Annotated in this window: 49 protein-coding genes (2 of these 49 running past the window's edge); 25 read left to right on the top strand and 24 right to left on the bottom strand. The window is 68.8% G+C overall.

What is annotated here, in order from left to right; translation table 11 throughout:
* Together ACFOD9_RS00265 and ACFOD9_RS00270 are read left to right on the top strand one after the other, a co-directional pair.
* On the top strand, window positions 1-388 hold the 3' portion of the coding sequence (locus tag ACFOD9_RS00265; RefSeq protein ID WP_379508071.1) for a cysteine hydrolase. The gene continues 224 nt to the left of window position 1, outside the view; the window shows 388 of its 612 coding nt (coding positions 225-612); its start codon lies beyond the left edge, outside the window; it ends in the stop codon at window positions 386-388.
* Between the two features lie 29 nt (window positions 389-417).
* Window positions 418-843, top strand: a complete 426-nt coding sequence (locus ACFOD9_RS00270; protein ID WP_379508072.1) for a nuclear transport factor 2 family protein — start codon at window positions 418-420, stop codon at window positions 841-843.
* Window positions 844-1,083: 240 nt separating this feature from the next.
* Here the strand turns inward: ACFOD9_RS00270 and ACFOD9_RS00275 are convergent, their stop codons facing one another.
* Window positions 1,084-2,133 (bottom strand): NAD(P)H-dependent amine dehydrogenase family protein, encoded by a 1,050-nt coding sequence (locus ACFOD9_RS00275; RefSeq protein WP_379508073.1) that lies wholly within the window; start codon window positions 2,131-2,133, stop codon window positions 1,084-1,086.
* Between the two features lie 351 nt (window positions 2,134-2,484).
* Here ACFOD9_RS00275 and ACFOD9_RS00280 point away from each other — a divergent pair, with 351 nt between their 5' ends.
* On the top strand, window positions 2,485-3,831 hold the full coding sequence (locus ACFOD9_RS00280; RefSeq protein WP_379508074.1) for an aromatic ring-hydroxylating oxygenase subunit alpha: 1,347 nt from the start codon (window positions 2,485-2,487) through the stop codon (window positions 3,829-3,831).
* A gap of 101 nt (window positions 3,832-3,932) precedes the next feature.
* Here ACFOD9_RS00280 and ACFOD9_RS00285 read toward each other — a convergent pair whose 3' ends face one another.
* The 3 genes from ACFOD9_RS00285 to ACFOD9_RS00295 all read right to left on the bottom strand — a co-directional run bounded on the left by ACFOD9_RS00285 (window position 3,933) and on the right by ACFOD9_RS00295 (window position 7,425).
* Complete coding sequence (locus ACFOD9_RS00285) at window positions 3,933-4,703, bottom strand: SDR family NAD(P)-dependent oxidoreductase (protein WP_379508075.1); 771 nt, start codon at window positions 4,701-4,703, stop codon at window positions 3,933-3,935.
* Window positions 4,704-4,750: 47 nt separating this feature from the next.
* A complete protein-coding gene (locus tag ACFOD9_RS00290) occupies window positions 4,751-5,842 on the bottom strand; it encodes a Zn-dependent alcohol dehydrogenase (RefSeq protein ID WP_379508076.1) in 1,092 nt (363 codons plus the stop codon).
* A 257-nt stretch (window positions 5,843-6,099) separates the two neighbouring features.
* A complete protein-coding gene (locus ACFOD9_RS00295) occupies window positions 6,100-7,425 on the bottom strand; it encodes an amidohydrolase family protein (RefSeq protein WP_379508077.1) in 1,326 nt (441 codons plus the stop codon).
* A gap of 305 nt (window positions 7,426-7,730) precedes the next feature.
* Here ACFOD9_RS00295 and ACFOD9_RS00300 point away from each other — a divergent pair, with 305 nt between their 5' ends.
* The 3 genes from ACFOD9_RS00300 (at window position 7,731) to ACFOD9_RS00310 (ending at window position 10,565) form a co-directional block, all read left to right on the top strand.
* Window positions 7,731-8,612, top strand: coding sequence for a MaoC/PaaZ C-terminal domain-containing protein (locus ACFOD9_RS00300; protein ID WP_379508078.1), 882 nt, complete (start codon window positions 7,731-7,733; stop codon window positions 8,610-8,612).
* A gap of 156 nt (window positions 8,613-8,768) precedes the next feature.
* The gene (locus ACFOD9_RS00305; protein ID WP_379508079.1) at window positions 8,769-9,035 is read left to right on the top strand and encodes a hypothetical protein; all 267 of its coding nucleotides are present in this window, start codon (window positions 8,769-8,771) and stop codon (window positions 9,033-9,035) included.
* A gap of 282 nt (window positions 9,036-9,317) precedes the next feature.
* Window positions 9,318-10,565, top strand: a complete 1,248-nt coding sequence (locus tag ACFOD9_RS00310) for an MFS transporter (protein ID WP_379508080.1) — start codon at window positions 9,318-9,320, stop codon at window positions 10,563-10,565.
* 83 nt (window positions 10,566-10,648) lie between these two features.
* On the opposite strand, the gene ACFOD9_RS00315 is transcribed toward ACFOD9_RS00310, so the two are convergent.
* Together ACFOD9_RS00315 and ACFOD9_RS00320 are read right to left on the bottom strand one after the other, a co-directional pair.
* On the bottom strand, window positions 10,649-12,262 hold the full coding sequence (locus tag ACFOD9_RS00315) for a GMC family oxidoreductase (RefSeq protein WP_379508081.1): 1,614 nt from the start codon (window positions 12,260-12,262) through the stop codon (window positions 10,649-10,651).
* A gap of 179 nt (window positions 12,263-12,441) precedes the next feature.
* On the bottom strand, window positions 12,442-14,643 hold the full coding sequence (locus ACFOD9_RS00320; protein WP_379508082.1) for an acyl-CoA dehydrogenase: 2,202 nt from the start codon (window positions 14,641-14,643) through the stop codon (window positions 12,442-12,444).
* A gap of 161 nt (window positions 14,644-14,804) precedes the next feature.
* Between ACFOD9_RS00320 and ACFOD9_RS00325 the strand changes: the two genes are divergently transcribed.
* A complete protein-coding gene (locus ACFOD9_RS00325; protein ID WP_379508083.1) occupies window positions 14,805-15,737 on the top strand; it encodes an NAD-dependent epimerase/dehydratase family protein in 933 nt (310 codons plus the stop codon).
* A gap of 120 nt (window positions 15,738-15,857) precedes the next feature.
* Window positions 15,858-17,063: an amidohydrolase family protein gene (locus ACFOD9_RS00330; protein ID WP_379508084.1), complete on the top strand. Its 1,206-nt coding sequence runs from the start codon at window positions 15,858-15,860 to the stop codon at window positions 17,061-17,063.
* 99 nt (window positions 17,064-17,162) lie between these two features.
* Here ACFOD9_RS00330 and ACFOD9_RS00335 read toward each other — a convergent pair whose 3' ends face one another.
* Window positions 17,163-18,353, bottom strand: coding sequence for an amidohydrolase family protein (locus ACFOD9_RS00335; protein ID WP_379508085.1), 1,191 nt, complete (start codon window positions 18,351-18,353; stop codon window positions 17,163-17,165).
* A gap of 141 nt (window positions 18,354-18,494) precedes the next feature.
* Window positions 18,495-19,337 (bottom strand): MBL fold metallo-hydrolase, encoded by an 843-nt coding sequence (locus ACFOD9_RS00340; RefSeq protein WP_379508086.1) that lies wholly within the window; start codon window positions 19,335-19,337, stop codon window positions 18,495-18,497.
* A gap of 219 nt (window positions 19,338-19,556) precedes the next feature.
* On the opposite strand from ACFOD9_RS00340, the gene ACFOD9_RS00345 reads away from it, so the two are divergent.
* From ACFOD9_RS00345 to ACFOD9_RS00355, 3 genes are all read left to right on the top strand, one after another.
* The gene (locus tag ACFOD9_RS00345) at window positions 19,557-20,369 is read left to right on the top strand and encodes an SDR family NAD(P)-dependent oxidoreductase (RefSeq protein ID WP_379508087.1); all 813 of its coding nucleotides are present in this window, start codon (window positions 19,557-19,559) and stop codon (window positions 20,367-20,369) included.
* Window positions 20,370-20,498: 129 nt separating this feature from the next.
* Window positions 20,499-21,296, top strand: a complete 798-nt coding sequence (locus ACFOD9_RS00350) for an SDR family NAD(P)-dependent oxidoreductase (protein WP_379508088.1) — start codon at window positions 20,499-20,501, stop codon at window positions 21,294-21,296.
* 37 nt (window positions 21,297-21,333) lie between these two features.
* Window positions 21,334-22,128 (top strand): SDR family NAD(P)-dependent oxidoreductase, encoded by a 795-nt coding sequence (locus tag ACFOD9_RS00355; protein WP_379508089.1) that lies wholly within the window; start codon window positions 21,334-21,336, stop codon window positions 22,126-22,128.
* Between the two features lie 7 nt (window positions 22,129-22,135).
* On the opposite strand, the gene ACFOD9_RS00360 is transcribed toward ACFOD9_RS00355, so the two are convergent.
* The 5 genes from ACFOD9_RS00360 to ACFOD9_RS00380 form a co-directional block, all read right to left on the bottom strand.
* Window positions 22,136-22,780 carry a glutathione S-transferase family protein gene (locus ACFOD9_RS00360; protein ID WP_379508090.1) on the bottom strand — a complete coding sequence of 215 codons (645 nt, stop codon included), beginning with the start codon at window positions 22,778-22,780 and terminating at the stop codon, window positions 22,136-22,138.
* Window positions 22,781-22,862: 82 nt separating this feature from the next.
* A complete protein-coding gene (locus ACFOD9_RS00365; RefSeq protein WP_379508091.1) occupies window positions 22,863-23,606 on the bottom strand; it encodes a DUF2889 domain-containing protein in 744 nt (247 codons plus the stop codon).
* Window positions 23,607-25,076, bottom strand: coding sequence for an aldehyde dehydrogenase family protein (locus ACFOD9_RS00370; protein WP_379508092.1), 1,470 nt, complete (start codon window positions 25,074-25,076; stop codon window positions 23,607-23,609).
* Window positions 25,077-25,164: 88 nt separating this feature from the next.
* Entirely contained in the window at window positions 25,165-25,920 is a 756-nt protein-coding gene (locus ACFOD9_RS00375) for an SDR family oxidoreductase (protein ID WP_379508093.1), read from the bottom strand.
* Between the two features lie 218 nt (window positions 25,921-26,138).
* Window positions 26,139-27,347, bottom strand: a complete 1,209-nt coding sequence (locus ACFOD9_RS00380; protein WP_379508094.1) for an acetyl-CoA C-acyltransferase — start codon at window positions 27,345-27,347, stop codon at window positions 26,139-26,141.
* 191 nt (window positions 27,348-27,538) lie between these two features.
* Between ACFOD9_RS00380 and ACFOD9_RS00385 the strand changes: the two genes are divergently transcribed.
* Window positions 27,539-28,132 carry a nuclear transport factor 2 family protein gene (locus ACFOD9_RS00385; RefSeq protein WP_379508095.1) on the top strand — a complete coding sequence of 198 codons (594 nt, stop codon included), beginning with the start codon at window positions 27,539-27,541 and terminating at the stop codon, window positions 28,130-28,132.
* 130 nt (window positions 28,133-28,262) lie between these two features.
* Window positions 28,263-29,141, top strand: a complete 879-nt coding sequence (locus ACFOD9_RS00390) for a hypothetical protein (RefSeq protein ID WP_379508096.1) — start codon at window positions 28,263-28,265, stop codon at window positions 29,139-29,141.
* On the opposite strand, the gene ACFOD9_RS00395 is transcribed toward ACFOD9_RS00390, so the two are convergent.
* Window positions 29,110-30,162 carry a DNA cytosine methyltransferase gene (locus tag ACFOD9_RS00395; protein ID WP_379508097.1) on the bottom strand — a complete coding sequence of 351 codons (1,053 nt, stop codon included), beginning with the start codon at window positions 30,160-30,162 and terminating at the stop codon, window positions 29,110-29,112. The genes ACFOD9_RS00390 and ACFOD9_RS00395 overlap by 32 nt on opposite strands.
* A 147-nt stretch (window positions 30,163-30,309) precedes the next feature.
* On the opposite strand from ACFOD9_RS00395, the gene ACFOD9_RS00400 reads away from it, so the two are divergent.
* On the top strand, window positions 30,310-30,525 hold the full coding sequence (locus ACFOD9_RS00400; protein ID WP_379508098.1) for a helix-turn-helix domain-containing protein: 216 nt from the start codon (window positions 30,310-30,312) through the stop codon (window positions 30,523-30,525).
* Between the two features lie 36 nt (window positions 30,526-30,561).
* Here ACFOD9_RS00400 and ACFOD9_RS00405 read toward each other — a convergent pair whose 3' ends face one another.
* Together ACFOD9_RS00405 and ACFOD9_RS00410 are read right to left on the bottom strand one after the other, a co-directional pair.
* Window positions 30,562-31,344: a CmcJ/NvfI family oxidoreductase gene (locus ACFOD9_RS00405; RefSeq protein WP_379508099.1), complete on the bottom strand. Its 783-nt coding sequence runs from the start codon at window positions 31,342-31,344 to the stop codon at window positions 30,562-30,564.
* A gap of 55 nt (window positions 31,345-31,399) precedes the next feature.
* Window positions 31,400-32,479 carry an NADH:flavin oxidoreductase gene (locus tag ACFOD9_RS00410; RefSeq protein ID WP_379508100.1) on the bottom strand — a complete coding sequence of 360 codons (1,080 nt, stop codon included), beginning with the start codon at window positions 32,477-32,479 and terminating at the stop codon, window positions 31,400-31,402.
* A 184-nt stretch (window positions 32,480-32,663) separates the two neighbouring features.
* Between ACFOD9_RS00410 and ACFOD9_RS00415 the strand changes: the two genes are divergently transcribed.
* The 8 genes from ACFOD9_RS00415 to ACFOD9_RS00450 all read left to right on the top strand — a co-directional run bounded on the left by ACFOD9_RS00415 (window position 32,664) and on the right by ACFOD9_RS00450 (window position 44,296).
* The gene (locus tag ACFOD9_RS00415) at window positions 32,664-33,803 is read left to right on the top strand and encodes a Gfo/Idh/MocA family protein (RefSeq protein WP_379508101.1); all 1,140 of its coding nucleotides are present in this window, start codon (window positions 32,664-32,666) and stop codon (window positions 33,801-33,803) included.
* A gap of 127 nt (window positions 33,804-33,930) precedes the next feature.
* Window positions 33,931-36,123: an acyl-CoA dehydrogenase gene (locus ACFOD9_RS00420; RefSeq protein WP_379508102.1), complete on the top strand. Its 2,193-nt coding sequence runs from the start codon at window positions 33,931-33,933 to the stop codon at window positions 36,121-36,123.
* Window positions 36,124-36,445: 322 nt separating this feature from the next.
* Window positions 36,446-37,684 (top strand): amidohydrolase family protein, encoded by a 1,239-nt coding sequence (locus tag ACFOD9_RS00425; RefSeq protein WP_379508103.1) that lies wholly within the window; start codon window positions 36,446-36,448, stop codon window positions 37,682-37,684.
* Between the two features lie 13 nt (window positions 37,685-37,697).
* Window positions 37,698-38,540 carry an enoyl-CoA hydratase-related protein gene (locus ACFOD9_RS00430; protein WP_379508104.1) on the top strand — a complete coding sequence of 281 codons (843 nt, stop codon included), beginning with the start codon at window positions 37,698-37,700 and terminating at the stop codon, window positions 38,538-38,540.
* Between the two features lie 52 nt (window positions 38,541-38,592).
* A complete protein-coding gene (locus tag ACFOD9_RS00435; RefSeq protein ID WP_379508105.1) occupies window positions 38,593-40,134 on the top strand; it encodes a class I adenylate-forming enzyme family protein in 1,542 nt (513 codons plus the stop codon).
* Window positions 40,131-41,708, top strand: a complete 1,578-nt coding sequence (locus tag ACFOD9_RS00440) for a class I adenylate-forming enzyme family protein (RefSeq protein ID WP_379508106.1) — start codon at window positions 40,131-40,133, stop codon at window positions 41,706-41,708. The genes ACFOD9_RS00435 and ACFOD9_RS00440 overlap by 4 nt, the downstream gene beginning before the upstream one ends.
* Window positions 41,698-43,251: a class I adenylate-forming enzyme family protein gene (locus ACFOD9_RS00445; protein WP_379508107.1), complete on the top strand. Its 1,554-nt coding sequence runs from the start codon at window positions 41,698-41,700 to the stop codon at window positions 43,249-43,251. The genes ACFOD9_RS00440 and ACFOD9_RS00445 overlap by 11 nt, the downstream gene beginning before the upstream one ends.
* A 64-nt stretch (window positions 43,252-43,315) precedes the next feature.
* Window positions 43,316-44,296: an NAD(P)H-dependent flavin oxidoreductase gene (locus ACFOD9_RS00450; RefSeq protein ID WP_379508108.1), complete on the top strand. Its 981-nt coding sequence runs from the start codon at window positions 43,316-43,318 to the stop codon at window positions 44,294-44,296.
* 139 nt (window positions 44,297-44,435) lie between these two features.
* Here the strand turns inward: ACFOD9_RS00450 and ACFOD9_RS00455 are convergent, their stop codons facing one another.
* Window positions 44,436-45,545 (bottom strand): epoxide hydrolase family protein, encoded by a 1,110-nt coding sequence (locus ACFOD9_RS00455; RefSeq protein ID WP_379508109.1) that lies wholly within the window; start codon window positions 45,543-45,545, stop codon window positions 44,436-44,438.
* Between the two features lie 108 nt (window positions 45,546-45,653).
* Here ACFOD9_RS00455 and ACFOD9_RS00460 point away from each other — a divergent pair, with 108 nt between their 5' ends.
* Window positions 45,654-46,907, top strand: a complete 1,254-nt coding sequence (locus tag ACFOD9_RS00460) for a cytochrome P450 (RefSeq protein WP_379508110.1) — start codon at window positions 45,654-45,656, stop codon at window positions 46,905-46,907.
* Between the two features lie 2 nt (window positions 46,908-46,909).
* Window positions 46,910-47,101, top strand: coding sequence for a rubredoxin (locus ACFOD9_RS00465; protein ID WP_379508111.1), 192 nt, complete (start codon window positions 46,910-46,912; stop codon window positions 47,099-47,101).
* A 38-nt stretch (window positions 47,102-47,139) separates the two neighbouring features.
* Here ACFOD9_RS00465 and ACFOD9_RS00470 read toward each other — a convergent pair whose 3' ends face one another.
* Together ACFOD9_RS00470 and ACFOD9_RS00475 are read right to left on the bottom strand one after the other, a co-directional pair.
* Window positions 47,140-48,060 carry an SDR family oxidoreductase gene (locus tag ACFOD9_RS00470; protein ID WP_379508112.1) on the bottom strand — a complete coding sequence of 307 codons (921 nt, stop codon included), beginning with the start codon at window positions 48,058-48,060 and terminating at the stop codon, window positions 47,140-47,142.
* Window positions 48,061-48,073: 13 nt separating this feature from the next.
* The gene (locus ACFOD9_RS00475) at window positions 48,074-48,898 is read right to left on the bottom strand and encodes an SDR family NAD(P)-dependent oxidoreductase (protein ID WP_379508113.1); all 825 of its coding nucleotides are present in this window, start codon (window positions 48,896-48,898) and stop codon (window positions 48,074-48,076) included.
* Window positions 48,899-49,033: 135 nt separating this feature from the next.
* On the opposite strand from ACFOD9_RS00475, the gene ACFOD9_RS00480 reads away from it, so the two are divergent.
* Window positions 49,034-50,038 (top strand): NADPH:quinone oxidoreductase family protein, encoded by a 1,005-nt coding sequence (locus tag ACFOD9_RS00480; RefSeq protein WP_379508114.1) that lies wholly within the window; start codon window positions 49,034-49,036, stop codon window positions 50,036-50,038.
* 28 nt (window positions 50,039-50,066) lie between these two features.
* Here ACFOD9_RS00480 and ACFOD9_RS00485 read toward each other — a convergent pair whose 3' ends face one another.
* The 5 genes from ACFOD9_RS00485 to ACFOD9_RS00505 form a co-directional block, all read right to left on the bottom strand.
* On the bottom strand, window positions 50,067-51,014 hold the full coding sequence (locus ACFOD9_RS00485; RefSeq protein ID WP_379508115.1) for an SDR family NAD(P)-dependent oxidoreductase: 948 nt from the start codon (window positions 51,012-51,014) through the stop codon (window positions 50,067-50,069).
* A 16-nt stretch (window positions 51,015-51,030) separates the two neighbouring features.
* Window positions 51,031-51,804, bottom strand: a complete 774-nt coding sequence (locus ACFOD9_RS00490) for a class II aldolase/adducin family protein (RefSeq protein ID WP_379508116.1) — start codon at window positions 51,802-51,804, stop codon at window positions 51,031-51,033.
* Between the two features lie 32 nt (window positions 51,805-51,836).
* Window positions 51,837-53,372 carry a class I adenylate-forming enzyme family protein gene (locus ACFOD9_RS00495; RefSeq protein ID WP_379508117.1) on the bottom strand — a complete coding sequence of 512 codons (1,536 nt, stop codon included), beginning with the start codon at window positions 53,370-53,372 and terminating at the stop codon, window positions 51,837-51,839.
* A 276-nt stretch (window positions 53,373-53,648) separates the two neighbouring features.
* On the bottom strand, window positions 53,649-54,875 hold the full coding sequence (locus ACFOD9_RS00500) for a CaiB/BaiF CoA transferase family protein (RefSeq protein ID WP_379508118.1): 1,227 nt from the start codon (window positions 54,873-54,875) through the stop codon (window positions 53,649-53,651).
* A gap of 2 nt (window positions 54,876-54,877) precedes the next feature.
* On the bottom strand, window positions 54,878-56,585 hold the 3' portion of the coding sequence (locus tag ACFOD9_RS00505) for a class I adenylate-forming enzyme family protein (RefSeq protein ID WP_379508119.1). It continues 71 nt past the right edge of the window; the window shows 1,708 of its 1,779 coding nt (coding positions 72-1,779); its start codon lies beyond the right edge, outside the window — the gene reads right to left on this strand; it ends in the stop codon at window positions 54,878-54,880.

The raw sequence follows: 56,585 nt of genomic DNA on the forward strand, positions 1-56,585 counted from the left end.
CAACACCAATGCCCGGCTGTTCCGGCAGAAGCGCCCGGCCGATGCCCCGCCCCACGATCCGGCCGGCGATACCCCGGTGCAGGACCTGTACGAGCCGGGCGACGTGCTCTCGCCGCGCGTCCACGGCCTCAACCCCATGGCCGACAACCAGCTGGAAAAGCGCCTTCGCAACAGCGGGATCACCACGGTGATCATCGCCGGCATCTCCACCAACGTGGCGATCCCCGGCCTCGCCATGGACGCGGTCAACCACGGCTACCAGGTCATCGTCGCGCGCGATGCCGTCTCGGGCTTCCCCAGGGAACAGGCCGAGGGAATGCTCAACAACACCCTGGCGATGATCGCCACCCTCGCCACGGTCGAGGACATCGTCGCCGCCTGGGCCTGAGCGCCGCGCCACAAGGGAGAGAACCAGTCATGAGCGAATGGGAAGCGAAAGCCGCGGTGATCGCGGTGATCAACCACTATTCGGGCGCCGCCGCGCGGCTCGACATCGATGAATTCTGCAGCGTGTTCACCCCGGACATCACCTTCCATGGGGTTGCCGAGATGATGGGCCAGCCCGGCCCGCTCAAGGGCCACGAAGGCCTGCGCGCCTTCTTCGGCCCGGCCTTCGCCCATCTCGAATGGCTCCAGCAGCAGAACACCATCACCGACGTGGTCCTCGGCCCCGACGGCAAGACCGCGAAAACCAGCACCAGCATCACCGAGAACGCCAAGGGGCCGGGCGCCGACCAGATCTACCTGCTCGCCCGCTACGAGGATGAACTGGTCCTCACCGGCGATGGCTGGAAGATCGCCAAACGCACCCTGGTCCCCCACCGCTTCCAGACCGTGCCCTGAACGCACAAGGGGCCGGCCAGACCCGAACCGGCCCGCCCGCGCAGGCCCGCCCGCGCAGACCATGTGGCTCCCTTCCCCACCGGGGAAGGGCCGGGGATGGGGGAGCGAGACCGCAAGGCCTCGCGTCCACGCCAGCGTTCAAGCCCGCCCGGGCCAACACCCCCAAGCGCCAAAGCCCCTCCCCCACGGGGAGGGGCTTTGGCGTCGGCGGGGCGCCGGACGGCCGGGCGGCCTGATGCCCTAGAGGATGTTGCGCCCCACGATCATCGGCAGGTCCAGGAAGGTGCGGATGCCCGGCGCGGCCTCCACCACCGGCGCGATCGCGTGGACCGCGTGCATTGCCGTGCCGAGGCACCCCTGGTCGTTCTCGTCGCCGCCATCGGGCGCGATGATCGTCTGGAGGGTCATGTCGGGATCGCCCTTGATCGTCACGTGCCAGCCGCGCCCCTGCGGCCAGTGCGGCGCGGTGTGCGCGCCCAGCCGGGTCACGTGCTCCACCTTCATCGCCGGCCGGCCCTTGACCATGGCGGTGAAGGAATAGCGCTTGCCCGAGACGGTGCCCTTCTCGATCCGCCCGGCGGCGACGTCAAACGCCTCCTCGGCCACGGCCAGCTCGCACTCGTAGACCATCGATTCGATCGTCGCGCCGAAAGCGTCGGCCAGCATCAGCAGCGGCGCGCCGAAGGCGCCGCTCTGGTCGAGCGGGACCGGCATCGGGCCGTGCGGCTGCGGCGGGCCGCCAAAGCCCATGCCGTCGAACAGGGTCGCGCGCGAGGGATAGGTCGCATAGTCGAGGATTTCCTGGACCAGCAGGCTGTCGATCCTGCGGAACAGCGGCGACATCGCCAGCGGCAGGCATTCCGAGCCCCAGCCCGGCTCGATCCCGGTGCCGTGGAACGAAACCCCGCCCCTGGCGCAGGCCGCGTTCAGCCGGTCAACCACGCCCTGGCCCAGCGAGATCGGATAGATCAGCGCGGTGACCGCGGTGGAGATCACGTTCTTGCCGGATTCGAGCAGAGCGCAGATATCATCGATCGCCCCGGCCGGCTCGCGGTCCGCGCCCTGCGGCATATAGAGCACGCAATCGGCCTCCATCGCCAGGATCGCGGCGCGGTCGTTCGTCGCGGCCACGCCGATCGGCGCAACGCCGCAGATCTCGCCGATGTCGCGCCCGGACTTGGCCGGATCATAGACATAGGCGCCAACCAGTTCGAGGCCGGGCTGCTCGATCACCGCCCGCACGGCGTGCCGCCCCACGGTTCCGGTCGCCCACTGAATCACCTTTGCCATCGCCGCATCTCCCTTGTTCGCCCGGTGCCGGTTGCGGGCCAGCCGCGTGCCAACCGGGCGGTCGCCGTTTGCGCGAACCGATGCTGCGATGCACGGGTGGCCAAGGCAGTGCAAAGGCGGCGAGATCGGGCGCCCCAGCATATCGCCGAGGCGATCACCATGGCCGGGAAATGACCGGGACAGTGGACGGGCCGGGCGGAATCCCGCAGCTTGGCGCCCGCAACGGGCCGCAAGTGCCCGCGGCCCTCGCGCGGCAAGATCGCTTGCACCGCGCCGAGGCCGGCGATATTAGACATATGAAGCGCGCGCTTGATAAGCCGGCGACAAACAGCCGTGTACCGGGAGACTGCAATGACCGCCATGGACAAGACCCCCGACGCGAAGTCCGCGGTGCCTGACAGCCTGCAGAATTTCGTCGTCAAGGAAAGCTACTACGATCCCGCCTTCGTCCAGCGCGAATATGCCCGGCTGTGGCCGCGCACCTGGCAGATGGCCTGCCGCGAGGAGGAACTGGCCCGCGTGGGGGACTATGTCACTTACGATATCGGCGCGGAATCGGTCATCGTCGTGCGCTCCGATGCCGAAACGATCAACGCCTTCCACAACGTCTGCCTCCATCGCGGGCGGCGGCTGGTCGAAGGCAGCGGCAACATGGCCAATTTCCCCTGCCGCTTCCACGGCTGGCGCTGGTCGATCGGCGGCAAGATCGAGAACGTCACCCAGAAGGAAGACTGGTGCGGCACGCTCGATCATGACGATCTCTCGCTGCCCGCGATCCAGGTCGATACCTGGGGCGGGTTCGTCTTCGTCAACTTCGATCCCCAGGCCCAGCCTTTGCGCGAATACCTGGGCGGCGCGGCCGATGCGCTCGATCCCTTCCGGATCGACACCATGCGCTATCGCTGGCGCAAGTGGCTGAAGATGCCGTGCAACTGGAAGGTCGCGCTCGAAGCCTTCAACGAAGGCTATCACGTGGCGATCACCCACTATCCGCTCAACCGCTTCGGCCAGAGCCAGTTCGCCAGCCGCGCCGAAGGCATCCACGGCACCTTCTACGCCGATACCTCCAATATGCTGGCGGCCAGCAATGGCCGGGCCAAGGCCCGCAAGATGCCCCCCGGCGCCGATATCGCCGCCACCATGGCCGGCTTCCATGCCTATCTGAAGAAGGCGATCGATTCGAACTCCAGCGATTCGATCCGCTATGCCGCCCAGGTCCTGCCGACCATGGTGACCCCCGAGATGGAGCCGGGCGACATCATCACCAAGCTGATGGAAACCGCCGCCGCCATCGATGCGAAGCGCGGCGTTCCCTGGCCGCCGATCACCGCCGAACAATACCAGGCCGGCGGGATCGACTGGCATATCTTCCCCAACATGGTGCTCCTGCCGATGGCCACCAATTGCCTGGGTTACCGCGCCCGGCCGTGGGAGAACGATCCCGACTGGTGCATCTTCGAGGTCTACCAGCTCGAACGGATGCCCGAGCACGAGATCCCCAGGACCGAGAACCTGCGGAACGACGACATCTATGACTATGATTTCTGGGGCGAGATTCTGCTCCAGGATTTCCAGCAGATGGAAGCCACCCACAAGGGGTTGAAATCCAGCGGCTTCCCCGGCTCGCGGCTCAATCCCAAGCAGGAAACCACGCTCAACAACTTCCACCGCGTCTACAACGAATACCTCGGCACCTGAGGCCGCCGGGGGGGCGCCTCCTCGCCCCCCCCGCACGAAAAAGCCCCGGCCTGCTCCGTGCAGCGCCGGGGCTTTTTCGTGGCCGGCCGAAGCCCGGCGGATCAGTCGCGCATATCGCTGCCGCCATTGGCGGAAATGGTCTGCCCGCTGATCCAGCCGCTCTCGTCCGATAGCAGGAAGGCGATCACCCGGGCCACGTCGTCGGGCTTGCCGTGGCGCTGCAGGGCGTTGCGCGGCGGCTGGCCGACCACCTCGGGCCGCGTCGGCCCTTCCTCGCGGCCATCGTCGATCACCCGGCCCGGGCAGACCCCGTTGACCCGGATGTTGTCCTTGCCAACGATCCGCGCGGTGTGGCGCACCAGCGCCTGGAGCGCCGCCTTCGACGAGGAATAGGCCGGAACATAGCTCATCCCCAGGAACGAGGCCTCGGACGAGATCACCACGATCGAACCGCCGCCGGCCTTCACCATGTGCGGGATCGCCGCCTTCATCAGCAGGCCGTGGCCGATCACGTTGATCCGCATCACCCGTTCCCACACCTTCGGGTCCATGCTGGTCACCGGCTCGTCGCCCATCATCGTTTCCGCGCTGGTATCGGCCGCCGGGATCGCCAGCTTGTCGACCCCGCCGAACTCGTCGACGCAGCGCTGGACCAGCGCCTCGATCCCGGCATCGTCCATCAGGTCGAACACCATGGTCACCGCCCGGCCCGGCCCTTCGGCCAGCTTCGGCTCCAGCGCCTTCAGCCCCGCCGCATTGCGATCGCCCACGACCACGTTGGCCCCCAGCCTGACCAGGCGCAGCGCCAGCCCCGCCCCCATGCCGGTGGCCCCGCCGCCGATGATCACCCGCTTGCCCGCCAGATCCTGCATCGCTTGCACTCCCCTTGGCGCGGCCTCGCTGGCCGCCGTTGTTCCGGTCAGGCGTCGAACACGATGACCGAGCGGGCAAGCCCGCCCTGCTTCATCGCGGCGAAGCCCTGGTTGACCTGGTCCAGCGTCAGCCGCTGCGACACCAGTTGATCGAGATGCAGCCGCCCCTGGAGGTAAAGCTCGGCATAGCGCGGGATATCCACCATGGTCCGCACCCCGCCCATGAACGATCCCTGCACCCGCCGCTCGCCCAGCATCAGGTGCAGCGGTGACAGTTCGATCCGCATCTCGGGCGGGGTCACGCCGACGATGGTCGCCATGCCGCCCTTGCCCAGCATCGCGCAGCCCGCCTCGATCGTGTCCTTGCGCCCGATGCATTCGATCGCATGGTCCACCCCGCGCCCGCGCGTCAGCTCCAGCACCTGCTCGACCACGCCGCCGGCCGAGGCATCGATCGTGTCGGTCGCCCCGAATTCGCGCGCCATGGCCAGCTTGGCCGGCAGCACGTCGATGGCCACGATCCGCCCGGCGCCGGCAATGGCCGCGCCGTTGATCGCCGAAAGGCCCACCCCGCCGCAGCCGATCACCGCCACGCTCTGCCCCGGCCGGACCGCCGCGCTGCGAATCGCCGCGCCCATCCCGGTGGTCACCCCGCAGCCGATCAGGCAGGCCTTGTCGGGGGCGATGTCGGGGGTGATCGCCACGCAGCCGCTTTCATGGACCAGCACCTGTTCGGCAAAACCACCGATGTTGGCGAATTGCGCGATCGGTTCGGCGCCCTTGCACAAGCGGTGCGGCTCGGTTGCGGCGCGCCTTGCCTCGGGCGGGAAGCAGCGGTTGGAATGGCCGCTCTCGCACTGGTCGCAGTGCCCGCAATGGAAGGTGAGCAGGACCACCACGCTGTCGCCCGGCTTCACCCGGCGCACGTTTTCGCCCACCTGTTCTACCACGCCGGCCACCTCGTGCCCGGGGACCATCGGCAAGGGCAGCGGCGGAACGCCTTGCATCGCATGGAGATCGCTGTGGCACAGGCCCACCGCCGTGACCCGCACCAGCACTTCATCGGCCCGGGGGCTGGCGATGGCCAGGTCCTCGATGCCAAGGGCGCCGCCCAGTTCGCGCAAGACCGCCGCCTTCATCCCGCATCCCCATCCCGCCGCGCGCGTCTCGAAGCGGACGCGATGGCCGGACTGTGCGCCCCCGACCGCCCCGGCGGCAAGATCGCATTGCCGGGGCGTAGCAAATTCGCCCCGGCGGTATGACCGGCCGCCCCCCGCACCGGCCAAAGCCGCCGGTCGCGCACGCAAAAGCCCCGCCGCTGCTGCCAGCGACGGGGCATTTGTCCGGTCATGCCGGGCCGGCGCGCACCCACGGGGGGCCGCGCCGGGGCCACGGCTCAGGCCGGTTCGGTTTCCTCGTGCTTGGCGAACATCGAGACGATGTCGCCCGAGGTGATCGGACGGGCCTTCTCGCCCGGGGCCAGCGGTGCCGCGCCGCCGCTGGAGATCGGGGTGGTGTCGACGCCGGCCGCCTTGGCCTTGGCCCGCAGCGCACCCACGGTGTAGTTCTCGCGCGGCCCGTAGCTGAACAGGTCGTAGCGATAGAGCCGCATGGCGTTGAGGTGGGTGACCTTGTCGATCTGCTCGTCGGTCAGGTGCTGGGCCGACTTCCACAGCAGTTCCGGGGCATCGGGCCACGGCGCGTCGGAGTGCGGATAGTCCACTTCGTAGCAGACCTTGTCCTCGCCCACGAGATCGAGGTTCTTCAGGCCATAGGCATCGTCGATGAAGCAGGACGAGAAGTTGCGGTGGAACACCTCGCTCGGCTTCATGTTGTTGCGATAGGCATCCGAATGGGTCCAGGCCTTGTGCTGGTACTGGGTGTAGTCGGCCCGTTCGAGCAGGTAGGGAATCCAGCCGATGCCGCTTTCCGACATACAGATATTGAGGTTCGGATAGCGGTGCAGCGCCGACAGGTTCATCCAGTCCGAGACGCCGAAGGCAACCGCCATCGGCATACAGGTGATCCAGGCCTCGATCGGCGATTCCATCGAGGTGTGCGGCGCGGTGTTGCCGGCGGCGATGTGGAGGCACAGCGCGCTGTCGTTTTCGGACAGGGCCTTCCAGAACGGCTCCCAGAAGTCCGAGTGGATCGAGGGCAGGCCGCGCTTGGTCGGATTGTCGTTGAAGCTGACCGAGTGGCAGCCCTTGTCAGCAAGGCGGCGCACTTCGGCGGCCATCAGCTCGGGATCCCACAGCGGCAGGATGCCCAGCGGGATGAAGCGGTCCGGATAGGCGCCGCACCATTCGTCGATGTGCCAGTCGTTGTAGGCCTGGAGGTGCTTGAGCGAGAGCGTCTTGTCGGGCGCGTTGAAGAAGGTGCCGCCGTCGATCCCGGCGAAGCTGGGGAAATTGAGGCTGGCGGCGACGCCGTTCACGTCCATGTCGCCGATGCGGGCGTGAACGTCCCAGCAGCCCTTGCGGAGCTGGTCCATCGAGGTCGGCTCCATGCCGTATTCCTCGCGGACGCGGCCCGTGACCGCGTTGAGCGCCACCGAACCCATGTTCATGCCCTGGTAGGTCCAGTAGTTCTTGCCCTTGGCGTCGGTCATCATCTTCGGGGCCGAGGCGAGCGCCTCGCCGGAAAGCTGGTTGTCGAAGACGGTCGCCGGTTCGGTGATGTGGTCATCAACGCTGATGAGCACCATGTCGTCCATTTTCATCTGTGCTGTCTCCTCTCGACGAGCCCTGCCCAACCGGCCGATCCGGGGCAGGCGCCGCAGTCCACGAGGGGACCGCCGCCAATGCAGGGGGTTTTCACGGGACGGGGCCGGAAATTCTTTGACTCCGATCAAAGGCCGGCAATTTAGCAAGCGCGCTTGCTTTCCCGGGACTCGCAGGGCGGACCGGCCGATTGGCCGCGCCGGCCGCCCGCGCAGGCAACTTGATCGCCCGCACGATGCCGTGCGACTGTCCTTGCCGCGCCGCGCGGGCCATGACCCCGCGCAGACCGCCAGGGAGACCAGGAATGACCGCAAGCCAATCCGACCAGCACGGCGAACCCGTCAGCATGGCCCTGCTCGGGCAGCGGACCCCGGCCCTTCCGGTCGCCTGGACCGACAAGGACGTGATGCTCTATGCCCTGTCGGTCGGCGCCAGCCAGGACGATCCCTTCGCCGACCTGGCCCTCACCACCGAGAACAGCCGCGACACCGCCCTGGCCGTGCTGCCCAGCTTCCTCACCGTGATGCGGACCGGCGGCCGCCCGGCGGCGGTGGACCGGATCCGCACCGATTCGCTGCTCCACGCCGAACAGCACATCGAGATCCTCGCCCCGATCCCGCCCAGCGGCGAGGGCAGCGCCTGGGTCGAGGTGACCGCGGTGCTCGACAAGGGCACCGGCGCGCTGGTCACCTCGACCACCACCTTCCAGCGGCCCGACGGCACGGTGTTCGCGCGCTCGTCGGGCACCCTGTTCGTGCGCGGCGCCGGCGGCTTTGGCGGGCCGCGCGGCACTTCGGCCACCCCGGCCATGCCCGAGCGCGCGCCCGATGCCCGCGTGGTCCATCGCACCCGGCCCGACCAGGCGCTGCTCTATCGCCTCAATGGCGATCGCAATCCGCTCCATTCCGATCCCGCCCAGGCCCGCCTCCAGGGCTTCGAGCGGCCGATCCTCCACGGCCTGTGCACCTTCGGCTTTGCCTGCCGCGGCCTGGTGACCGGCGCTGCCGGCGGCGATCCGGCGCGACTGCGGGCGATGGGCGGGCGGTTCGTCAAGCCGGTGTTCCCGGGCGAGGCGCTGGCCACCGAGATCTGGCAGGATCAGCCCGGCGAGGTGCGCTTCCGGGTGGTCGACGCCAGCGGCGCGCCGGTGTTCGACCGGGGATCGGCCAGGATCGCGCCGGCCTGAAAGAGGCGGCGGGCGCGGGCCAACCATGTGGTGACCGGCGTTGCAATCCACGCACGTCGCGGTGCACAAAACGCAATTGACAGAACAATGCATACATATGTTTAGCCTGCTTCGTTTCCGCCGGCGCCTCGCCCGCGATTCCAGGAGTTCTCCCCCATGCGTATCGCCATTCTCGCCCTGGCCCTCGTCGCCGGCACCCCCGCTCTCGCCGACGCTCCGGCCGCCACCCAGGTCAAGGCCGGCGCCATGCTGCGCGACGCCACCGGCGCCCGCATCACCGCGATCAGCCGCGTCAACACCGATGGCTCGATCGGCGTGATCGTCGAAAGCAAGTTCATCACCATCCCGGCCGACAAGGTCTCGGTGGTCGATGGCAAGGTCGTCACCAAGCTGACCAAGCGCGAGATCATCAGCCTGCGCTGATCCCATCCCCCGCGATGGTCTGACAGGGGCGGTGCCGGTTGCGGCGCCGCCCTTTTCGCATCTGCGGCAGGCTTCGCGCGCCGAATTCGTGGCCGCGATGACCATTCCCCCGGTTGCACCGGCCCCGCCGACCTGTAAGGTCCACCCAGCCTCGCGCCCGAAATGGGCGGGGCATGGGGAGAGGTGCCGGGTGGACATGATCAGCAGACTGCACGGCACGCTTGCCGCGACGGGCCACGGCCTCCGGCCTGGTGCCATGGCCCCGCGCCGGAGCCCGCGCGCATGACCGCGCCGCTCACCGCCCGGCAGGAATGGGCCACCATGTGGCAACTTCCGGTCACCACCATGCTGGGGATCGCCGGCGTTTCGGCCTTCGCCTATTCCAACGGCGTGTTCCTGGGCGAAATCACCAAGGAATTCGGCTGGACCCGCGCCCAGTTCTCGGGCGCCTTCACCTTCCAGATGCTGGTCGGCATCCTCATCGCGCCCTTCGCGGGCCGGATGGTCGATCGCTTCGGCACCCGGCGGGTGCTGAGCGTGATCATCCTGCCGCACCTGGCGATGCTGGCGGTACTCGGCACGATCAACGGTTCGGTCACCCAGTGGCAGCTCCTGTGCGTGCTCAGCGGGCTGATCGGGGTGTTCGGCGCCCCGGCGATCTGGATGGCGGCGGTGGTCCGGCGGTTCGATGCCTCGCGCGGGCTGGCCGTGGCGGTCTCGCTTGCGGGCCTTGGCCTCGCCTCGATGATCTGGCCGCTGCTCTCGGCGGCCTATGTCCAGGCCTTCGGGTGGCGCCTGGCCTTTGGCGCCATTGCCCTGACCTTCGGCGCGATCATCATCCCGCTCATCTATTTCTACATCCCGCGCGCGCCGGTCACCACCGCGGCCAACCGGCCCGTCGCGCCCGACCTGCGGACCGAGGTGCTGCCCAACCTGCGCTCGCGCACCTTCCTGTTCGTGGTCGTGGCCGCCGGCCTGTTCGGCATGGTCACCCTGGGGCTCAACTTCCACATGGTCCCGCTGATGAAGAGCAAGGGCTTCAGCCTGACCACCGCGGCCTTCCTCGCCAGCGCCACGGGCCTGGCCAGCTTCAGCGGCCGCCTGCTGACCGGGTTCCTGCTCGATCGCCTGCCCACGCGCACGATCGGCGTGATCGCCTTCCTCCTGCCCATTCCGGTGGTGCTGGTGCTGGGCCAGTCGGGCGCCAACCTGTGGCTGAACCTGGCCACGGTGATCGTCTTCGGCCTGGCCTCGGGCGCGGAGACCGACATCATCACCTATATCATCGCGCGCACCATGCCGCGGATGTTCGGCACGGCCTATGCCATCGCGATCAGCTTCGTGGGCGCGGCGGCCAGTTCCGGCCCGCTGCTGGCCGGCGCCCTCTATGACCGGGCCGGCTCCTACGACCTGTTCCTGATGTGCGTGATCCCGATCGTCAGCACCGGCGCCCTGCTGATCTGGCTGCTCCCGCCGGTCCAGCCGCGCGAGATCGGCCCGGCCGACGCCGCCCCGGTCGCGGCACACTGACGCGCCGGAACCGGCGGGGCGCGCAAGCCCCGCCGGTTCCGATCAGGCGTTCCGATCAGGCGTCAATAATCAGGCCCCAGACATCAAGCCTGGGCATCCTCGAGGATGAAGCTGGCGGCGCGCAGGCCCACCATCATCGCCGGGCCATTGGTATTGCCCGAAACGATCGTCGGCATGACCGAGGTATCGGCCACGCGCAGCCCTTCCACACCCTTCACCTTGAGCCGCGTATCGACCACGGCGGCCTCGTCGGCGCCCATCCGGGCCGTGCCGCAGATGTGGAAGCAGGTGCCGCCCAGTTCCATCGCGTGGTTGAGCACTTCCTCGTCGCTGGTGACGGACGGACCCGGCTCGGTCTCGCCCACGATCCAGTTCCTGAGCGCCGGCTGGGAGGCCAGCTGGCGCATCCAGCGCACCACCGCCACGGCCTTCTGGCGATCGCCCTCGGTCTCGAGGTGGTTGGCGTTGATATAGGGGGCATCGTCGGGATTGGCCGACTGGATGCGGATCTCGCCCTGGCTCTTGGGCCGGGTGTAATAGCCCAGGAACGTGACCCCCGGTTCCTTCTCCAGCGCGACCACCCCGGTCTTGGCGAAGTTGGTCGTGGTCACCGAAATCAGGTTGAACTGCATATCGGCATGGGGCAGCGCCGGGTCGGTCTTCACGAAGCCGCCAATCTCGTGGACGCCGTAGGTCATCGGACCCTTCTTGGCCAAAACGTATTGCAGCACCGAGCGCACCATCCGCCAGCCCTGGAGGTTCTGGTTCTGGCTGTGGCTCTTCACCCGGAACTTCACGTCGAAGTGGCGGTGCTCGCGCAGGTTGCGGCCCACTTCGGGGGCATCGCGCACCACCTCGATCCCGTGGCCGCGGAGCAGCTCGGCCGGGCCGATGCCCGAAAGCTGGAGCAGCTTGGGGCTTTCGATCGCGCCGGCGCTAAGCACCACTTCGCGCGCCGCGCGCACGCTGCGCTCACCATCCTTGTCGCGCAGGCGCACGCCCACGGCGCGCTTGCCCTCGAACTCGATCCTGAGCACGGTGGTTTCCACCACGATGGTGAGGTTCGGGCGATCGCGCGCCGGATCGAGGAAGGCCTTGGCCGCGCTGAACCGCTGGCCCTGCCAGATGGTCGACGGCTGGTAGCCGATCGAGCCTTCCACGGTCATCTTCGGATCGTTGATATCCTCGGCGCGCTGGACGCCCATTTCGCCGGCCGCCGCGATGATCGCCTCGCACAGCGGATCGCCCTTGGGGTGGACGGTGATCTTCAGCGGGCCGCCCTTGCCGCGAAACTCGCTGGCGCCCAGCTCGTGGTCCTCGAGCTGCTTGTAGGTGGCCACCACGTCCTTCCAGCCCCAGCCGGTGCAGCCGGCCTGTTCCCAGCGATCATAGTCGCGCGGGGAGCCGCGCATATAGACCATGCCGTTGACCGAGCTGGACCCGCCCAGCCCCTTGCCCTTGAACCAGCGCTCCGCCGGGCGGTTGCCGCCGGTCAGGGCCGAATAGGTCCAGTTGAACTTGCTGCCGATGTTGTTGATCTTGCCGACGCCGCGCGGCATCGCCACCAGGAAATCCTTGTCGTCCGGCCCGCTCTCGATCAGCAGGACCGACCGTGCGGGATCGGCCGACAGCTTGTTGGCGATCACCGATCCGGCGGACCCGGCGCCGATGATGATGTAGTCGTACTGATCGAGCATGGTCGTCCCTCGTTCCCTTGTTGTCCCGGCCACGGGCGCGCCCGGCCGGACGTCCCTTCGGCCTGCCGGCGGCGGCGCCAACGAAAAGCGCCGCGCCGGCGAACCTTGTGCCCGCCACGATAATGAGCAGGGCAGCCACTTGGCAAGGGCCATGCCCTCCGGCGCGGGCGCTGAAGGGTTCAGCGCGTGCGCGGCAGGCCCAGTTGCTGCTCGGCGATCATCGAGCGGTGGACCTCGCTGGTCCCGCCATAGACGGTCGACACCTGCGAGAGCCGGTAGGCGACGTTGAGATATTCGGTTTCCTCGGTGGCCACGGCCAGCGATTCGGGCGCGGTGATATCCAGCAGGGTCGCCGTGTCGGCCCGGTACAGCTCGGACGAGAGCATCTTCGAGGATGGCCCGTAGGCCGGGGCCGGCTTCTTCTCGGTCACCGCCCAGAGCACGCGGTAGAGCAGCACTTCGGAGGCCGCGACATTGGCCGCCACCCGCGCCAGCCGCCACAGCACCAGCGGATTGTCGATCAGGACTTCGCCCGCGCCATCGGGGCGGCGGCAGATCGCCAGCGCGCGGTTCAGCGCATGGGTGTGGCTGTCGACGAACGACATCCCATGCTCGATCTCCAGGCTCGCGCCCATCACCCGGATGCCGCCATCGACATCGCCCAGCCGGTAGCTGTCGGGCACGTAGACGTTGTCGTAGTAGGTAATGTTGGTGCGTTCGTCCTGGAAGGTGTGGACCGGCTGGACCGTGATCCCTTCGGCATCCAGCGGCACCAGGAACATGGTCAGCCCCTTGTGCTTGGCCACCTCGGTGTTGGTGCGGGTCAGCATCAGCACGTAGTCGGCCTGTTCGGCGCCCGAGGTGAACATCTTCTGCCCGGTGATCCGCCAGCCATCCCCATCGCGCACCGCGCGGGTCTTGGCGGCGAAGGCATCCGATCCGGAATGCGGCTCGGAGAAGCCCAGGCTGCACACCGCCTCGCCCGCGATCACGCGCGAGAGCGCCTTCTCGCGCACCTCGTCGGAGCCGAACTTGTCCATGATGTAGCCCACGATGTTGGTCGTGCCGAGGAAGGTGGTGGTCCAGCCGTAGTCTTCCCACACCCGCCGCGCGGCGCGCGTGGCATAGGGGTTGAGCCCGCGCCCGCCCAGGTGCTCGGGCCAGTGCGGATAGAGCAGGCGCTCCTTCGCCAGCCCGGCCTGGATGCGCCGGTCATGGCCGTCGAAGCTGTGGTGGGCCTTGGCGCGCAGCTCGTCGTCGAGCGTGCGCTCGAAGAAGGCGCGCACTTCGGCGGCGAAGGCATCGGCCTCCGCGCCCAGCGCGAACTCGACCGAGATCGGCCCGGCATCGGGCAGGTGCGCGGCCTCGCCCAGCCAGCGGCGGCGGCCGGCCTCGGCCAGCAGGTTCGCCGGATCGCCCAGCACCAGCGGCCAGGCCTTGGCGCGCAGGTTGTAGAGGTGGATGTCGTATTCCAGCGTCAGGCCATAGCCGCCGAAGGTGTGGAGCGCCTGGGCCACGGTGCGCTCGGCCACGTCGCTGGCCCACCAGGCCGCGGTGGAAATATCGGCCCCGGCGCCCGCCGTGCCATCGGCCAGGTTGCGGATCGCCCGCCAGACCATGTACTTGCCCGCGTCAACCTCGGTCGAGAGCATGGCCAGCGGGTGCGACACGGCCTGGTAGGTGCCGATCAGCCGGTCGAACTGGGTGCGCTCGGTGGCATAGGCCGAGGCCAGCCGCAGCGATTCGCGCGAAAGCCCCGCGAGCTGCGCCGAAACCAGCAGCTTCCATTCCTCGATCGCGGCGCCATGGGCGGCGATGGCCGCGGCGCCCTCGCCCAGCACCGTGCGTTCGCCCCTGGCGAGGTCCAGCCGGCCGAGCGGGGTGGAAGCCAGGCTGGGCTCGGCCCCGCCGGGGGCGCCGCGCACCAGCACGATCCGGTCGCCATCGCGCGCGATCACCGCATCGGCCACCGCGCCGCCGGCCACCAGCTGCACCGGGCGGCGGGCGACATCGTGCAGCGCCAGAGTTACCACGGCCTCGCCCGCGCAGGCGGCGGCGAGCAGGTCGGCCTCGCCCTCGGCGGCGAGCTGCGCCAGCAGGCGCGCGGAGATCACGGCTTCGGCCACCGGGCCGGAAGCCAGGGTGCGCCCGGCCTCCTCCATCAGCAGCGCCGCATCGAAGATGCCGAGGCCCAGCCCGCCGGCTTCTTCCGGCACGCGCATCATGAAGGCGCCCAGTTCGGCCAGGCCCGTCCACAGCGCGCGGTCGAACCCGCCTTCGCCGATCGCCTTGCGGACCCGTTCCATGCTGCTGTTGGCATCAAGGAACCGCGCGAAGGTTTCGGCGATCATCAACTGGTCTGCGTTGGGTTCGAACTGCATTGCTTCCACCGCCTGTTGGGCCAATCCGGGTTATTGCGCCGCGCCTTGCCCCAGCTTGCGTGGCCGGGCAATGGGGCGGCACACCGGCCCCGCGATTTCGGGGCCGGATTCTTGACCTGTGCCAGCCTGCCTGCTCCGCTCGCACAAGAGGAATTGGCGATATGACGACACTGGTCCTGGGCGCAACTGGCTATCTGGGCAGCCACCTGGCGGCGCGGCTGCGGCGCGATGGCCCGGTCACCGGCTTTGCCCGCAGCGAAGCCGGCGCACAGGCCGTGCGCGCGCTGGGCGCCGAGCCGCTGGTCGGCTCGCTCGATGACGAGGCGCTCATGCGCCGGGCCTTCGCCGATCACGATTCCGTGGTCTGGGCCGCCCAGCTGATGATCCCGGCCGAACAGGCCTTCGTGCGCCGCGCGCTGGGCTGGCTGGCGGGCACGGGCAAGACCTTCGTGATGACCAGCGGCACCGGCGTCCTCTCGGAACGCACCGATGGCGACTGGAGCGAGAACACCTTCGCCGAGGCCGATCCCTTCGTTCCGCGCAAGGGGCTGGAAGGCCGGGTGGAAACCGAGAACCTTGTTCTGGGCGCCCATGGCCTGCGCGGGATCGTGGTGCGCCCCCCGGCGATCTGGGGCCATGGCGGCACCGCGATCCTCACCGAGATCCACCGCTCGATCCAGGCCAGCGGCGCGGCCTGCTATCTCGGGCGCGGGCTGAACTGCTATTCCACCGTCCATGTCGAGGACCTGGCCGAGCTCTATGCCCTCGCCCTCGCCAGGGCGCCGGCCGGCGCGCTCTACCATGCGGTCTCGGGCGAACTGCCGTTCCGGGTGCTGGCCGAGGAAATCGCCCGCCATCGCGGCGTGCCCGCCCGCAGCCTTGACTATGGCGCGGCGCGCGAGGTCTTCGGCCCCTCGTCCACCGCGATCATCTTTGCCGCCTCCAGCCGCTCGCGCAGCCCCCGCGCCCGCGCCGAACTGGGCTGGGCACCCTCGCCCGACCGGCTCGACCTGCTCGCCGAATGCGCCGACCCGCGCTATCTCGCGGCCGCCGAGAAACTCGGCTCGTGGGTCAGCGAGGGCGAGCGCGGCTGAGCCGGGGTTCTATGCCGCCACGGCATCACCGCGCGCGCTGAAACGGCAATTGTCGCGGGCGCTCCGGCAGGTCATCATGCGCGCAAAGCCTGGGGTAACAGCCCTTCGGGAGATCGCACGATGAATGCCCCTGTGACCATGCCCGGCCAACCAGCGGGGGGCGATGCCGATGGGCCGGATGCCGACCTGCTGCTGGTCGACGTCGATACCCACATTACCGAATGGGCCGACCTGTGGACCGCCCGCGCCACGCCCGCCTTCCGTGATCGCGTGCCCCGCGTCGAGCTGATCGACGGCAAGCCCGAATGGGTGATGGACGGCCACCGCCTCGCCGCCCCCCACGGCTTCAGCGCGATCCGCGCCGACGGCTCGAAGATGAGCGGCAACGGCTTTCGCGACACCTGGCACGAAGCCATCACCCCCGGCGCCTACAGCGTGCGCGAACGGCTGGCCTACATGGACCGCGAAGGCATTGCCGCGCAGATCGGCTATACCAACCTGCTCGGTTTCGGCGGGCAGAAGGCGATGCTGGTCGATCCCGAGCTGCGCCTTGTCGCCACCCGCCTGCTCAACGATGCCATGGCCGAATTCCAGGCCGAATCCGGCAACCGCATCTTCCCGATGATCATGATGCCGTGGTGGGACGTGACGCTCTGCGTGGCCGAGGCGGCGCGCGGCGCCGACATGGGCCTGCGCGGGATCAACATGAATTCCGATCCCCACGTCCACGGCCTGCCGCCGCTGGGCGATCGCTACTGGGACCCCTTGTGGGAGGTCTGCACCGACCGCCACCTGCCGGTCAATTTCCACATCGGCGCCTCCGACGATTCGATGACCTGGTTCGGCACCGGCCAGTGGCCCGGCTTCTCCAACGACGAACGCCTCGCCTTCGGCTCGACCATGATGTTCGTCAGCAATATGCGCGTGCTCGGCAATATCCTGATGTCGCGGTTCCTCGAACGCTGGCCCGCCCTCTCCATTGTCTCGGTGGAAAGCGGCGCGGGCTGGCTGCCGTTCATGCTCGAAGCGCTCGAATACCAGATGGCCGAGGCCGGCCTCACCGCGCACGAGCCGATCCGCGACGTGTTCCACCGCCAGATCTACGGCACGGTCTGGTTCGAACAGAAGACCCTGTCCGAAACCGTGCGCCAGCTGGGCGCCGGCAACGTGATGGTGGAAACCGACTATCCCCACCCCACCTGCCTCTACCCCGGCGCGCGCGCGCACCTCGCCGCCGGGCTGGCCGACCTGCCGGTGGAGGATCGCCGCAAGGTCATGGGCGGCACCGCCCAGCGCATCTACGCGCTGGACATCGGCGCCGCCTGAAACGCCAGGCGCCGAAAACGACCGCCGCCCGAAACGACAAAGGCCGCGAACGGGGCGTCCCGTCCGCGGCCTTCGTGTGTTCGGCTCAGGGCCGCGCGATCAGATCGCGGCGCCTTCGAGCAGACCCTTGAGGTTGGAGGAGAAGACCTTCTCCAGCTCGTCCGGCGTGTAGTCCTTGAAGTCCTCCAGGTACTGGAGCGGCTGGGCCACGCCTTCGGGATGCGGATAGTCGCTGCCGAACAGGGTCCGTTCGACCGGGATCAGTTCCTTCAGCTCGTTGACGTCGTCCTCGTAGAACGGGGCGACCCAGACGTGCTTCTGGAACTGGTCGCGCGGGTGGGTCTTGAACGCCGAGGGCATCTTGCCATAGGCGCCGTCGAGCCGCGACAGCATCGGGCCGATCCAGTCGCTGCCGTTCTCGACCGAGACGACCTTGAGCGTGGGGTGACGGTCGAACACGCCGTGGCAGATCAGCGCGAGCATCGAATGGGTCGTCGCCATGCCGATCAGGTCGATCGCGGCGCCGAAGGTATCGCGCTCGAACGGCTTGAACTCGGACTGGCTGCCCTTCCACCAGTTGGTGACCTTGTCATAGCCGCTGTCCGAGCCATGCATGGTCACGAAGATCCCGGCGTCGGCGACGCGCGCCCAGAACGGATCATATTCCTCGAAACCGAACGAACGGCTGCCGCGAATATCGGGCACGGGCGCCGGGCGGATGTTGACGCAGCGCGCGCCGGCCTTGAGCACGAATTCCAGTTCCTCGACCGCCTTGTCGACATCGGTCAGGCTGATGAACGGCACCGAGAACAGGCGGTCTTCGCGGGCGAAGCCCCATTCGTCGGCGGTCCACTGGTTGAGCGAGTGGAACAGCGCGGCCGAAACGTCGCCGCGCGCGCCGATCCGCTCCTCGATCACCGAGGCCAGGGTCGGGAACACCAGCGCGCCCTGCAAGCCCTGCTCATCGAGCATGGCGATGCGCCCCTCGCCCGAACGCCAGGTCTGGGGCGGACGGATCGCCTTGCCCTGCATTTCCTTGCGGGTCTTGCCTTCGGGGTTTTCCGAACGGAACCAGGGTTCCCAGGCGCCGGGCGCGGCAACCACGTCGAAGGTCGGCACCGGGATGTATTCGGAGAGCATCCCGTTGATGACGAGCTTGGTCCGCCCGTCCTTCTCGACGAAGTAGAAATCGCGCTTGTAGCGCTCGGGCAGATAGCGCTCGAAGGCCTCGCGCGGCTCATACAGGTGGTGGTCGGCGTCGTAGACCGGGAAATTCGGCTTGTTGGTCATGTGCAAAGTCCCCACAGGAAGCATCGGGGCGGTCGCTGGCGCCACCCTCTGGCCCCGGCAAATATCGAATATCCACAAACTTGTAAATATGCAGATTGGCAGCCCGCCATCGCGGCCCGGCAATCCTGGGCCGGCCCGACCCTAGCCTGTAACCAGGCGGAAGCCCTCGCCGTCGCGCACCACCAGCCCGGCGGTCGGCGCGGCGAAATGGGTGCCGATCAGCAGGGTGGGCGAACCGGCCAGCCCGGCGAACACCGCCTCGCGGGTGCGGACCCCCTGGGCGCAGTCACTGTCGAACCCGGTCGCCCAGTCGGGCCGGGCCATCTGGCAGGGATGGTGGGTCATGTCGCCGGTGATCATCGCGCTGTGCCCCTCCGATTCGATCCGCACGCTGACATGGCCCGGGGTGTGGCCATGGGTGGGCACGAGCCGTACCTCCGCGCTCAGGCGATGATCGGTTTCCACCAGGTCGGCCAGCCCGGCATCGAGCACCGGCTGGACCGAGCGGGCAAGGATCGCGGGCGCGTCGTGATCGTCCCGGCCCGACCAGTGCTCGTGCTCGATCCGGGCGAACAGGTAGCGCGCGCGCGGGAAGGTCGGCACCCAGCGGCCATCCTCCAGGCAGGTGTTCCAGCCCACGTGATCGAAGTGGAGATGGGTGCACAGCACGTGGGTCACGCTGTCGCGCGGCCAGCCGGCCTCGGCCAGGGCCGCAAGGAAGGGCGCGGTTTCGGGCGCGGTGCCATCCTCGCCGATGCAGGTGTCGACGATCAGCCGCAGCCCCGGCGCCTCGACCAGCAGTGCCTGGATCGCGATCCGCAGCCGCCCGTCGGCATCGATGAAATGGGGCGCCAGCCAGGCGATCCGGCGCAGGGCATCGGGCGTGGCGGCGGGAATGAACACCGGCTGGACCGCGTCCGGCACGATCCGCAGCGATTCCACCACGGCGCTCACCGTGACCGCGCCCACTTTCCACGACAGCATCGGCACCTCTCCCCTGTCCGGCCCCGGCCCCATGCGTCCCGGCGACCGGCATTCTTCGCACCGGCCCACTCTTCGCACCGGCGATTTGCGCGGGCCAGGGGTCGCGCCGGTTGCGGCATGGACCGCATGAACCCATAGTCGCTACCCGGCCCGTGGCGGACACGCAAGACAGGCTGCTGGCCAGCGCCACGCGCGCAGAATGCGATCAGGGAGCACCCGATGCCGATTACCCTCACCTATCCCGAAGGCTGCGCGCTGGTCACCGGCGGCACCGGCAACGTGGGCCAGGGCGTGGTCCGCCGCCTCGCCCAGGCCGGCGTGCCGACCGTGTTCACCTATCGCAGCAAGGGCGATTTCGCCGCCAGGCTCGAAGCCGACCTGCGCGCCGAGGGGCACCAGGTCTGGGCGCGGCAGATGGACATGGGCGACGATGCCTCGATCCTCGCCACCATCGCCTTCGCGCAGGAGGTGGGCGGCCAGCTGCGCGCGCTCCACGTTCCCGCCGGCGCGCCGGTGCCGTTCAACCCGATCGCCGATTTCACCCCCGAACAGGTCGCCGATTTCGTTGCGGGCGATGCGCTGGCCTTCTTCCGGGTGGTCCACCACGTGGTGCCGGTGATGCGCCGGGGCGGCGGCGGGCGGATCGTGCTGTGCACCACCATGGCCAACCGCCGGGTGATCGATCTCGACGGGATCTCGCCCTTCTCCAAGGGCGCGGTCGATGCCCTGATCCGCCAGATCGCGGCCGAGGAAGCGCAGTACCAGATCACCTGCAACGGCGTGGCGATCGGCGTGGTCACCCCGGCCCCGGCCGAGACCGTCGCCGCCAACCTGCCGCCCGATCCGGGCCTTGGCGCGCGCGACGAGGCGGGGATGTTCTCCAGCGTGTTCAACCGGGTATGGAAGATGGCGCGGCTCGGCCGCATCGCCACGCCAGACGAGGCGGGCGACCTGTTCGCCTTCCTCGCCTCCGACCAGGCCCGCTACCTCACCGGCCAGATCGTGGCGATCGACGGCGGCTCGACCCTCTAAGCGCACTCCCCGCCCGCCCCCGGCCTTGCCCGGCGCCCTCCTATCATCTAGACGATTGGCCACACCCATGCCGGGCGGCGGATCGCCGCCAGCCCGGCCTGCCCAACGAAAACCTGCCGGGAGCCTGTCATGACACAATCCAGCCCACTTCCCCTTGCCGGAAAGGTCGCCATCGTGACCGGGGCAAGCTACGGCATCGGCCGCTGCTATGCGATCGCGCTGGCCAGCCAGGGCGCCACGGTGGTCGCCGCCGCCCGCAACCTGGGCGAAAGCGCCACGCCCGGCACACTCATGGAAACCGCCGCGGCGGGCGAAGGGCTGCCCGGCAGGATCGTGCCCAGGCGCTGCGACGTCACCAGCGAGGCCGAGGTGAAGGCGCTCGTCGCGCAAACCGTGGCCGAATTCGGCCGGATCGACGTGCTGATCAACAATGCCGCGGTCTATACCCACCACGACAGTTTCGCCATCGACCTGCCGACCTGGGATCACCACATGGCCGTCAACCTGCGCGGCCCCTACCTCACCATGCGCGAGGTGGCCCCGATCATGAAGCGGCAGGGCTCCGGCTCGATCGTCAACCTCACCTCGGCGGTCGCCGGCAACACCGACAAGGGCCACCGCGGCCACGACGATATGCTGCTCTACTGCGTGACCAAGGCCGGCCTCAACCGCCTCAGCCACTTCATGTCGGAAGAGTTGAAGGGCTTCGGGGTCGCGGTCAACGCGCTCAGCCCGGGGCCGGTCGATACCGAAACCTGGAACACGGTCGATGCCGTCGCCGTCGCCGAATTCAAGGAGCAGGGCTGGGTCACGCCCTGCACCCCCGAAGCGGTCGGCCCGCCGATCGTGGCGCTGGCCCAGCACAGCGCGGCCACGAAGACCGGCCAGGTGCTCCACGCCGGGGAATACGGCAAGAGCTGGAACTGATCCCGGCGCCGGGCCGGGCAAGCAAGGGAGGGAACGGATGGACCTGGGGCTGAAGGATGCGGTGGTCGTGGTCCAGGGCGGATCGCGCGGGATGGGCCGGGCCTCGGCGGAATGCTTCGCGCGCGATGGGGCGCGGGTCGGCATCCTGGGGCGCACCCAGGCCGATCTCGATGAAGCGGTCGCCGCGCTGAAGGCGCTGGGCGCCGCCGATGCCGCCGCCTTCCGCTGCGACGTGGGAAAGCCCGATGAGGTGGAGGCCGCCTTCGCCGCGATCGGCGCGCGCTGGGGCCATATCAACACCCTGGTCAACGTCTCCGGCCCCGACAGCACCGGCACCTTCGACGAGCTTTCCGACGAGGACTGGCTGGCCGTCGTCAATGCCGGCACCCTTGGCATGGTCCGCTGTGTGCGGGCCGCGCTGCCGCTGATGCGAAAGGCCGAGTGGGGGCGGATCGTCAATTTCGCCGCCCATTCGGTCAAGCGGCAGTCGCCCACCCTGATCGGCTATACCGCCGACAAGGCGATGATCGTCAGCGTGACCAAGAACCTCTCGATGACCCTCGCCAGGGAGGGCATCCTCGCCAACACGGTCTGCCCCGGCAGCTTCGCCAGCCCTGCCCTCAAGGGCTTCGTCGCCCGCGTGGGCGGCGATCCCGACGATCTTCACGACATCATGCGGAAGATCGACGAGCATTTCGGCCACCCGGCCTTCATGCCCCGCGCCGGCGATCCGGCCGAAATGGGACCGGTGGTCGCCTTCCTCGGCTCGAAGGTGAACAGCTACATGACCGGGGCCATGATCAACGTCGACGGCGGCTCCGACTTCAGTTGAGCCGCCCTCAGCGCGGCGCCATACTCGCCAGCAAGGCCTCTTCCTCGGCCAGCAGCGCGGCGAACACCGGGCGCGCCCACATCGCCGCCAGCCAGGCGGCGGCGCGGGGGTAGCGCGCCGGATCGGGCCGGCAATCGCCCTCGGCCAGCGAGGCGAAGGCGCTCGCCACCGCAATATCGGCCAGGGTCAGCTGGCCCGCCACAAGGAAGCCGCTATCGGTCACGCTGCGCTCCAGATAGGCGGCCAGGCGCGGGAAGACCTCGCGCTCGACCTGGTCGGCCACTTCCGGCTTGCCCGGCTTGCCATAGAACAGCGGCGCGGCCACCCGGTGGTAGAACACCTTGGCCACGGCCTCCTGCACGATGGTATCGGCATATTCGTCGAACCAGATCGCCCGGGCGCGATCGCGCGGATCGGCGGGGATCAGCGGGTCTTCCGGGAACTTCGCATCAAGATAGGCGACGATCGCGGAGGAATCCGAAATCAGGAAATCGCCGTCGCGGAAGGCCGGAATCTTGCCGAACGGGCTGGCCTCGCGGAACCCCTCGGGATCCTCCTGCGGCGGGGCGAGCCGTAGCTCCAGCCCTTTCTCGGCGGCAAAGGCGCGCACCTTGCGAACGAAGGGCGAAACGGAGCTTCCATAAACGATCACGCGAACACCTCATCAAGCAGGGCCAGCATTTCCGCCCAGGATCGCCGGTTGGCCAGTCGCGGCGCGTGGCGGCGCAGCCCCATCAGGCCGGGCCGAACATCGCGTCGCGGTCGGCCATGGGCGGCGCGCCGATCGCGGCGAAATCGACGTCGGCGCCGGGGCGGCGGCGGGCGATCCCGGCCACCTCGGGCTGGAACGAGAAACAGGCGCCGCTGCCGAACCGCGTGGCATCGATCCCGGCGGGAATGTCATGGCCGCGCCCGATGGCGATCATCGCCGCCCAGCGCAGGATGCGGGCGGCTTCCTGCAATTCGGGCGGCTGCGCGGCCACCCAGCCGGGGATGGCCGAACGGTCGGCCCCGGCCAGCTCCGCCGGGGCGGCGAAGCGCCCGCCTGCCATGCGCCAGTCAAACAGCAGCGCGCCATTGCGCCACAGCTGCGTCACCTGCGCGCCGTCGACCGGATCGGTGACAATGATCTCATAGGCCACCGGCCCCGCCTCGCCGGCATGGGCGCAGGCGAATGTGGCCAGATCGAACAGGTGGGTGCAATTGCGCGTCTTCTCGGCCCGCGCGCCGGCCGCGTCCAGGGTCAGCCCGGTGAAGGTCTGGGCCAACTGGCGGATCGCGCCGGGGCAGGTCGTCCACGGCGAACGCTTCATCGCCGCCTCCACCGAGGTCACCCGCGCGCCATCATGGCCGAGGGTGACGACCATGCGGTGATAGTCGTCTTCCAGTTCGGCGGTCACCCGGCCGGGCGCCGGCTCGATCAGGATGCGCCGGCGATAGCCGGGCCGTTCCCGTTCGGCTGCGCCCGGCCCGGGCACCTAGCCGGCCACCCCGACGCCGATCGACTTGGTCTCGAGGTATTCGTCGAAGCCCTCCAGCCCCCATTCCTTGCCGATGCCGCTCTGCTTGTAGCCGCCGAACGGCAGGTCGGCCATGATCGCCATGCCGCCGTTGACGTTGACCGAGCCGGTCCGCAGCCGCCGCGCGACGCCCAGCGCCCGCTCGCGGTCGGCGCCATAGACGCCGCCCGACAGGCCATAGTCGCTGTCGTTGGCGATGCGGATGGCTTCCTCGTCGCCATCGTAGGGGATCACCACCAGGACCGGGCCGAAGATCTCCTCGCGCGCAATCCGCATCTCGTTGGTAACGTCGACGAAGCAGGTCGGCTCGATGAAGAAGCCCTCGCCCTTGCCCTCGGCCGCCTTGCCGCCGGCCAGCAGCCGGGCGCCTTCCTGCTGCCCGATGGCGATATAGTCGAGCACCCGCGCCTTCTGCTTGGCCGAGATCACCGGCCCCATCACGTTGGCCGGATCGTCATAGCCGCCCCAGACCTGGGCATAACCGGCATAGACCTGCTCAAGAATGGCGACGGCCATGGGATACTTGCTGCGCGGGATCAGCAGGCGGGTGGGATAGGCGCAGCCCTGCCCCGCATGGAAGCACACCAGCGAGCCCATCAGGATCGGCGAGATGTCTTCCAGATCGTCAAGCACGATCGTGGCCGACTTGCCGCCCAGTTCCAGGAACAGGCGCTTCAGCGTGGGCGCGGCGCGCTCCATGATCCGCTTGCCGATCGCGGTCGATCCGGTGAACGAGATCACGTCGACGCGCGGATCGGTGACCAGCATTTCGCCCGCCGTCGCCGGATCGCCCGAGGTGATCACGTTGAACACGCCCGCCGGGAAGCCGGCTTCGGCGGCGACCTCGCCCAGGAGGGCGTTGATCAGCGGGGTTTCCGGCGCGGCCTTGAGCACCACGGTGCAGCCCACCAGCAGGGCCGGGATCACCTTGCCCACCGCGATGTAGAGCGGCACGTTCCACGGGGTGATCGCGCCGACCACGCCCGAAGGCTCCTTGACCACGAAACGGTCGCTCTTGCGGCCCCAGACCTCGGCCTGGCCCATGTCCTTGGTCCATTCGACCTTGCCGTAAAGCGCGATCAGCTGGCCGCAGTAGCCCAGCGGCATATCGACGATCGGGCCGGAAGTCGCCGCCAACGCGGCGCCGCCTTCCACCCGGGCCAGTTCCACGAAGCGGTCGCGGTTGGCCTTGAGGCCCGCCTCGAACTTGCGAACCAGGTCGAGGCGCAGCGCCTCGTTGGTCGGCCAGTCGGTCTGGTCGAAGGCGCGGCGGGCGGCGGCGATCGCCTCCTCCACGTCGGCCGCCGAAGCATCGGCCGCCTGGCCGACGACCTCGCCGGTCCACGGACCGATCACGTCATAGGTCTTGCCGCCGGCGGCGCCGCGCAGCTTGCCATCGATATAGAGCTTGCCTTCGGGCAGGGTCATGGTCGCATTCCTTCCTGTGGCACCGGCCAGGCGGTGCGAAAACCAATCGCGCCGCGCAAGGGGGCGCGGCGCTTGCGCGCAAGCAGGCTCAGCCCGCGTCGGTCCAGCCCGCCGGCAGCCCGTGGAAGGCCACCGAGGGGACATAGAGATCCGCCGGAGAATTGAGGATCAGGCGGAAGGCGTCGACCGTGGATTCGTAGCTCGACGCGCCGCGCGCCATCATGTCGATCCCGCGCTTGCCCGCATCCGCGAACATCCGCATCATCGTCTCGGGCTCGATCTTGGCCGACATCCCCTCGCCCACCATGGTCCCGGCGCGGACCGTGCTGACCCGGATGCCGCGATCATAAAGCTCCAGGTTGAGCATTTGGGTGAAGTTCTCCACCCCCGCCTTCGAGGCCTGGTAGATGGTCAGGAACGGCAGCGGGATCGCCACCGATTCCGAGGTCACGTTGATGATGTGGCCGCCGCGCTTGAGCAGCGGGATCGCCGCGCGGGCACAGAAGGCGGTGCCGGCCAGGTTGGTCATCACCGCATCGGTGATCAGCTCGTCGCTCGCCTCCAGCAGGGTGCTGGGCTGGAACAGGCCGGCATTGTTGATCAGGGCGTCGATCTGGCCGAACGTCTCGGCGATCTGCGCGAAGGCGGCGCGCACCGAATCGGGCGAGGTGATCTCGCAGGCGATCGGCACGGCGCGCTCGCCGATGCCCGTCGCCACTTCCTCCAGCTTCGACAGGGTCCGCCCGAGCATGACGACCGTGTCGCCGTCACTCGCCAGGCGCCGCGACAGCGCCCGACCGAGGCCGCCACCAGCACCCGTGATTACCACAATCTTGCCCGTCATCGTGCTATCCGTCCCGTTCTCGTGGAAACTGCTGGTCATTGCCGCGCCCGGGTTAGCTTTGCCCGCGCCGGGGCGCAAGTAGCTGCCGTGCTATCTAATTTGTTGGGTGCGGGAAAGCCGTCCGGCTTTCCCTTGGCGGCACCAGCCCACTCCCCCACCCGACCACCCATAGGCTACTATCGTTGGGTGGTCGGGTGGGGGAGCGGGCCGGTGCCGCGCTATACCACTTCAAACAAGGCCGCCGCGCCGATCCCGCCGGCCACGCACATCGAGACGACGACATGGCGCACGCCGCGCCGCTTGCCTTCGATCAGGGCGTGGCCGGCCAGGCGCGAGCCGGTCATGCCGAAGGGGTGGCCGATGGCGATGCCGCCGCCGTCCACGTTGAGCCTTTCGGGATCGATGCCCAGGAAGCGCTGGCAATAGATCGCCTGGCTGGCGAAGGCCTCGTTGATCTCCCACAGGCCGATGTCGTCGACGGCGAGGCCGTGGCGCGCCAGCAGCTTGGGGATCGCGTAGATCGGGCCGATGCCCATTTCCTCCGGCTTGCACCCGGCCACCTGGAAGCCGCGGTAGATGCCCAGGATCGGCAGCCCCTCGCGCTCGGCCGTGGCGCGGTCGGCCAGGACCTGGGCCGAGGCGCCGTCGGAAAGCTGGCTGGCATTGCCGGCGGTGACGAAGCGCCCTTCGGCCATGGTCATGCCACCCTTGAACACCGGCTTCAGCCCGGCCAGCTTCTCGGCCGTGGTATCGCCGCGCACGCCCTCGTCGGCGGCGAGGGTCACCGTCTCGTGGCCCAGCGGATTGCCTTCCTTGTCGGACAGCGCCTTGTCCACGGTGATCGGCACGATCTCCTGGGCATAGCGGCCCGCGGCCTGGGCGGCGGCGGCGCGCTGGTGGCTGAGCGCGGAGAAGGCGTCCTGGTCCTCGCGGCTGACCGCGTAGCGTTCGGCCACGATCTCGGCGGTCTCGATCATCGCCATGTAGGCGTGGGGATCGTGCGCCTTCACCGTGTCCGATTCGCGCCGCCAGTTGGGCTGGATGTGGGCGTTGATCGACAGCGAGATCGATTCCACGCCGGCCACCACGGCGGCATCATATTCGTTGGCGATGATCCCGCGCGCGGCCATGGCCAGGGCATTGAGGCCCGAGGAACACTTGCGGTCGATCGAGACGCCCGGCACCTCCAGCGGCAGCGACGAGGCCAGCGCCGCCATGCGGCCGATGTTGTAGCCGTGGGTGCCCCACTGGTTGGCGCAGCCGACATAGACATCGTCGATCAGCGCGGGATCGATCCCGGCGCGGCCCAATGCGGCGTCGATCACGTGGGCGGCGAGGCGCGGGGCATCGGTATCGTTGAGCGCGCCGCGATAGGCCTTGCCGACGCCGGTCCGGGCGGTTGAAACGATGACGGCTTCACGGACCATGACGGCTTCCCTCTCGGCAATTGCGGTTGGCCCGGCCATGCCTCCCTTTGCCGCCAGCGGCAAGCCGGATCGCGCGCCTTTGCCGCCGGCGGCAGGCGCGTGACGATTGCGCCCGGGCGATGCCCGCCGGCTTGCGGGAAGGCTCCGGCCCGGCCAACCTGGCCGAATCACGAAAACAAGGGAGATGTGCCATGCCATCCGTGGAGGAACGCCTGCAGGCGATCGAGGACCGCCTCGCCATCTACAACGTCATCTCGGCCTATGGCCCCACGGTCGATGGCTGCAACCTCGAAGACATGGGCCGCGTCTATGCCGAGCACGGCATCTACGACGTGCGCGATTTCCAGTACATGGACGGCCTTGCCGATATCCGCGCGATGATGAACAGCGTGGGCCACCGCACGCTCACCGGCCACGGCGCGGCCCATATCGGCAGCCTGCCCCATGTCGAGCTGGAAGGCGACCGGGCGATCGCCACCAATTACAACCTGATCTACGGCCGCAAGGACGGCGAACCGGTCCTGCTGCGCCTCAGCATCTCGCGCATCTATCTGTCGCGCGGGAGCCAGGGCTGGCGGATCGACCGGCGGATCATCGATCCGCTCGACGGCCGCGCCTCCTCGCGCGATCTCGCCGCCCGCGCGTTCGAGGGGCCAGACCAGGACCCCGGCGCCCGCGCCGACGCGCTCTCGCTCAACCGGGGCGAACGCGGCACCTGGGACAGCTACGGCGAAGCCCTCGCCCGCAGTAGCCTTACACCTCCGGTAAATCCGGGAGATATCTAAGTTGCACGCGGTATAGATGTGCAACTCGAAACAAATAAACGCACACAATAGGCCGCTTCACTCCGAACCTCCCGGGGCGCACATATTATAGAAGATACCCATTCAGCCGGCAACGTGCTGTCTGGACGGCATGGGATATCGCATCAACACACGCTGGACGCATTCCAAGGCGGCCGAGGAACACGTAAATGTGACCTTCGAATACGAGGGCCGGGAGCCATGGCACCTCGCGTTCCCGATCAAATGCCGCCGGGCCGGACTGGAGCTGGAGGGTGACGCCGAAATCGACGCTTATGTGCGCGAAATGTATGAAAGCCTGGCCCCCCGGCACAGGGATGCATGGCGGGCCGAGGCCGCCGCTTTCTGGCACGCATCGCGGTCTGACGTGACCAAGCCCATCTTCGACAAGATGGCCGAGAATTTCGCCTGGTTTGTTTACGGCGAACTCCCGGCGAATTCCAATCCTGCCCGAAGATTGCAGGATCTGAAGGAAGCTGGCTTCACAATTGGAACCCGCAGGCGCGAAGGAACGCGCGATCTGGAGTTCATGCTCGTCCCGCGCCGCCTGGGATCAAGGACCGGCTATGAATATTGGTCGGGCGCCCTGCGAACCAGGATCATCCGCGTGCTTCGCAATCATGATGCATTCGAAGGAAAGGCCGGAAACCCGAAGCATCTTCTGCCGGATCACAAGTTTCCGGAAATCCGGTGGGATCGCGATACCAAGCGGGATTCCCTCGACCATTTGAGTGATGCGGAAATCAGGGCGGACTTCCAACTCATCACCAACCAGCGGAACCAACAGAAGCGGGAAGTCTGCCGACAATGCCTCGCCACCAACGAACGGGGAACCCCGTTCGGGATCACTTATTACTATGAAGGCACCAAAGCCTGGCCTACCGACGTCCCGCGAACGGGCAAGGACGCGGAACGCGGCTGCATCGGATGTGGCTGGTATGATCTCGGCAAGTGGCGCTCTAGCTTACAAGCGAAGGCCGATCGGGCCTGATGGCGTGGCGCAGCGCAAGGGCTATCTTCTCGGCCAACCGACAAGGCACTGCATTGCCGATCTGCCAATAGGCCTTCTTCATGCCGCCTTCAAAGAAGAACGCATCGGGGAAGGTTTGCAGCCTTGCCAATTCTCGCGCCGAAAGCACCCGGTTCTTTTCATGGTGGATGTGGACCCCACCATGGTTCTCCTTGGCCGCCATGCTGGGGACGCCGGAATACTGCCGCTTGAACGCATCCCTGTAGGTCTCGTATAGCGACCCACCGGGCGGAACCCTGGAAATTCTTTCCTCGAACTGGGCACTGTGCGCCGTCCATTCATGATTGTTCGATGCGGATCGCGGAGCATCCTTGAGATCATCGATCGCGTCATTAATGGATAAATAGTTCGCCTTGTGATGCGTAGGTTGCGGGTAGGGGTTCTTGCTCCCCAGCCGATTCCCGATGAAAATTGCCCGCGTTCGCAGTTGCGGTACGCCGTGCTCTGCCGCCTCCAGCACCCGCACGGAGACGTCTGGATAACCAATTTCCTCAAAACGCTTGAGAATGGCTTCCATGACCGCGCCCTTCTGCATGGTCAGAATGCCGGGCACATTCTCCATGACGAAGTACTTGGGCTGACAGGCCTCGACCGCTCGGCAAAACTCCAGGAACAGCTTGTTGCGCGGATCATCGATGCGGCGCGAACCCGCCACGGAAAAGCCCTGGCACGGGGGGCCGCCAGCCAGCACATCCAGCGGCCTGCCGGCCAGGGCACCGATCATGTCCTGCGCGGTGATGTCCTCGATCGGCCGCTCGAAATGCACGCTGCCCGGGAAGTTCGTCCTGATCGTCGCCGAGGCATACTCATTGATCTCGACCGAAAACATCTTGGCATAGGCAGCCGCCCGGAAGCCGACCGACAGGCCGCCCGCTCCCGAGAAGATGTCCGCAAAGCTCAATTCATGGGCTGTTTCGACCTTGCGGGTGTCCACTTCGTACCAATTCGTGTTGAAAATCGAACGGTCCAGATCCTCACGCAAACGGGTGTAGCGGCTAGTGGCACTGCGAGCTCCGACCAACGTATTCCTCCTCCGTGCCCCGCACGCTACAATAGGCAAGGCCCGCCTATCTACATATTATAGTGGATGCAATGTCCGCCCATCATCTGGCATCACCCGCCTGTGGATATGCGAATTCTGGTTGGGGCAAACGTCCGCTCGGCGCGGCGGCGAATTGGGATGAGCCAAGGGGCACTGTCGGAGGCCTGCGGCTTCAGTCAGCAATACCTGAGCGAGCTGGAAAACGGAAAGCGCAACCCAACCGTCATCACGCTTTTCGAGATTGCCCAAGCCCTGAAAGTCGAGGTCCACAGCCTGTTGTTGCGCCCCGCCGCGATCGAGTGACGCGCTCCGCCACAAGGGCAGCGCCGCCCCCCAGGCTCAGGCGAAGAACGCCACCATCCGTGCCTCGGCGCTGGCGCGCGGCACGGAGGTGGCCGGCGCGCCCTCCAGCCGGAAGGCGCCGTGCAGGCAGCCCAGCGGCCGGGTGGGATCGCTGTCGTAGTTCTTGAACACCAGCGCCTCGTCGAGCGTCATGTCCGGGTAATGGAACCAGCGCTGGCCCGGATCGGCGACCGAGCTGACATAGGGGATCGGCGCGGGAATGTGGTCCTCGATGGTCTGGCCGGTCACCCAGTCCGCCTCGCGCGCGCTGCGCTGGTCGCACAGGGCCAGCGGCACGTCCTGCGGCGGCGGGGTGAGCGCGCGCCAGACATTGTAGATCGCGGTGCGCCGCGCGCCCTGCAAGGCCCGGTCCTCGCCCGCCGCAATCGCCACCATCGCCCGCGCCGCGCCGCGATCCTGGTCGATGTGGACGAATTGCGCCGCCGGGGCAAAAGCGCTGTCGCCGGTGTTGCGGACCACCACGCTGGGGTGGACGGGCACCACGCGGAAGGCGCCGGTCAGCCGGGCCACCAGCGCGGCGCAGGCCGCCATGTAGGTGCCCGCCACCCAGCCCGGATCAAGGAAATCGGCGCCGGCAACCGGGAACTCCACCAGCCGGAACCCCTCGCGCTCAAGATCGGCCTCGGGCGACAATTGGCGCGCGTCGGCCATCACCACGCAGGCGCCAGTCAGCACCTGGGTGGTGCGCGAAGGCGAGGTGTTGCTCCAGATGCCGCCATTGCTGCGGTCCCCGGCGAAGTTGAGCAGGGCCGTGGTCATCTTCACCTCTCCATCTTCCGGCCGCCCGCCAGCCGGCGAACGTCAGGCCAGCGGTTCAGGCCGGTTCGAGCAGGCCCGGCATCCCGCCCAGATAGGCGAGGAACGGCGCGGTCGCCCCCTCCTCGGCCACGTGGGCGCGCGGCAGCGGCAGGGCGGGCATCTCGAAATCGGGATTGTCCGCGATGCGGCGCGGGAAATCATGGTTGGCGATCGCCGCCCGGCCGATCAGCACGAAATCCGCCCCGGCCTCCAGGCACTGGCGCGCCTCGGCGCCCGAACGGATCTTGCCGGCCACGCCCAGCCGGGTTCCGCCGCGCGGCAGGTCGGTGAACCAGCCGATCAGCGGCCGCTCGGCGAAGTCCGGATCGACCGGGGTCATGAACACGTCCCACAGCGACAGGTCGATATAGTCAAGCTGGCCCTCGGCCATCAGCTCGCCCACCAGCTGGCGCGATTCGGCGAGGACGATCCCCATCCGCTCGACCGTCAGCCGCACGCCAAGCGTGAAATCGGGGCGGCAGCGCGCGCGGATCCCGGCGATCACCTCGCGCAGCGGGCTGGCGCGGTTGGCCAGGCTGCCGCCGAAGCGGTCGGTCCGGTGGTTGTGCTCGGGGCTGAGGAAGGCGCAGAGCAGGTAGCCGTGGGCGCCGTGGATCTCGACCCCGTCAAACCCGGCCTCCTGCGCGCGCAGGGCGGCGGCGATGAAGGCCTCGATCATCGCCTCGACCTCACCCGTGGTCATCGCCCGCGCGCCCGAAGCCGCATCCTCCGACGGGCCGACCGGCGGCCCCTCGATCTCCGGCTGGCAGGCGCGGATGCCGGCATGGTAGAGCTGGAGCGACGAGCGGCAGCCCTGCGCGCGCAGCTCCGCGGCCAGACTGGCCAGCGCCGGCACGCAGCCATCGTGATCGATCCCGATCTGCCCCGGGAAGCCCTTGCCATTGGGCTGGACATAGGCCGCCGCGGTCATCACCAGGCCGAATCCGCCGCGCCCGCGCATCAGCAGCCAGTTGCGCTCCTCGTCCGAAAGCAGGCCGCTCGGGCTTTGCTGGTTGGTCAGCGGCGCCAGCATGAAGCGGTTGGGCATGGCCTCGCCACGGGCAAAGGTCATGGGCGCGAACAGATCAGCGGACATCGGCACTCCTCGGGAAATATCCGCGCCTAAAATCGCCCGCGCGGCGGCAAAGGGCAAGCGGCCATCCATCGGGCAGACGATATCGCCGCGCGGCCCGCCCGGCGATTGGCAGGCCCGCGCCGATCGGTTAGCCACGGCCCCGATTTCCACCCCCCGCAATTCCTGCCCTAACCAAGGACCCACCATGACCCGCAAGCTGCGCGTCGGCATCATCAGCGCCAACTGGGGCGCGATCGCCCACCTCCCGGCCTGGCGCACGCTCGACAATGTCGAGGTGACCGCGATCTGCACCTCGCGCCAGGAAACGGCCGAGGCCGCCGCCACCCAGTTCCAGGTCGAACGCCCGTTCTGGAGCGTGGAGGCGATGTGCGCCGATCCCGATATCGACGTGATCGATGTCGGCACCAGCCCGCTCCAGCGCGAGGGCATGGTCGCCACCGCCCTCAAGCACGGCAAGCACGTGATGAACCAGGTGCCCTTCGCCGCCTCGCTCGAAGGCGCGCGCCGGCTGGTCCAGCTCCAGCACGCCGCCGGGGTGCGCGGCGGCGCGGCCACCTCGATGGTCGGCCTGCCCCACGTGGCGATGATGCAGGAACTGATCGCCGATGGCTATGTCGGCGATGTGCTCCAGGTCCAGGCCTCGTGGCAGATGGGCTTCTTCCTCGAGATTTTCCCGGGCTTTTCCTACACCTGGTTCGGCCAGGCCGGCAACGGCACCAGCGTCACCCGCAACCAGGGCAGCCACGTGCTCGGCCTGCTGCGCCACCTGTTCGGGCCGATCACCTCGGTGGTCGGGCGGATGGAAACCCAGCTCCGGCAGTGGACCCTGCCCGATGGCGGCACGATGGACGTGGAAACCGACGATACGCTCCAGTCCATGCTCGCCTTCCAGAGCGGCGCGATGGGCACTTTCGCCACCTCGTGGACCGCGGCCGACAATCCGGGCTTCGCGCTCGAAGTGCTCGGCTCCAAGGGGCGGCTGCGGCTCGATGCCCTGCGCTATCCCAGCGTTGACAGTGCCCGCCTGCGCGGCGCCAAGAGCGTGATGGCGATGGAGCCGCACCTGGCCGATATCGCCGTGCCCGAACGGTTCTTCACGATCGACGGCAAGGTGGTCGGCAACCACGAGATGGACCTCTACAACGGCGGCCAGCGCGTCTCGCTGGCGCGGCTGTTCAGCGGCTTTGCCCACGGCATCATCGATGGGACCGACTATCCCGTGACCTTCGACCGCGCCCTTGAGATCCACGGCATCGTCGAGGCGCTCTACACCAGCCACGAGCGCCGCGCCTGGGTCGATATCGTGCCCGAACGGGTGGCCTGAAGCGGCCATCGCGGCGGCGATTTCCCCTTCGGTCCGGTTGAAACGGCGCCCGTCCCGGCGCTTATGACCGGTCAAAGGCATGGCGCGGCCACACCACGAAGGCCCGCCACCACGGGAGCGACCGCAGATGAATTTCGAGCCGACCGACGACCAGAAGATGATCGTCGAGACCTTCGCCCGGTTCCTCGATGAACACAGCACCACCGCCCGCGTCCGCGCCGCCATGCCCACCGGGTTCGACCGTGAGCTGTGGCGCGGGTTCGCGGATCTGGGCGGCCTGGCGATGCGGGTGCCGGAAAGCGCCGGCGGCCTGGGCCTGGGGCTGTTTGATGCGGTGCTGGTCATGCAGGAGCTGGGCCGCACCCTCGGCTCCGGCCCCTTTGCCGAAGCCATCGCCGCCTCGCGCGTGCTGGCCGCCGCCGGGGAGGGCGAACTGCTCGGCCAGGTCATGGCCGGCGAGGCCGTGGTGGTCCTTGCGCTTCACGACGCCGCCGAACGCCCGAGCCAGATCGTCGCGGGCGGTGCGGTGGCCGATGGCGTGATCGTGCGCGAAGGCGGCAAGGCATGGCTGGTCACCCCCACCGAGGCCGAACGCCAGGGCGAGCCCAACCTTGCCGGCACCCCGCTGGCCGAGATCGCGCTCACCGGGGCCAACCGGCGCTTGCTTGCCGCCGGCACGGCCGACGAGGTGCTGCGCGCGGTCGAGGAGTGGAAGCTGCTGATCGCCGCCGCGCTGGGCGGCCTCTCCGCCCAGGCGCTGCGCCTGGCCGGTGCCTATGCCTCGGAGCGGGTCCAGTTCGGCCAGCTGATCGGCACCTACCAGGGCGTCTCCCACCCGCTGGCCGATTTCTACGCCGACAACGAAAGCGGCCGCTACTTCATCTGGAAGATCATCTACGACATCGCCAATGGCGTGCCCGATGCCGCGGCCGAGATCTCGCTCGCCCTGTGGTGGATGGCCAAGACCGCCACCGGCGCGGTCGCCCGCGCGCTCCACACCTTCGGCGGCTATGGCCTGACCACCGAATATGACGTCCACCTGTTCAACCTGCGCGCCAAGGCCTGGCCGCTGGTGCTGGGCGATCCGGCCGACCTGCTCCACGAAGGCGCCGCGCGGCGCTATGGCGGGCAGGCCGCGCTGCTGCCCGATGCCGGCGCGGTGTCGATCGATTTCGACCTTGGCGAAGATGCCTATGCGCTGGCCGATGAAGTGCGCGCCGCCTTCGCGCAGATCCTCACCCCCGAACTGCGCGCCAAGGCCCACTATTCCTTCGATGGCCACGATCGCGGCGTGGACAAGGCACTGGCCGAGCGCGGCCTGCTCTATCCGGGCTGGCCGAAGGAAATGGGCGGGCGCGGCGCCAGCCCCTATGCCGCGGGCGCGGCGGCGCGGGTGTGGGAGGAGATCGGCTGGTCGGCCCATGCCCAGTCCACCAGCAAGATGGTCGGCCAGATCATCAACCTGTTCGGCAGCGACGCGCTGAAGGCCGATGCGCTCCAGAAAATCATCCGCGGCGAGGCGATCTGCTCGCTGGGCTACAGCGAACCCCACGCCGGCTCCGACGCCTTCGCCGCGAAAACCCGCGCGGTGCGCGAAGGGGACGGCTGGCGGATCACCGGGCAGAAGATGTTCACCTCGGGCGCCAACATCGCCGACTATGTGATGCTGCTCACCCGCACCGATCCCGATCTGCCCAAGCACAAGGGGCTGACCATGTTCCTGGTGCCGCTGAACTCGGAAGGGATCACGATCCAGCCGGTCTACACCTTCCAGGACGAACGCACCAACATCACCTACTATGACAACGTCTTCGTCCCCGACAGCCACCGGCTGGGCGAAGTCAACGGCGGCGGCAAGGTCACCGCGGCGGGCCTCTCCTTCGAGCATGGCGGGGCGGGCTTCCTCGCGCCGCTGCTGCGCCTCCTGGCCGAAACGGAAGAGTTCTGCCGCACCACCACGCGCAGGGGCCGCCCGCTGATCGAGGATCCGCTGGTCCAGGCCCGCCTCGCCCGGGTGTTCTGCCATGGCGAGCTGGTCTCGATGATCGGCAACCTCCTGTCATGGGCCAGCGTGGAGAAGAAGGGCGGGCTGGTCGGCTCGATCGGCAAGCTGTTCTCCTCCGAGATGTTCCAGGCCGACGCCGCCGACCTGATCGATCTCGCCGCGCCGGAAAGCCTGTTCAAGCGCAAGGGGCCGATCGCATACATCAACCAGTCCTACCGCCATGCCCAGGGCACCACGATCTACGGCGGGACCAGCGAGATCCACCGCAGCCAGGTGGCCGAGCGCGGGCTGGGCCTGCCCCGCTCGCGCAGCTAAGGCGGCGGGCGCCAGGGGGAGTCGGGGCCGGGACTCCGGAGCCGGGAATCACCGACCCCACCCCCCGCCACGGCGCCCCGCAACCCGGACCAAGGGGCCGGAATAGCGCGATTGCGCGGGGCTGCGCCGTGCCTTGACACCCTGTGCAATCGGGTAGACAGAAAATCTGTTGCGGCCTCCCGGCGGGCTGGGGCAGCGGGCGATGCGATGGGCATCCGCAAGCTGTCGGCCAGGTTCGGGAACGGCCGAAAACTGTCGCGGGCGCTGCCCGCAAACTGTTGAAGCTGCCGGGTATAACCGGTGCTCCCATCGGAGATTTGCAATGTCGGATACTGCTACACTGGACCGCTTCTCGTCCCCGGACGTGAAGGTCGCTCCCGAAATCGGCTACGCGCTGTTCGACGCGGACAGCCACTACTATGAGCCGGAAGACGCGCTCACCCGCCACCTGCCCAAGGAATGGCGCCGCCGCGGTCCCAAGTGGGCCGAGATCAACGGCCGCAAGCGCCTGATCCTGGGCGATCAGGTGTTCAACTACATCCCCAACTCCACCTTCGATCCGATCGCCAAGCCCGGCTGCGCGCACGATTATTTCGCCGCCAAGCTCGGCGGCAAGAGCCTGGTCGAAGTGATGGGCGATCTCGAACCCATCGCCAACCGCCCCGAATACCGCGATCGCGATGCCCGCATCAAGGTGATGAACGAACAGGGCGTGGGCGCCACCTGGCTGTTCCCCACCCTCGCGGTCGGCCTCGAAGTGTCGTGGAAGCACGATCCCGAAGCGTTCCGCGCCGTCCTGCGCGCCTTCAACCGCTGGCTGGTCGATGATTGGGGCATGGCCTACCAGGACCGCATCTTCGGCATTCCGGTGATCACCCTGGGCGATCCGGCCTGGGCGCTGGAAGAAGTGGAATGGGCGATCAAGCAGGGCGCCAGGATCATCTCGCTCCGCAATGGCCCGATCTACACCAGCGCCGGCACCACCTCGCCGGGCGCCCCCGAATACGATCCGATCTGGGCGCGCTGCGAGGAAGCGGGCATTGTCGTCGCGCCCCACGCCGGCGATGATGGCTACGATTTCCTTGGCGCCATGTGGGAACCCTGGTCCGATCGCTCGGGCTTCCACGTCACCCCGCTGCAGAAGTGCGTCACCTCGCAGCGCGCCGTGCCCGATTTCTTCGCGGCGGTGTTCTGCCACAAGGTGTTCGAACGCTTCCCGCGCCTGCGGATGGCCTCGGTTGAAAACGGCGCGGCCTGGGTCGCCCCGCTGCTCACCCGGCTCTATCGCGGCTATGCCCAGGTCAAGGGCTACTACCAGAAGAACCCGGTCGACCAGTTCCACGAGCATCTGTGGGTCACCCCGTTCTGGGAAGACAACCTCGATGATCTGTCCAAGGTCATGCCGGTGGAGCGGATCATCTTCGGGTCTGACTGGCCGCACGTCGAAGGCGTCGAAAAGCCGGTTGATTTCTTCAAGGAAGTCAAGAACTTCAGCCCCGAAGACCAGCGCAAGATCATGCGCGAGAACGTCGCGGCGCTGACCGCCACGGCCAACGTCTGACGGCGAGGGGGGGATGGCCGACATCTGGGGCGATGCGGGCGGCGAGCCGACCATCCTGGCCGAAGTGCGCGAGGGGGTCGGCGTCGTCACCCTCAACCGCCCGGCCAGGCTCAACGCCTGGACCCCGGACATGGGCACCCTCTACTTCGACACCCTGGACCAGCTGGCGCGGAACGATGAAGTCCGCGCCATCCTGGTCCACGGCGCCGGCCGCGCCTTCTGCGCCGGCGCCGATATGTCGGGCCTGTCCGGCCTGACCGAGACCGGCGGTTTCGGCCAGGCCCGCGACCCGCGCAGCTACTGGTTCCCGATGTCGATCGGCAAGCCGATCGTCGCGGCGATCAAGGGGCCGTGCTACGGCGTCGGACTCCAGCAGGCGCTGGTGGCCGACGTGCGCTTCGGCGCCACCGACGCGAAGATTTCCGGCCCCTATGCCAAGCGCGGCCTGATCGCCGAGGTGGGCATCAGCTGGATGCTCTCGCGCATCGTCGGCGTCGGCCATGCGATGGACCTGATGCTCTCGGGCCGTGCGCTGACCGGCGAGGAAGCGCTGGCCATGGGCCTCATCAACCGCCTGGTCGAACCCGATGCCCTGTTCGACGAGGCTTTCGCCTATGCCAGGGCCATGGCCGGCGAATGTTCGCCGTGGTCGATGCGGATGATCAAGCAGCAGCTCTACCACGATCTGATGCGCGGCTTCTCGCCCTCGTTCCAGCATTCCGAGGATCTCCTGCAAGTCGCCATGCAGGGCGCGGATTTCCGCGAGGGCATCGCCGCCTTCCGCGACAAGCGGCCGCTGGATTTCTCCCCGCTCGCGCCCGATCTCGCCCGGCTCGATCCCTGGCCGGAAGGATAGCCCGGTGCCTGCCGCAGCGGCTGCCCCCGGCCTCTCGCTCTGGCCGGCAGATATGTCCATGCCGCTCCTGGCCGAATCGATCGGCGATCTCCTGCGCGCCAATGCCGCCCGCCGGGGCCAGCGCGCCGCCGTCCTGATCCCCACCCCCGCCGGCCCCGCCAATCCCGCCGGTATCGAAACGATCACCCATGGCCGCCTACTGGAGCTGGCCGAAAACACCGCGCGGTGGCTCGCGGCGCGGGCCGGCCCGGGCGAACGGATCGCCCTGTGGTCGCGCAATGCCTTCGATTCGGTGGTCCTCCAGCACGCCTGCGCCCTGTCGGGCACGATCATCGCCCCGTTCAACACCGGGTGGAGCGATGCCGAGGCGGCCCATGCCCTTGCCCTCACCCGCCCGGCCCTGGCCTTCGCCGGGCTCGACAATCGCGGGGCCGACCTCCTCGCCCGCGCCGCCGCCCTGGCCAGCTGCCCGGTCCACCGGCTCGATGAAGTGGCCCTGATCGCCGCCGCCGCGCAGGATCATCCCCTGCCGCCAACCAGCCAGTCCACCCCCTTCCTGATCCAGTTCACCAGCGGCACCACCGGCAAGGCCAAGGGCGCCCTGCTCAGCCAGCGCGCCGCGCTCCTCGGCGGCTGGCTGCGCCCCACGCTCGACGGCATCGGCGAGGACGATCTCTGGCTCAACGCGGTGCCCTATCACCATGTCGGCGGGTCCTGCGCGATCATCCTGGGCGCCCTCTCCACCGGCAGCGCCTTCGTCATGCTCGAACGCTATGACCGCGAGCAGCTGGTCGCCCTGATGACCACGCTCAGGCCCACCCGGATGGGCGGCGTGCCCACCATGTGGCACGATATCCTCGCCGCCGAGACGCTGCCGCCCCACGGCACGGTGCGCTTCGTCACCCTGGGCGGGGCGAGCGTTCCGGGCAGCCTGGTCATGGCGGTGCGGGAACGCCTGGGCGCGCACTGCGTGATCGGCTTCGGCCAGTCGGAATGCCCGGTCGCCACCGGCACCCTCAAGGGCAGTCCGCTGGACGAAATCTGCGATTCGGTCGGCCGGGCCGTGCCCCACACCGCGATAGCCATCGTCGACCGCGAAGGCCGGCCCGTGCCCTTTGGCGAAACCGGCGAGATCTGCGTGCGCTCGCCCGCCGTGATGGACGGCTACTGGGACAATCCCGAGGCCACCGCCACCACGATCACTGCCGATGGCTTCCTCCACACCGGCGATCTCGGCACGATGGAGCCCGATGGCCTGGTCCGGATTCGCGGCCGCCTGCGCGAGGTGATCATCCGCGGCGGCGAGAACGTCTATCCGCCCGAGATCGAGGCCGTGCTCCACACCCACCCGGCCGTCGCCATGGCCGCGGTGGTCGGGGTCGATCACCAGCGGCTCGGCCAGGATGTCGCCGCGGTGATCCAGTTGCGCCCCGGGGCCACCGCGCAGACCCGCGAACTTGAAGATTTTGTCGAAAAATATGTTGCCCGTTTCAAGGTGCCTCGCCACTGGCACTATGTGGAAGCGATGCCGATGACCGTTTCGGGCAAGATCCGGAAGGTCGAACTGGAACAACTGTTCGGGCAGGAAAAATGAACGAAGCACAAGCCGCGGCCCAGCCCTCCGATATGCTGGCGCGCGATACCATGGCCGCCCTGCTGCGCCATCAGGCCCGGCTGGGCGACAAGAGCCTGGTCGTCGTCGATACCAAGCGGCTCAGCTATGCCGATGCCGATCGCCGCTCGCGCAAGCTCGCCAGCGGCCTTGCCGCCGGCGGCATTGGGCGCGGCAGCCGGGTGGCCATGCTGTTCGGCAATGGCCCCGATTTCGCGGTCTGCTTCCTCGCGCTCGCCCGCATCGGCGCGCTGGCCATGCCGATCTCCACCCTGTCCACGCCCATCGAGATCGGCGGAATGCTCCGCAATGCCGATGCGGAGTTCTTCCTGTCCACCCCGTCCTACCGGGGCAAGGATTTCGGCGCGATCGTCGCCCGCGCGCTCGGCACCGAGGACATCGCCGGCGATCTGCTGCTGGCCGACCTGCCGGTGCTGCGCCGCGTCTGGATCGGGATCGAAGGCCCGGAAGCGGCCGGCGACGCCGATGATCCCCGCGTCGTGGCGCTCGAAGCCCAGGTTTCGCCGGCCGATCCGCTGGTGGTGATCCACACCTCCGGCTCCACCAGCGCGCCCAAGGGCGTCACCCACACCCACGGCCAGGTGCTTCGCAACATGGCCCGCCAGAACCTGCGGCGCGACTATACCGAGAAGGAGTGCCTGCTCTCCAACTCGCCGTGGTTCTGGATCGGCGGCCTTGCCTTCGGCTTCATCGCCACGCTCACCGCCGGGGCCAGGCTGCTGTGCACCTCGCTGCCGCCGGCAGAAGCGCTCGACCTGATCGAGGCCGAACAGCCGACCATGACCAACGGCGTCGCCTCCACGGTCCTCGCCCTCGCCAAGGACCCCAGCTTCGCGGGCCGCAACCTCTCCTCGATGCGGCGCGGCAACCTTTACCCGATCATGCCGCCCGACGTGCGCCCCGCCGATCCCGAACTGCGCTACAACCTCCTCGGCATGACCGAGACCGGCAGTGTCTACCTGCTCGGCGGCCATGAACAGGATCTGCCCGAGGCCAAGCGCGGCTCCTTCGGCAGCGCGGTGGAAGGCGTGGAAACCCGCATCGTCGATCCCGAAACCGGGCTGGACGGCCCGGCCGGCGAGATGTGGGTGCGCGGCGCCAATGTCATGCAGGGCTACTATGGCCGCGAACGCCACGAGGCCTTCGATGATGACGGCTGGTTCCACACCGGCGACATGATGGCCGTCGATGCCGATGGCGATTTCTATTTCAAGGGCCGCACCGGCGACATCATCCGCACCTCGGGCGCGCAGGTTTCCCCGCGCGAGGTCGAGGGCGCGATCAGCGAGGCGGCCTCCGGGCGGATGTCGATCGTCATCGGCATTCCCGATCCCGAGCGCGATAACCTGGTCACCGCGGTGATGGTCGGCGATGAGCCGGTCGATGGCGATGCCCTGCGCCTCGCGCTCAAGGCGCGCCTCGCCCCCTACAAGATCCCGCGCAAATGGGTGCAGATGGCGGAGAAGGACCTTCCCACGATGTCGAGCGGCAAGATCGATCTTCGCAAGCTGGTGGAGATCGTCCGTGACCTCTGAAACCGAAATGATGCCGCTCACGATTCCCGCCCTGCTCGCCCACCGCGCTGCGCGGGCGCCGCATGGCGAAGCCCTGGTCGATGAGACCGGGCGGATCGACTGGGCCGGCCTCGAAGCCCGCTCGGCGGCCCGCGCCGCCTGGCTGGTGGCCCGCGGCGTCAACAAGACCCACCGGGTCGGCCTCCTCGCCCCCAACGGGATCGACTGGGCGATCACCGCCATGGCCGTCATGCGGATCGGCGCCGTGCTGGTCCCGCTCTCCACCCTCCTGCGCGGTGGCGAACTGCACGACCAGCTCGCCGCCGCCGGTGTCCGCCACCTGATCGCCGCCAAGGCGTTCCGGGGCCGCGACTATCAGGCCGAATTGGCCGCGCTCGACCGCGCGGCCCTGCCCAACCTCCACAACCTGTGGTGGCTGGATGACCTGGGCGAGGAAGCCGGCGAGGCCGCGCAGGCCGTCGCCGCCGCGCTCGCCCTCCGGGTCGTGCCCGCCGATGACATGGCGGTGATCTTCACCTCCGGCAGCCGCGCCGCCCCGCGCGGGGTGATCCACACCCACGGCGCCGGCCTGCGCTCGGTCGCCGCCGGCGTGGGTCCGCGCTGCGTGCGCGAGGGCACCCGGCTCTATATCCCGATGCCGTTCTTCTGGGTGGGCGGCTTCGCCACGGGCCTCGTCACCGCGCTGGTCGCCGGCGCCACCCTGCTGACCGAGGCCGTGCCCGAACCGGCGCGCACGCTGAAGTTCCTCGAAGCCGAGAAGGTCACCCTGTTCCGCGGCTGGCCCGATCAGGCCGCTGCCCTCGCCCGCCACCCCGATTTTCCGGCAACCGACCTGTCCGGCCTCACCGCCGGCAGCCTCGATCCGGTCCTTCCGCCCGCGCTCCAGGCCCGCCCCGGCGCCCGCGCCAACCTCTTCGGGATGACCGAGAGCTTCGGCTCCTGGTGCGGCTGGCCGCTCGATCAGGACCTGCCCGAAGGCAAGCACGGTTCCTGCGGCAAGCCGTTCTCCGGCACCCTCGTGCGCGTGGCCGATCCCGCCAGCGGCGCGATCCTGCCGGCGGGCAGCGAAGGCGTGCTCCAGCTTGGCGGGCACAACCTTCTGCGCGGCATCTGCGGGCTGGAACGCGAGGCCGTGTTCACCCCCGATGGCTGGTTTGCCACCGGCGACATGGGCCGGATCGATGCCGATGGCTTCGTCTGGTTCACCGGCCGGGCCGATGACATGGTCAAGATCAGCGGCGCCACGGTCTATCCGGCCGAAGTGGAAACCGCGCTCCAGGCCATTCCCGGCGTCGCCCGCGCCTATGCCACCGATCTCGCGGTCGATGGCCGCACCGCGATGGGCGCCGCCGTGGTCCCCACCGCGCCCGGCACGCTCGATCTCGCTGCCCTCGTCGCCGCCGCGAAGGACCGCCTCAGCGCCTTCAAGGTGCCCGCCCGCTGGGCCATGCTCGAAAGCGAGGCGCAGGTGCCGCGCAACGGCTCGGGCAAGGTTGACAAGGGCGCCCTCCAGGCGCTGCTCGCTGCCGGCCAGCCCGGCTGATCCCTTTCGTTTTCACGCGGCAGACCGGGGGGTCGTGCCGCACCATCCATTCCAGGAGTTTCCCATGGCCTTGAAGACCCGCGTCACCGAAATGCTCGGGATCGAACACCCGATCGTCCAGGGCGGTATGCAGAATGTCGGCTATGCCGAACTGGCCGCCGCCGTCTCCAACGCGGGCGGGCTTGGCCTCATCACCGCCCTCACCCAGCCCGACGCCAAGGCGCTGCGCGACGAGATCGAGCGCTGCAAGAGCATGACCGCCAAGCCCTTCGGCGTGAACATCACCGTCCTGCCCGCGCTCAACTCGCCCGATTATGACGCGATCGCCAAGGTCGTGATCGAAAGCGGGATCAAGGTCGTCGAAACCGCCGGCCTGCCGCGCTGCCGGGAAATCTGGGAGATGCTCAAGCCCCACGGCATCACCGTGGTCCACAAGTGCACCGCCGTGCGCCACGCGCTCTCGGCCGAACGCAACGGCTGCGACATCATCTCGATCGATGGCTTCGAATGCGCCGGCCACCCCGGCGAGGATGACGTGCCCGGCCTGGTGCTGATCCCGGCGGCGGCCGATCAGGTCAAGGTGCCGCTGCTCGCCTCGGGCGGGATCGGCGATGCGCGCGGCCTTGTCGCCGCCCTCGCGCTGGGCGCCGAAGGCATCAACATGGGCACGCGGTTCTGCGCCACCAAGGAGGCGCCGATCCACGATTCGGTCAAGCAGGCCTACCTCGCCAACGATGAGCGCGGCACCAACCTCATCTTCCGCAGCCTCAAGAACACCGCCCGCGTCGGCAAGAATTCCGTGTCCGACGAAGTCGTGCGCCGCCTCGCCGAACCGGGCGCCGTGTTCGAGGACGTGCGCGAACTGGTCGCCGGCGCCAAGGGCCGCGAACTGCTGCAATCGGGCGACATGGACCACGGCATCTTCTGGGCCGGCATGATCCAGGGTCTGATCCACGATATCCCGACCTGCGAGGAACTGATTTCCCGCATGGTCCGCGAAGCCGAGGAGATCATCCGCGGCCGCCTTGGCGGGATGCTGGTCTGAAGATAGCGGCTCGCCAACCCCGTCGTCCCGGGCTTGACCCGGGACCGCAGGGGGTCGCGAAGCTGCAAGGGTCCCGGCCGGCGCGCTTGCAGCTTCGCAATGGACACCGGTCCCGGGGCAGGCCCGGGACGACGCCCCCTCACCGCCACTCGGCGAAAAAGCTGCCCACTTCCGCCGCGAAGTCCGCCGGCTGCTCCCAGGCGGGAAAGTGCCCGCCGCGCGCCATTTTCGTCCAGCGGACAAGGTTGACCTCGGCCTCTGCCGCCTCGCGCGGGGCGGGCGGGATGAATTCGGCCGGGAACTCGGCCATGCCGGTCGGCACCCGGATCGGCCCGGCGGCAAAGGCATCGCCATCCTTCACCAGCCCGTGATAGAGCCAGATCCCCGCCTGGACATTGCCGGTGGCCAGGTAGGTCATGGCATTGGTGATCAGCGCGTCCTTCGAGAACACGCGCTCCACCTCGCCGCCGCAGTCCGACCAGGCCCGGCACTTCTCGATGATCCACCCGGCAAAGCCCAGCGGCGAATCGGCCAGCGCCAGGCCAATGGTCTGCGGCTTGGTTGCGTGCATATGCGAATAGCCGCTTTCCAGTCCCGCCAGCCCGCCCATCCGCTGGCGCCATTCCAGCACCGCCGGGGTCGGCTCGGCCTCGGGCGAAAGCGGCAGCATATTGAGATGGATCGCGCCCACCACATCGGCATGGTCGCGCGCGAGATAGCGGGTCACGCTCGAACCCCAGTCGCCCCCCTGCGCGCCGAACCGGGTGAAGCCCAGCCCCTCCACCATCAGCCGGCGCCACATCGCCGCGATCCGCGCGGGGCCGATCGGGCGCGGCGGACGGCCGGAAAAGCCATAGCCCGGCAGCGAGGGCACGATCACGTCATGGCCCTGCGCCGCCAGCAGCGGCCCGGCCACCAGGAATTCCAGCGGCGAACCCGGCCAGCCGTGGGTAAGCAGCAGCGGATAGCCTCCGCCGCCCGGCGCCTGCCAGCGGAAGAAATGGATGGCCACGCCGTCGATCGTGCAGCGATACTGCGGCTGGGCGTTGAACGCGGCCTCCGCCGCGCGCCAGTCATAATGGTCGCGCCAATGGTCGCGCAGGTCCGCCAGCCAGGCCGCATCCATGCCATAGGCCCAGCCGGCATCGTCATCCGGCGCATAGCCGATCTCGGCATCGGCCACCCGCCGGGCGATCCGCGCGAGCACCGCCTCGTCCACCGCGATGCGCGCCGGTTCAACATCGATCATGCCAGTCCTCCCGAAGCCCTGCCGCCAGGCGACAAGGCTATTTGTTGAACGTAAAGTAATATGCCTCTAGGCTCGGACGAAGGGGAAAACACCCGCCGGAGAGAGCCCATGCAGATTCCCGCCAGCGTTGCCCGGGCAATCGTCGATCCCAAGGCCTATGCCGAAAACGGCCCGCTCGATGAAGCCTTCGCCTGGCTGCGCGCCCATGCCCCGCTCGCCCGGATCGAGACGCCGGGCTACAATCCGTTCTGGGCGGTCACCCGCCATGCCGATATCCGCGAGATCGAGCGCCGCTCCGACCAGTTCCTGGCCGGCGTCCGCCCGACCCTGGTGGTCAATGCCCCGACCGAGGCCGACATCATGGCCAAGGGCACCCTGGTCCGCCCGATCACCCAGATGGACGATCCCGACCATGCCGCCTACCGCGCCCTTACCCAGGGCTGGTTCGTGCCGCAGAACCTGCGGAAGCTGGAGGGGCGCATCCGCGAGATCGCCCGCGGCTTCATCGATGGCATGGCCGCGCGCGGCGGCGAGTGCGACTTTGCCCGCGATGTCGCCTTCCTCTATCCGCTGCGGGTGATCATGGAGATCCTCGGCGTCCCGGCGGAAGACGAGCCGCGGATGCTCAAGCTCACCCAGGAACTGTTCGGCAACAACGACCCGGAATTCAGCCGCTCGGGCACGCCGGAAGAAGATATGCAGGTCAAGCGCGGCAACGAGACCGTGCTCGAATTCATCGCCTATTTCGGCAAGGTCACCGAGGCCCGCCGCGCCCATCCCACCGACGATCTCTCCTCGGTCATCGCCAACGGCACGGTCCATGGCGCGCCGCTGCCCAAGATCGAGGCCATGGGCTACTATGTGGTCGCCGCCGCCGCCGGCCACGATACCACCTCCAACGCCACCTCGGGCGGAATGTGGGCCTTGTGCGAAAACCCCGGCCAGTTCGCCCGGCTCAAGGCCGATCCCTCGCTGATCCCCGCCTTCGTCGAGGAGATCGTGCGCTGGACCACCCCGGTGAAGCACTTCATGCGAACCGCGGCGCAGGATGTCGAATACAACGGCCAGGCCATCGCCAAGGGCGATTGGCTGATGCTGTGCTACCATTCGGGCAACCGCGACGAGGCGGTGTTCGAGAACCCCTTCACCTTCGACATCGAACGCAAGACCCGCCACATCGGCTATGGCTTCGGCCCCCACGTGTGCCTGGGCCAGCACCTCGCCCGGCTGGAACTCAGGATCTTCTGGGAAGAACTGCTCCCCCGCCTCGAAAGCGTCGAACTGGCCGGAACCCCCCGGCGGACCGAGGCGAACTTCGTCTGCGGCCCCAAGTCGGTCCCCATCCGCTACCGGATGACCTGACCATGAGCGAGCCTGCCGCCCATCCGCCCTACCGCACCTGGCAATGCGCCGATTGCGGCTACATCTACGCCGAGGAAGACGGCGACCACCAGGAAGACCTGCCCCCCGGCACCCGCTGGGAAGACCTGCCCGATGATTGGGAATGCCCGCTGTGCGGCGCCCCCAAGGCCAGCTTCCTGGAAATCGAGGTCTGAGTGTCTGATCCCGTTCACATGGGCGGGATCAGCCAAACTCAGTCGAAAGCGTCGAGCGCGCCCGGCTCGCGGCCCACCAGCCGCACGCCGGCGGGCAGCGGCGGGGCATCGTCCCAGATGAAGCTGTCGATCTGGGCCGGCACGCTCGGGTCGATCTGGTAGGCGGAAAAGTCGGTCACCCCGGCGCGGGCCAGCACGTCGTCGTCGAGCAGGAACTGGCCGGTCAGCTCGCGCGAAGGCGAAGTCAGGATGGCATGGGCGGCATCGGCCATGATCTCGGGCCGGCGCGCATGGCGCAGGCGCCTGGCGCCATCGTCGGTGCCCTTCAGCCCGCTGCCGAACTCGATCGCGGCCGTGCCGATGATCGTGCGCGGCCACAGGCAATTGGCGGCCACCCCCTGTTCGCGGAACTCGTGGGCCAGGCCCATCATGGTCAGGCTCATGCCCAGCTTGGCCAGCGAATAGGCGATGTGCTCGCCATACCAGGCCGGGTCCATCACCGGCTTGGGCGCGATCGCCAGCACGTGGGGATTGGCGCTCTTGAGCAGCCAGGGCAGGCAGTATTTCGAGGTCATGAAGGTCGCGCGTTCGTTGACCTGCTGCATCAGGTCGAAGGCCTTCATCGTGATGTCGAGCGTGCCCTGCACATTGAGCGCCGAGGCATTGTTGACGCACACGTCGATCCCGCCGAACCGCGCGGCGGTCTGCGCCACGGCATCGCTCACCGCCGCCTCGTCGCGCACGTCGACCAGCAGCGGCAGCGCCTTGCCGCCCAGCCGCTCGATCTCCTCGGCAGCGGTGAAGATCGTGCCGGGCAGCTTGGGATGCGGCTCGGCGGTCTTGGCGGCGATGGCCACGTTGGCGCCGTCGCGCGCGGCGCGCAGGGCAATGGCGAGGCCAATGCCGCGGCTCGCGCCCGTGATGAACAGTGTCTTTCCGGCCAGCGATTTTGCCGCCATTGCTCGTCCCCGTCTACCCGGCGGGTCTCTTCACCCCCGGCCCTGCACCCAAAGCGATCGGGAATCCCGTCGTCGCGCCGCCGTCGACTATGATGGTTTGGCCGGTAATGTAAGCGGAAAGATCGGAAATCAGGAACAGCAGGGTGCCGGCAATGTCGGCCGGTTGCCCGGGACGGCGCAGCGGGATCGATTTGAGCGCCGGGGCCAGCGCCTCGGCATCGAGCGAGGCCGAAATGCGCGGGGTCCAGGTCAGCCCGGGCGCCGCCGCGTTGACCCGGATGCCGTGGCGGGCCAGCTCGTTCCCGGCCGAACGGACCAGCGAATCAAGCCCGGCCTTGGCCGCGCCATAGGGCGCATGGCGCGGCGCCCCGGTCGTGCCCGAGATCGATGAGACGAATGCCATCGCCCCGCCCCCGCTGGCCCGCATGATCCGCCCCGCCGCGCGCATCGCATAGAAGGCCTGGCGCAGCGAGAGGTCGAACTGGAAGTCCCAGTCCTCGTCGGTCAGGTCCAGGATCGGAATGTACTTCGGCATCCCGATGATATCGATCATCGCGTCCATCCGCCCCAGCGCGGCGGCGGCTTCGCCCAGCACCCGGTCCACCGCCGCCCGGTCGGTCACGTCGGCGGCGAAAGCCACGCCCCCCACTTCCGCCGCCACGCTCTCGGCCCGGTCCGGCGCGGCATCGATGCAGGCCACCCGCGCGCCCAGCGCGGCGCAGGCATGGGCCGCCTGGCGCCCGATCCCCTGCCCGGCCCCCAGCACCACCACGCCGCGCCCATCCAGCCGCAGCAGGCTGGCATAGTCGGGAACTGCGGTTTCGTCGGTCAGCGCCATGGCGCTCTCCCCCCCTGTCTGGCTTCACCGCGCAGGCTACCGGCCAGCATGGTGCCGGTCAAACCGGCGCGCCACCTTGCGCCCGCCGCCGGGCCGTCGCATCCTGTGCCAAATCGCGCGAACCGGGAGACGAACGTGAAGGCATGGCTGTCAAGGGAAGCGGGCGGACCGGAATCGCTGCATCTTGAAGAGGTTGCCGATCCCGTCGCCGGGCCGGGGCAATTGCTGGTCCGCATCCATGCCGCCTCGCTCAACTTCCCCGATACCCTGATCATCGCCGATCGCTACCAGCACAAGCCGCCCCGCCCCTTCACCCCCGGCACCGATGCCGCCGGCGTGGTCGAGGCGGTGGGCGAAGGCGTCACCGGCTTCGCGGTGGGTGATCGGGTGGCCGGGCTGGTCCCCACCGGCGCGCTGGCCGAGCGCGCCGTGATGGACGAATGGCGCGCCTTCCCGATCCCTGCGGAAATGCCCTATGCCGTGGCCGCCGCGCTGATCATGGTCTACGGCACCACGATCCACGCCCTCGTCGATCGCGGCCGCCTGCAGGCGGGCGACAGCCTGCTGGTGCTCGGCGCGGCCGGCGGCACCGGGCTGAGCGCGGTCCAGGTCGGCAAGGCGCTGGGCGCGCGCGTGGTCGCCGCCGTATCGAGCCAGGCCAAGGCCGAGGCCGCCCGCGCCGCCGGGGCCGATGCGGCGATCGTCTATCCCACCGGCCCGCTCGACAAGGCCGCCTCGCGCGCCTTGGCCGACCAGTTCAAGGCCGCCGCCCCCGATGGCTACGCCGTGGTCTACGATCCGGTGGGGGGCGACTATGTCGAACCGGCCCTGCGCGCCATCGGCTGGGAAGGGCGCTACCTCGTCATCGGCTTCACCGCCGGCATCGCCCACCTGCCGCTCAACCTCGTCCTGCTCAAGGCCTGCAACGTGGTCGGCGTGTTCTGGGGCGCCTGGACCATGCGGAACCGCGCGCAGAGCCGGGCGGAAATGGCGCAATTGTTCGCCATGTGGCAGGAGGGCCGGATCGCCCCGCCGATCGGCGCGCACTTCCCCTTCGCCCTGGCCCCCCAAGCCCTCGCCGCGCTCGACGAACGCCGCGCGGTCGGCAAGCTCATCGTGGATGTGGTGGCGCCGCAATAGCCAGGCGCCGCGCCGGAACGCCCCGCCCTCAATCGCCCGCAAGCCGGCGCGCGCGCGGATCGCGCCCGGTGCGGGTCCATTCCGCCAGTTCCATCACCGAATAGTCCGGCAGCCCCCGGCGCACCATCAGGTCGGCCAGGCTCCCGGCCGGCTCGCGCAGGTCCGCGCCGGCCATCACCTCGTCCCAGTGGGCCAGGATCGCCTCGGGGCTGGTCTCGTCGCCGGGCGCCTGCCAGCCCTCGCTGGTGGCAAGCACGATCCGCGCATGGCGCCCGCCGCCCACCTGGATCGCCTCGCCCTGGGCCGGGCACAGCGGGTGGGCCAGCAAGGCCACCAGCGGGGCGATGTTCTCGGGCGTGAAGGCCTCGATCCCCCGCTGCAACTGGGCATCGGGCACCACCAGCCGCCCCGGCGGAAAGGCCGCCGGCAGGATCAGGTTGGCCTTGATGTCGCAGGCCGGATCGCGGCGCAGGTCGGCCGCGATGGCGCGGGTGAAGGCAAAGACCCCGCCCTTGCCCGCGGCATAGACCGCCGTGCCCGGCAGCCCGAACATCGAGCCTGACCCCACGTTGACGATCCGGCCATGGCCCTGCGCCCGGAACACCGGCAGGGCCGAACGCACGAGGTTGAGCGTGGCCACCAGGTGAACCCCCAGCAGGCGCGCGGTTTCTTCCGCGTCGGGCAGCGAATCGCCGTAGACCCCGGCATTGCACACCACCGCGTCCAGCCGGCCCCAGCGCTCCAGCGCGCCGGCCACCAGCGCCTCGGTCGCCGCCGGATCGGCCATGTCGCCCCGGTCTTCCACCGCCGATCCGCCCGCCGCCGCCACCAGCGCCACGGTTTCGGCCGCCCCGGCAATGTCGTTGGCGATCACCCGCGCGCCGCGTGCACCCAGCAGCCGGGCATAGGCCTGGCCCATCCCGCGCCCCGCCCCGGTGATCGCGATCACCGCCCCGTCGAAGCGCAGCTCGGGCATGGCCGGTTCGTCCTTTTCAGTCGCGGAACGAGGGGTCGATCCGGTCGAGCTTGCGGAGCAGCGCCGGCCACGACAGGCGCTCGGCCAGCATATTCATGATGGCAAGGTTCGATTGCCCGGCCACCTTGTCCGCCACCCCCTGGTGCGGATCGAGCACATTGTCGCGCCCGCCGGCCAGCATCAGCACCTGCATCTGGCAGGCGCGTTCCAGATAATACATCCGCTGGAAGCACTGGCCCACCGTGGCGCCCAGCGCCAGGGTGCCGTGGTTTCGCAGGATCATCGCGTTGCGCGCGCCCAGATCGGCCACCATCCGCTCGCGCTCGTCCAGGTCGAGCGCGATGCCCTCGTAGTCGTGATAGGCCAGGTCGTGGACCACCATCATCGCGGTCTGGGTGTTGGGCAGCAGCCCGCATTTCATCGCGGAAACGGCCTGCCCGTGCGGCGTGTGGAGGTGCATCACCGCCACGCTGTCGGCGCGCGCCATGTGCACGGCGCTGTGCACCACGAAACCGGCCGGGTTCACCTTGTGGTCGGTGGGGTGAACCGGGCGCCCCGCCATGTCCACCTTGACCAGCGCCGAGGCGGTGATCTCCTCGAACATCATCTCGTAGGGGTTGAGCAGGAAATGGTGCTCCGGCCCGGGCACGCGGGCCGAAAGGTGGGTGAAGATGAGATCGTCCCAGCCGTGAAGCGCCACCAGCCGGTAGGCGGCGGCAAGGTCCACCCGCAGCTCCCATTCCCCCGGGGCCATGGTGCTCCGGTCGGCGGGTGCGGCAAGTGTGGCCATGGCGCCTCTCCTTGTGGCTGGGCTGGCGGGACCTACCCCGCCGAAACGCTCGCCTGCGCGATCCGCTCCGCCAGCGCCGCCTTGAGCGCGGGCTGCGCCACCTTCATCGAGGGCGTGCGCGGCAATTCGTCGAACAGGAAGATATAGGTCGGCACCTGATAGGCAAGCAGGCCTTTCTTCAGGAATTCGCGCAGTTCGCCGTCCGAAGGCGCGGTCGCCCCGGCCTTGATCAGGTAGGCCGCCGCCGGCACCTGGCCCAGCCGCTCGTCGGGCAGGCCGATCACCGCGGCCTCGCGGATCGCCGGATGGTCCTGCATGGCCTTGACCACGTCCTCGGGAAACACCTTGAACCCGCCGCGGATGATCGCATTGTCGGCCCGGCCCTTGATGTAGAGGAAATCGTCCGCGTCGATCACGGCAAGATCGGTGGTCCGCATCCAGTCGCCATTGCCCAGGTGCGGCGCGCGCAGTTCGAGCAGGCCTTGCTCGCCGCGCGCCAGCGGCGCCAGCGTTTCGACGTCGACCGTGCGCGCCTCAAGCCCCGGGTTGATCCGGCCCACCGAGCCGCGCTTGGCCGGATAGTGCGCCTTGTAATCGGAAAGGGTCCAGCCCGCGCCGGCCCCGGCGAATTCGGTGGCGCTGTAGTTCTGCAGCACCGGAATGCCATAGCGCTCATAAAAGGCATCGGCGAGATCGGGATCAAGCGGGGCCGTGCCGGTGCGGAAGGCCGAAAGGCTGGCGAGGCGCTCCTTCGCCACATTGGCATCAAGGATCATCCGCAGCGCGGCCGGCGGCGCGCTCGCCACCTTCAGCCCGTGGCGCTCCACCGCGCCCACCCAGCCTTCCACCGTGAAGCGCGGCAGCACGGCCACCTTGCGGCCGGCCATGATCGCATTCATCAGCCCGAAGATCCCGGCGATGTGGGTGAAGGGCGCGTTGACCAGCACCACCTGGTCACGCAGCCTGGGCGGCTCGCCCTGCTTGCGCCCGTCATAGACCGCCGCGCCCAGCACCGATTGCTCGATCGAGCGGCGCTGGAGCGGGATGCGCTTGGGGGTGCCGGTGGTGCCGCTGGTGAGCATTTCCACCGCCACGTCGTTTTCCGCGAAAGGACGCAGCTTGCCAAGGTCGGCCTTGCCCAGCCCGTCAACCACGCGCACCGGATCGGCGCGGTCGGTGGTCAGCACCAGGCCCAGGCAGCCGGTTTCCCGCGCGGCCTCGATCACGCCGGCGCGCGCCCAGTCCGATTCGAGGCCGAAGATCGCGCCCGGCTTCAGCGTGCGGATATCCTCGCACAGCCGGTCATCGGGAAGCGAGGGGTTGAGCGTGACGAGGCAGCGGCCCGAGGCCAGCACGTGAACCAGCGCCCCGGCCATCTCCGGGCGGTTCTTGAGCATCCCGGCCACGCGGGCATCCTTGCCCAGGCCATTGGCGGCCAATTGCCGCTCCAGCGCCTGGCCGATCGCGGCCAGATCGCCCCATGACCACCATTGCCCATCCAGCTCGGCGGCGGGCGCGGCGGGATCGAGCGAGAAGATCTGGTTCACGAGTTCGGCAAGCTTGGACATCTTGGGCACCTCTATCCTTGCCTTCGCTCTTGCTCCGCTTGGCCCCAGCGTCAAGTTCCGAAACCGGCAAACCGGCCAATCCGGCGCACAAATCGCTAGACGATTGCCACCCAACCCGAGCCAGAGCAGGATGACTTGGCGTTGAAGCGCAATGCCCTTCCCCGGTGGGGAAGGGTTGGGATGGGGGTTCCCCGCCAGCGCGGCATCCCCACCCCCAGCCCCTCCCCAATGGGGAGGGGAGACCAGCGCTGCCATCTCATCCCGCTCCAGCCGCGCTCAGGCGATCACCCCGGCGGCCTTGAGCGCCTCCAGCCGGTCCCAGTCCAGCCCCAGTTCCAGCAGCACCTCCTCGGTCTGCTCCGAAGCCTCGGGCGCGCGGCTGCCCGGCGGCGCCTCGCCGCCAAAGCTCACCGGGCCGCGCACGATCCGCATCGGCTCGCCCCCGTCGCTCGCCTCGACCTCGGCCAGCATCCCGTTGGCCAGCGCCTGTTCGTCGCCGAGCAGATCGAGGAAGCTCTGGACCGGCGCCCATTGCCCCGAATAGCCGCGCAACTGCTCGCGCCAGTAGGCAAAGGGCCGCGCGGCAAAGGCCGCCGCGATCCGCTCGCCCGCCGCCTGCCAGTTTGCGATCAGTGCCTCGGTCGTGGCGAAGCGCGGGTCGGCCAGCATATCGTCCAGCCCCATCACCTTGAACAGGCTCTCGCGGTGCGGCCCCGGCGCCATGGTGAACAGGTTGATCGCCTTGCCATCGCTGGTGCGGAAATTGCCGATGAGCGGATTGTTCGGCGCATTGCCCCAGGCCGGCATCCGGGGCCGCAGCACCTTGTCCGCCAGCGAGGCGATATTGACCGAGACCCCGCCGGCCCACCAGGCCGTGCTCATCAGCGACACGTCGACCTCGGTCGGCTCGCCGGTCTGGGCGCGGTGAAACAGCGCGGCGGCGATCCCGCCGGCCAGGTTCATCGCCCCGATCGAATCGCCGATCGCCTGGACCCCCTGCCCCATCGGCGCGTCGAACCCCTCGGGGGTGAGCGAATGGCCGATCCCCCCGCGCGACCAGAAGGCGGTCACGTCAAACCCGCCCACGTCGCGCTCCGGCCCCTTGTCGCCATGGGCGCTGGCCCGGGCATAGATCACCTGGGGGTTGATCGCGCGCAGGTCGTCCACCTCGATCTTCAGCCTGGCGCGCAGCGACGGGCGGTAGGAGGTCAGCACCACGTCGGCGCGGCGCACCAGCTCGTGAACCAGCGCGAGGCCTTCCGGCGTCGCATAGTCGATCCCCACGCTGCGCTTGCCGCGGTTGGTGTGCTCGATCACCGGGTTGCGGGCATCGCTGATCGCCAGCCCGCCCAGCCGCGCCAGCCCGCGGATCGCATCGCCGCGCAGCGGGTGCTCCACCTTGATCACCTCGGCGCCCCATTCGGCAAGGATCGCCCCGGCCGCCGGCGCGAAGATGTATTCGGCCAGTTCCACCACCTTCACGCCGGCCAGCACCCGGGTCATGGTCAGGCACCCCCGGCCGGCACGAACAGCTTGCGAAGTTCGGCCTTCAGCACCTTGCCGTTGGCGTTGCGCGGCAGCAGTTCGGGCCAGAAGCGGATCTCCACCGGCACCTTGAAGGCGGCCAGCCGGTGGCCCACCGCCTCGCGCAGTTCGGCGGCGCTCACCCTGCCGCCGGGCCGCAGGTGGACCACGGCCACCGGCTCCTCGCCCAGGGTCGGGTGGGGCCGGCCCACCACGGCGGCATCGAGCACGTCGGGGTGTTCGTGGAGCGCGTGCTCCACTTCCAGGCAATAGATGTTCTCGCCGCCCCGGATCAGCATATCCTTGGCCCGGTCGACGATCGCGAGATAGCCCTCCGCGTCGAGCCGGCCGATGTCGCCGGTCCGCAGCCAGCCATCGACAAAGGTTTCCGCCGTGGCCTCGGGCCGGTTCCAGTAGCCGCGCACCACCTGCGGCCCGCGCGCCCAGATCTCGCCCGTGGCGCCCACCGGCAGGACCGTGGTGCCGTCCTCGGGATCGCGGATCTGGAGATCGCAGACCGGCGAACAATAGCCCGCGCTCTCGGGATGGCCGGAATAGTCGCGGCCCACGGCCATGGCGAAGGCGGCGCAGGTCTCGGTCATGCCCCAGCCGCTGCCGGGCACCGCCCGGGGGAAATTCGCCGCGATCCGGCGGACCAGCTCGGGCGAGGCCGGAGCGCCGCCGAAGGTCAGCCCGGTCAGGCTCGAAAGGTCCGCCCCGCCCCGCTCGGCCCGTTCCACCAGTTGCCAGGCGATGGTCGGCACCCCGCCGGTCGCGGTCACCTGCTCGGCCTCGATCAGCGCCACCGCCTGGTCCACGTCCCAGCGCCGCATCAGCACCACCCTGGCCCCGGCGTTCAGCCCCAGCACCAGCTGGCCGGTCAGCCCGGTGGCATGGAACAGCGGCACGGCCAGCAGGTTGACCCGCTGCGGCCCGGTCATGGCCATGGCCGCCGCCGCCTCGTCGCTCGGCACCGGCTGGCCGCAGCGCAGCAGGTTGACCATGCCCGGCAAGGCCGCCGCCGCCACGGTGCAGCAGATGTTGCGGTGCGAGGCGATCGCGCCCTTGGGCTTGCCGGTGGTGCCCGAGGTATAAAGAATCGCCGCATCGTCATCGGGCGCGATGGCCACCGCCGGCAAGGGCGCGTCGGGCAGGTCGCCCCAGCGTTCCGGCGCGCCCAGCACGGCATCGAGCGAGGCGATTCGCGGATCATCCGGCAGCGGACCGGACGGCCGGGCCACGTAGATCCTTTCCAGCGCCGGGCAGGCATCGAGATGCGGCAGGATGCGCGCCAGCCGCTCCTCGTCGACAATGGCGATCCGCGCGCCCGAATCGGCCAGGCCAAACTCCAGCTCCGGCCCGGTCCACCAGCCGTTGAGCGGCACGTTGATCGCGCCCATGATCACCGAGCCATAGAAGGCCACCGGCCATTCCGGCAGGTTCCGCATGATCAAGGCCACCCGGTCGCCCTTGCCCGCGCCATCGGCGATCAGCCTTTCCGCAAGGTGGATCGAAGCCCGGCGGAAGGCCTCGTAGGTCACCCGGTCATCCTCGTAGACCAGGAATTCGCGCGGGCCGAACCGGCGCGAGCCTTCGAACAGCTCGGCCAGGTTGCGCGGGATGCGGCGCCACACCCGGGTGCGGCGCCCGCGGATCTCCTCCTCGCCAATCTCGAAGCGGCTGCCCGGC

The organism is Novosphingobium bradum (genome assembly GCF_042646485.1).
GTDB lineage: Bacteria > Pseudomonadota > Alphaproteobacteria > Sphingomonadales > Sphingomonadaceae > Novosphingobium > Novosphingobium bradum.

Bases quoted from the DNA above. Each gene is read 5' to 3' on its own strand.
- ACFOD9_RS00295 (WP_379508077.1), bottom strand. From the start codon at position 7,425: ATGAAAATGGACGACATGGTGCTCATCAGCGTTGATGACCACATCACC.
- ACFOD9_RS00410 (WP_379508100.1), bottom strand. From the start codon at position 32,479: ATGTCCGCTGATCTGTTCGCGCCCATGACCTTTGCCCGTGGCGAGGCC.
- ACFOD9_RS00450 (WP_379508108.1), top strand. From the start codon at position 43,316: ATGGCCTTGAAGACCCGCGTCACCGAAATGCTCGGGATCGAACACCCG.
- ACFOD9_RS00325 (WP_379508083.1), top strand. From the start codon at position 14,805: ATGACGACACTGGTCCTGGGCGCAACTGGCTATCTGGGCAGCCACCTG.
- ACFOD9_RS00405 (WP_379508099.1), bottom strand. From the start codon at position 31,344: ATGACCACGGCCCTGCTCAACTTCGCCGGGGACCGCAGCAATGGCGGC.
- ACFOD9_RS00385 (WP_379508095.1), top strand. From the start codon at position 27,539: ATGCCATCCGTGGAGGAACGCCTGCAGGCGATCGAGGACCGCCTCGCC.
- ACFOD9_RS00440 (WP_379508106.1), top strand. From the start codon at position 40,131: ATGAACGAAGCACAAGCCGCGGCCCAGCCCTCCGATATGCTGGCGCGC.
- ACFOD9_RS00460 (WP_379508110.1), top strand. From the start codon at position 45,654: ATGCAGATTCCCGCCAGCGTTGCCCGGGCAATCGTCGATCCCAAGGCC.
- ACFOD9_RS00380 (WP_379508094.1), bottom strand. From the start codon at position 27,347: ATGGTCCGTGAAGCCGTCATCGTTTCAACCGCCCGGACCGGCGTCGGC.
- ACFOD9_RS00490 (WP_379508116.1), bottom strand. From the start codon at position 51,804: ATGGCCACACTTGCCGCACCCGCCGACCGGAGCACCATGGCCCCGGGG.
- ACFOD9_RS00420 (WP_379508102.1), top strand. From the start codon at position 33,931: ATGAATTTCGAGCCGACCGACGACCAGAAGATGATCGTCGAGACCTTC.
- ACFOD9_RS00465 (WP_379508111.1), top strand. From the start codon at position 46,910: ATGAGCGAGCCTGCCGCCCATCCGCCCTACCGCACCTGGCAATGCGCC.
- ACFOD9_RS00290 (WP_379508076.1), bottom strand. From the start codon at position 5,842: ATGAAGGCGGCGGTCTTGCGCGAACTGGGCGGCGCCCTTGGCATCGAG.
- ACFOD9_RS00425 (WP_379508103.1), top strand. From the start codon at position 36,446: ATGTCGGATACTGCTACACTGGACCGCTTCTCGTCCCCGGACGTGAAG.
- ACFOD9_RS00340 (WP_379508086.1), bottom strand. From the start codon at position 19,337: ATGCTGTCGTGGAAAGTGGGCGCGGTCACGGTGAGCGCCGTGGTGGAA.
- ACFOD9_RS00400 (WP_379508098.1), top strand. From the start codon at position 30,310: ATGCGAATTCTGGTTGGGGCAAACGTCCGCTCGGCGCGGCGGCGAATT.
- ACFOD9_RS00270 (WP_379508072.1), top strand. From the start codon at position 418: ATGAGCGAATGGGAAGCGAAAGCCGCGGTGATCGCGGTGATCAACCAC.
- ACFOD9_RS00300 (WP_379508078.1), top strand. From the start codon at position 7,731: ATGACCGCAAGCCAATCCGACCAGCACGGCGAACCCGTCAGCATGGCC.
- ACFOD9_RS00355 (WP_379508089.1), top strand. From the start codon at position 21,334: ATGGACCTGGGGCTGAAGGATGCGGTGGTCGTGGTCCAGGGCGGATCG.
- ACFOD9_RS00455 (WP_379508109.1), bottom strand. From the start codon at position 45,545: ATGATCGATGTTGAACCGGCGCGCATCGCGGTGGACGAGGCGGTGCTC.
- ACFOD9_RS00330 (WP_379508084.1), top strand. From the start codon at position 15,858: ATGAATGCCCCTGTGACCATGCCCGGCCAACCAGCGGGGGGCGATGCC.
- ACFOD9_RS00335 (WP_379508085.1), bottom strand. From the start codon at position 18,353: ATGACCAACAAGCCGAATTTCCCGGTCTACGACGCCGACCACCACCTG.
- ACFOD9_RS00305 (WP_379508079.1), top strand. From the start codon at position 8,769: ATGCGTATCGCCATTCTCGCCCTGGCCCTCGTCGCCGGCACCCCCGCT.
- ACFOD9_RS00280 (WP_379508074.1), top strand. From the start codon at position 2,485: ATGACCGCCATGGACAAGACCCCCGACGCGAAGTCCGCGGTGCCTGAC.
- ACFOD9_RS00320 (WP_379508082.1), bottom strand. From the start codon at position 14,643: ATGCAGTTCGAACCCAACGCAGACCAGTTGATGATCGCCGAAACCTTC.
- ACFOD9_RS00375 (WP_379508093.1), bottom strand. From the start codon at position 25,920: ATGACGGGCAAGATTGTGGTAATCACGGGTGCTGGTGGCGGCCTCGGT.
- ACFOD9_RS00285 (WP_379508075.1), bottom strand. From the start codon at position 4,703: ATGCAGGATCTGGCGGGCAAGCGGGTGATCATCGGCGGCGGGGCCACC.
- ACFOD9_RS00485 (WP_379508115.1), bottom strand. From the start codon at position 51,014: ATGCCCGAGCTGCGCTTCGACGGGGCGGTGATCGCGATCACCGGGGCG.
- ACFOD9_RS00415 (WP_379508101.1), top strand. From the start codon at position 32,664: ATGACCCGCAAGCTGCGCGTCGGCATCATCAGCGCCAACTGGGGCGCG.
- ACFOD9_RS00430 (WP_379508104.1), top strand. From the start codon at position 37,698: ATGGCCGACATCTGGGGCGATGCGGGCGGCGAGCCGACCATCCTGGCC.
- ACFOD9_RS00350 (WP_379508088.1), top strand. From the start codon at position 20,499: ATGACACAATCCAGCCCACTTCCCCTTGCCGGAAAGGTCGCCATCGTG.
- ACFOD9_RS00435 (WP_379508105.1), top strand. From the start codon at position 38,593: ATGTCCATGCCGCTCCTGGCCGAATCGATCGGCGATCTCCTGCGCGCC.
- ACFOD9_RS00475 (WP_379508113.1), bottom strand. From the start codon at position 48,898: ATGGCGCTGACCGACGAAACCGCAGTTCCCGACTATGCCAGCCTGCTG.
- ACFOD9_RS00470 (WP_379508112.1), bottom strand. From the start codon at position 48,060: ATGGCGGCAAAATCGCTGGCCGGAAAGACACTGTTCATCACGGGCGCG.
- ACFOD9_RS00275 (WP_379508073.1), bottom strand. From the start codon at position 2,133: ATGGCAAAGGTGATTCAGTGGGCGACCGGAACCGTGGGGCGGCACGCC.
- ACFOD9_RS00495 (WP_379508117.1), bottom strand. From the start codon at position 53,372: ATGTCCAAGCTTGCCGAACTCGTGAACCAGATCTTCTCGCTCGATCCC.
- ACFOD9_RS00370 (WP_379508092.1), bottom strand. From the start codon at position 25,076: ATGACCCTGCCCGAAGGCAAGCTCTATATCGATGGCAAGCTGCGCGGC.
- ACFOD9_RS00315 (WP_379508081.1), bottom strand. From the start codon at position 12,262: ATGCTCGATCAGTACGACTACATCATCATCGGCGCCGGGTCCGCCGGA.
- ACFOD9_RS00345 (WP_379508087.1), top strand. From the start codon at position 19,557: ATGCCGATTACCCTCACCTATCCCGAAGGCTGCGCGCTGGTCACCGGC.
- ACFOD9_RS00390 (WP_379508096.1), top strand. From the start codon at position 28,263: ATGGGATATCGCATCAACACACGCTGGACGCATTCCAAGGCGGCCGAG.
- ACFOD9_RS00310 (WP_379508080.1), top strand. From the start codon at position 9,318: ATGACCGCGCCGCTCACCGCCCGGCAGGAATGGGCCACCATGTGGCAA.
- ACFOD9_RS00500 (WP_379508118.1), bottom strand. From the start codon at position 54,875: ATGACCCGGGTGCTGGCCGGCGTGAAGGTGGTGGAACTGGCCGAATAC.